The organism is Polycladidibacter stylochi (genome assembly GCF_001562055.1).
GTDB lineage: Bacteria > Pseudomonadota > Alphaproteobacteria > Rhizobiales > Stappiaceae > Pseudovibrio > Pseudovibrio stylochi.
On the sequence record NZ_LLWE01000042.1, the window covers coordinates 57,386 to 115,056 of the forward strand.

A 57,671-nucleotide genomic window follows, 5' to 3' on the forward strand; every position below is an offset into this window, starting at 1 on the left:
CTTTCCAGCCACTCTCTGCCAACCCTTGCTGTTATTGCTGCTTTGGTGGGCGGGCTTTATGTGGCATACGGGCTGCTTGAGGGCATACGCAGCCGAATGCTGACCCGTTTTGCTCAAGAAGTAGATTTGCGTTTAAGCGCCAAGGGATTTGGACTTAATCTGAAATTGCCGCTTGGTTTGGGCGCACGCGGACGAGGGCAAGAACCGCTTCGTGATTTGGAAAGTATTCGCCAGTTTTGTGCCGGTCCAGGCCCTGCGGCCATGTTCGATGTGCCATGGATGCCGATTTATCTGGGGCTGGTTTTTGCCCTGCATTTCTGGCTGGGGCTGATTGCGCTCGGTGGTGCGGTTCTTATCTTTTTGCTTGTGCTTGCAAACGAGTTTTTATCACGTGCGCCTGCCAAGCAAATGGGTGAAGCCAGCGCACAGCGCTCGCGCTTTGCCAGCGGTGCCCGCACCAACGCCGAAGTGGTGAAAGCCATGGGCATGGGGCCACGCTTTACCACTACGTGGCTGGGGATGAGCGACAAGCTCTACCAAACCCAGCAAAAGGCGGGGGACCGTGCGGCTTTCTTTACTGTCACGATCAAAACCCTGCGGTTTATCTTGCAATCGGGTATGCTGGCGGTGGCCGCATGGCTGACCCTGTTGCAAGAGGTTTCTCCCGGGGCGATGATCGCCTCTTCCATTATTACCTCGCGGGCCCTTGCTCCCATCGAGGCAGCCGTGGGGCAATGGCGGGCTTTTGTCGGGGCACGGCAAGCACGGACAAGGCTGGATAAACTGTTGGCGGCTATTGGCGATACGCAGCCGGAAACCGAATTGCCTTTACCAAAGCAAAAGCTTGAAATCCTACAACTTGCAACAGCACCTGTGGGTGAGCGTGTGCCAACCTTTCAAGGCGGGAATTTTGTTTTAAATGCCGGCGATGGTTTAGCAGTCATTGGACCTTCTGGCTCTGGTAAAACCTCGCTTATTCGCGCACTGGTTGGGGTATGGCCATTGCTGCGCGGAAAGCTGACGTTAGATGGCGCTGAACCGCAGCAATGGCAAGAGGAACGTTTGGGCGCAGCCATTGGCTATTTACCTCAGGACGTTGAATTATTTGATGGCACAATTGCCGAGAATATAGCCCGCTTTGCAGCACAGCGTAATAACGAAGCAATACTGGAGGCAGCGCGTCTGGCCCATGTCCATGAACTCATCACCAGTTTTAATGAGGGTTATGATACGCGTGTTGGCGTAGGGGGTGCGCGGCTTTCGGCCGGTCAGCGACAGCGCATAGGCCTTGCACGGGCGCTATATAATAAACCATTTTTAGTAGTGCTTGATGAGCCAAACTCCAACCTTGATAGTGAAGGTGAGGCGGCTTTGACCGCCGCTATTAAAACCATGCGGCAAGCAGGCTCGATTGTGGTGGTGGTGGCCCACCGTCCCAGTGCGCTGGCTGCGCTGGATTTGGTTGTTGTGGTGAAAGAGGGAACACAGCAAATGTTTGGCGCCAAAGATGAGGTTCTGCCTAAAGTGATGGCGGGTCCTGCACTTGGTGCTAGTAGCGGACAGCCATTGCAGGTGGTGCAAAAATGAATCGGGAACAAACGACTTTAAATGATGAAACGGTTCGTGCTCAAAGTCTGCAACGTATACAAAACTCGCAAAAAAAGCATATTATTCTTGGCTTTCTACTTGTAGCCATGCTTGTTCTTGGCCTTGGCGGATGGGCAACTTTTGCGCAGCTTAACGGTGCTGTTATTGCTGCGGGTAAATTTGTTGTGGAAGGGAATATTAAAAAAGTTCAGCATCAAGAAGGTGGTATTGTTGGACAAATACTGGTGCGAAATGGTGACCATGTGTTTGCAGGTGATTTACTTGTAAAACTGGATGACACTGTTGTTGCGGCTAATCTGGCTGTGATAGCCAAGCAGCTGGCACAAATGCGGGCGCAAAAAGCGCGGCTGGAAGCCGAGTGGCAAGGCAAGGACGCGCCGGAGTTTGACCAAGACTTACTGCAGATGGCGCAGGAAATGCGCGATGCCCGGCTGGCCTTGGAAGGACAAACGCACCTGATGCAGGCCCGTTTGAAAGCGCAGGCAGGGCGCAAGCAGCAATTGTCCGAACAGGCGGGGCAGCTGGAAGAGCAAATAAAGGGCTTGACCATCCAGCGCGATGCCAAAGCGCGTGGGTTATCTTTGGTACAAGAGCAGCTGGCCGATTATGCCGCCTTGTTTGACAAGCGCTTGATTAGCGAGTCGCAAGTGACCGGCTTGAAGCGACAAGAGGCCGAGCTTGCCGGTGAGCACGGCGCGACTATTTCGCGTATTGCACAAACACGGCAATCAATATCAGAAAAGAAACTGCAGATATTGCAGCTCGATCAGGATTTTCTAGAACAAGTGCTGGCGGAGTTGCAGCAGGTACAAGCCAAAATCGCCGAGCTTGAAGAGCAAATGATTGCCGGTGAAGACCGTATGCGGCGTATCGAGATCAGAGCGCCGCAAGATGGTATCATCCACCAGCTGAATGTGCATACGGTGGGCGGTGTGGTTTCTGCAGCCGAACCCTTGATGATGGTGGTGCCGGAAAATGCCCCGCTGATTATCGAGGCCCGATTGCAGCCATTGGATGTGGACCAGGTGCATCAGGGGCAGGAAGCCATTGTGCGTATTCCCGCATTTGACCAACGCAGCACGCCGGAACTGGCAGCTACGGTGAAAAGTGTTTCGGCTGATCTGGAACAGGACCCAATAACCGGGGAGCAGTATTACCGCGCCACCTTAAGTCTGAATGCCCATGAAGAGGAAAAACTGGGCAAGCAGGAGCTGGTTTCCGGTTTGCCGGTGGAGGCGTTTATTCAAACCGGCGGCCGCTCGGCGCTTTCCTACTTTATCAAACCGCTGCGCGACCAGATCGCCCATGCCTTGAAAGAGAGCTAAGCAGTGAGAACGTAACAGCACGGCTTTACTCAACGAGTATGCATCAGGCATTATGATATAATCATAAACAAATGTTCATTGTGGTGGTATTGGAATATGTATGCAAAAAATGAACGACAAAATTCGTAAAACTAAAGAATCGTAGGGGACAAAGCCGAGATTCAAGCGATTATAACGCTTGCAAGAAAATCGCATGAGGAAAGCCGGTTGGGCTACATTCCCTTTTCAGAGCAAAAAGTTCGCAAAATTGTCGAGCAAGCAGTAAAGCGGCCGGATCGTTTTGCTATCATGTTAGCCTATTTGGGCGAACGGCCTGTAGGTTTGTTATATTGCGGCGTGGGTGAATATCACATTGGCGAGAATGTTTTATTGGCCACAATCTACAATATCAATGTACTACGTGAAATAAGAGCTTCAATTGGTGGTGGACGGGCGGCATTAGGCCTATTACGCGGTGCAAGTATGTGGGCCAAAGCACGCGGCGCACAAGAGTTGCTTTTGCACGTAACATCGGATGTAGAACTTCCAAGACTTCACAAACTGAGCAAAAAAACAGGATTCAAATTTATCGGAGGAAGTTATGTTAAATCGATATAATCATAATTTATTTAGTCGAAAAATATTTAATGTATCTAATACTAGGTTTAATTTAATAGTATTAACTTTGGCTGCAATGTTATATCCCACAGCATCATATAGTTTAGGTAGTCGCATTGAAAATATTGATCTCTTTTTTGAGTTCGCAATACGTTTACAATACGAAAAGGAAAGTGATTTTAACAAGGTACAAGCATTTAGAAGGCCGCCGCCTATTGATAAGCTTCGAGATGACTATATTAATTTAAGACCTATTGCTGGGTTTCGATCAAAATGGCTACAAGGTGGTCTTAAGTGCAACGATCTAGAAATGATTACTTATAATCAATGGATTATAAAAAATAACCGAATAAATTCTATAATAAATAATAATTTAAATGCTGAAATACCCAGTGATCTGTGGGTTTCTGCAGATTGGAATAGTCCTTTTTTCATTCGATTAAATATCGGTACTGATCTTCTTGGAAGATCAGTAAGAAACGCTGACATTTATATAGCAGCGATGTACCATGTATTTGATATACAAAAACTAATTAATAATGGTTCATTAAATAAAGAAACAGCTGAAAAACTTGTTAAAGTTAAAGGCGTACAATTTGATAGTATTTACTATGATCAACTCAAAGATAAATATTTTAGAATTAAGAAAATAATTAAATGCCAAGGGTTTTCTATTTATCATTTGGAAATTAATTAAATGTCTGAATATAAAATACAGTTTAATGTACATGGAGCCGGTTCTAGTTCCTTTACTGGTCATACGAATGTAACTTTTATCGATAATTCTAACAGTTTGGCTGTTGAGGCGTTTATTCAAACCGGTGGCCGCTCGGCGCTTTCCTACTTTATCAAACCGCTGCGCGACCAGATCGCCCATGCCTTGAAAGAGAGTTAAGCTGTGGGGACGTGTCCTGTGATAACCCTGTTTAACTCATAAAACATGGGTGTTTCTACCTTTGGTAGAAATTATAGGTACAGGTAAAAATAAATGAATTACTCTAATATTTACAGCTCGTTAATAGGAAAACGACTACGGATTGTGATGATGCTGATGGCAGCATTTGTGTTTTTCGTCAATCACGCTTCAGCTGGCGTGAAAACCGAGGAAACAATCAAAACTAATGCTGCAGATAGAATTTATATCTGCTCGGAACTGGATAAGCTAACAGTCCGCTCACTATCACATTTTATAGAACGAAGATTCCCAAATAGAGCACGACCCCAAATATTGGACCTCGAAACAGCCCCAGTTATCAATGATGGATACAGTGTTTTTTACATTGTGGGACTAAAAGAACTAACCAATAAAATATCCCATTGCTTAAGCAAAATCCCTGCCGACCAGAAGGTTTTGGAGAAGTCAATATTAGAAGCAATACCAATCCTTGGAACAAAACCTGATTTAAAAGGTGTTCCATACTCTGAATACTACGGCCCTATAGCGAGCATTGACATCATAGAATACGGTGAGAACTGGTTAATGAGAGCTCGTTTTTTTAACACGCAAAGCAAGCATAAAGCGAAGATAGCAGTTCTAGATCTGCTGGGTATTAGCATTGATTATTGCGAAGAAAACAAATGCAAAGAATTTTATTAAATAGAAATAGAGTTTATTATATGTGAAAGAGAGTTAAAACATCGTGTGGCCAAGAATAAGGCAAGCATTAAGTGCTCATAATGCTTGCCTTGGGTAGTCTCATCTGAGTGTTCGGCTCATTTGTGTTAAAGTAAAATGGGAAAGCTAAGTTTTGTTAATCGAAACGCCCCCATCCACCAGCAACGCTATACCGGTTGTAAAGCTGGAGAGGTCAGAGGCCAAAAAGAGGGCGGCTTTTGCCTGTTCTTGCGGTGTTGCCAAGCGCTTAAGTGCATGCAGACCTTTTAGAAATGATTGAACGTCTTCACTGTCGCCAAATTCGGCCGCCATATCGGTGTCGGTTCCTCCTGGCAACAAAGCATTTATCCGGATATTTTGCGGACCATACTCGCCTGCCAATGCTTTGGTAAGACCGATTAAACCTGCTTTACTTGCAGAATATGCCGCTTGGCCTGGCATACCGATGGTATAGCCGAGGAACGAAGAGGTAAAGATGATTGAACCGCCGTTGGCTTGCATGGCAGGTATTTGATATTTTGCGGCCAGATAACCGCTGGTGAGGTTGGTTTGAATGGTGTGGTTCCACTCCTCCAAACTCGTTTCGGGTAGAGGCCCGGACTTACCCAAGATACCCGCATTATTAAAGGCAATGGAAAGCTTGCCGTATTTTTCTAGCGCGAGATCAACCAGCGCCTTGTTATAGTCTTCAGCTGTTACATCGCCAGCCAAAACCGCCACTTGGCTACCGCTTGCTTGTAGTTCACTTGCTAACTTGTTGAGACGCGCTTCGCGTCGTGAGCCAATAACCAAGGCTGCTCCTTCTTGGGCGAAAAGCTTGGCTGTTGCAAGGCCAATACCAGAGCTGGCACCCGTAATAATAGCAACTTTATTATCTAATAGCGACATTCCATATCCTTTCTTCGAAGTGTTTTCAAAAGTGAGAATAAAGATGTAAGGCGAGACTGAATGACCCGATTTCTGCGTGACTTCTTTTTATGTTCCCCTGATTTATCTAGGGCCTGACAATTGTTATGGTGATGGCAATTGTTATGGTGATGGCAACGCGTGCATTGCTAGTTTTTTCGCTTGTTTTGTATGAATCGCTCTAATGTTGATTGGGCATGTTGTTGCAACGCACTATTCGTAGGCAGTTGTGAAAAGCCGATAAGACATTCGACATGTTGTTGCCCTCTGAGCAGAGCGAGTAATTCTGCCGCTGTGCAGGTGGGATCATCGATATCTAATTGCCCGCTCTCGCTAGCACGTTGTAGCTCCTTGGCAAAAGCCTGCTGTGCACGTAACGGGCCATTTTGCATGAACTGGTTTATAGCGTCCGGTCCTTGGTCGGCATTTGCAATCATCATTCGCCAGAATGAAAGCGCTTTTTGTGAGAATATGATAGAGACGAAACTCTGTGAGAGTTTGCTAAGTGCTTGCAAAGGACATTCAACGCCCTTCTCATTAAGGGGAGGAAGTAATAGCTCCTCTGACAGTTTGGCAATAACTGCCCCAAGCAAACCTGCTTTGCCACCAAAATAATTATAGATATTACGTTTGGAACCACCCGATTTAGCAATGATTTCATCTAAGGATGAAGCTGCATAACCCTTTGCAAAGAAAACTTGCTCAGCGGCACAGACGAGCGCAGCTTTTCGGAGCTCTTCTTTTGTTTGCTTATTTTTGCTCGTGTTAGGTGTGGCCATTTGACTCTTTTCCTATATTTGGTACGGTACTGTACCGTACCAAAATGGAGTCGTCAATATTCCTTTACAACAAGGCAGGTTGGTCATGGCTAATAAATCGTTTGCTCAAAACATAACTTCTCGGCAAGAGAACCGAAAACGTTTCATGGGAGGGCATGACGTTGTTACGACGGCTATTGTACAACTCTCTCAACCATATCTTGATAGGGATGCAACTATTGAGCTGGCCTGCAATGCGATTGAAGAAGCTGGGCAAAATGGTGCGCAGCTCATTGTTTTTCCAGAAAATTATATTGCCGGCTATCCTTACTGGTCGCCGGGGTGGAATATGGATCTAGACCAGTTCAGACAAAGTGCCGTTGATTGGCATGACGCTGCTATTTTAGTGGGTTCACAAGATACCGAGCGATTGGGGAATGCTGCAAAAAAAGCTGATGCCTACGTTGCTATTGGTTGTAACGAGCATGACCCGAGGCCGGAATCGGATCAAATTTTCAGCTCGATTGTTTTTCTTGACCCTGATGGCAAAGTTCTTGGATGCCACCGAAAAACCATGCCGACTTTTCAGGAGAAAATGTTCTGGGGCATGGGAGATGCGCAAGATATCAAAGTTTTTGAAACCGATATTGGTTTTCTTGGCGGACTAATATGTGGTGAGCATACCATGACCCCGCTCAAAGCGGCAATGATTGCCCAGCGTGAAGACTTTCATGTTTCGCTCTGGCATGGTTCCTATCATTTGGCTAAAGGGCCTACGATGGTTGAAAATGATGCGCATCAGGATAATTTTATTGGCCTGCCGTTATCACGCTCTTATGCCATTGAGTCCGGTGCATTTGTCGCCATGGCCTGTAGTTGGCTTGATGAGCAAGACATCCCAGAGGATTTGGCCCACAAAAAGGGGGAGGAGAGTTTTCGTAATTATCGCCATTCCAATGGTGGTAGTGCAATGATTACCCCTATGGGTGTACCGATGCAAAAACCAAGAATTGGACAAGCTGCTATAATTTATTCGCAATGCCCGTCTTGGATGCGGAAAGCAAGAGCGGCCATATTAGATAGTTTTGGCCACTATGCACGCCCAGACTTGGTGCGCGTTATGGTTCGTGATGCCCAATCAGGCCACTGGAGAGTTGCGGGAAGCGCACCAACACGTGAACTTCAAGCAATGCAAGACGGTTTGGCCTTTTATGCTGATGCATATGATGTGGACCCAGAACAACTACAAAACGTTCTAGAGGTAACCGCAATTGAATAATTGCTAAAAATGATTGTGTTAAAGCGAGCGGCTTGAAGAAAAACCAAATGAAAACGGTGGAGGCGTTTATTCAAACGGGTGGCCGCTCGGCGCTTTCCTACTTTATCAAACCGCTGCGTGACCAGATCGCCCATGCCTTGAAAGAGAGTTAAGCTGTGGGAACGTAACAGCACGGCTTTACTCAACGAGTATGCATCAGGCATTATGATATAATCATAAACAAATGTTCATTGTGGTGGTATTGGAATATGTATGCAAAAAATGAACGACAAAATTCGTAAAACTAAAGAATCGTAGGGGACAAAGCCGAGATTCAAGCGATTATAACGCTTGCAAGAAAATCGCATGAGGAAAGCCGGTTGGGCTACATTCCCTTTTCAGAGCAAAAAGTTCGCAAAATTGTCGAGCAAGCAGTTAAGCGGCCGGATCGTTTTGCTATCATGTTAGCCTATTTGGGCGAACGGCCTGTAGGTTTGTTATATTGCGGCGTGGGTGAATATCACATTGGCGAGAATGTTTTATTGGCCACAATCTACAATATCAATGTACTACGTGAAATAAGAGCTTCAATTGGTGGCGGCCGAGCGGCATTAGGCCTATTACGCGGTGCAAGTATGTGGGCCAAAGCGCGCGGCGCGCAAGATTTGCTCTTACACGCAACATCGGATGTAGAACTTCCAAGACTTCACAAACTGAGCAAAAAAGCAGGATTCAAATTTATCGGAGGAAGCTATGTTAAAAAAATTTAAAGAGACATGCTTGCTTGCATTATTCGCAAGCCTAACAATTTTTGATAGCAATGCACATGCAAATAATATCAGGTCATATTCAGTAATAAAAGATGAAAATCTAAATCATTATTTTCAATCTATTGCGATAACCTATAATTATTTAAATACAAATAGAGGTGCTAACAACGATAATTTAAATTTCTTTTTCCTTTCAAGTGATGATTATTTATTAAATGGAAATATTAATATTAAATCACTAAAAAATATATTCCCAAATTTAAACGAGAACAATTTATTAGATGATACGAGTAATCTTGCCGATAATAATTGCATTATACTAAATCTTGATGGAAATGATGAAGATACATTTATAATTGCTTTAAATGAGCCTTCCGCACCTGCTGATCAAAATGATTATTCTTGTGCATTACTATCTTTGTTATCATTTGATGGTGTAGATATAAGCAATTACACCAATAAACCTTTAAGAGACGTGATGAAAAAATATTTTGAAGTTATGGGGAGGAAGTAGGTTGTTTGGCTGTGTTTTGCAAAAGGTTTGAGCAATTTTATCGTTGATTGTCTGTGAGTAAAAATTGAGAAAGCCCATCGGAAGCCGTAGGGGTGCTTTGAATGTATGGTTACACTTTAGGATTGGTTCGTATAATAAGCTACTAACGGATGAATTTATTCAGCTTATTGGGCATATATTAAAATTACAGGATGTAGTTATGCTAAAAAAAATAAAAGAAACATGCTTGATTGCTTTATTCGCCAGTCTAACAATTTTTGATAGTGCTGCACATGCTAATAAACTTATATCGTATTCCGTGATTGGTGATGAGGATTTAAATCACTTTTTTCAATCAATTGTGCTGATATACAATTTTTCGAATGAGAATAATAAAACTGAAAACGTCAAACCAGAGTTGTACTTTTTATCAAGTAAAAAATTCATTTTGAATGGAAAAATTGATACCGAACTACTGATAGAAGCATTTCCTAAATTAAATAATAATTTATTAGAAACTATACGAAATAATAATTATGAAAAATGTCTAGTGCTCGATTTTGATGTTCAGGACAATAAGAAATTTATTATTACACTAAACGAGCCCTCAGTGCCAGCAGATGAGAACGATTATACTTGCGCATTAGTGTCACTTTTAGCTTACGACAATATCGATATAAGCAATTACACAGATAAGTCGCTGAAAGATTTATTGAAAATATATTTTGAAGTTATGGGGAGGAAGTAGATTGTTTGGCTGTGTTTTGCAAAAGGTTTGAGCAGTTTTATCGTTAGTTGTTTGTGAGTAGCACTTGAGACCGATGGGGCGCATTGAACAGGTTGTTGCTCCAAGGGTCAACCTTAAAAAAATATCTGAATACTGACAAAATTTACAGGTCCTGCAGTTCATATATCTTACGGATATATAAAATTAAAATACAATTAAAAATTTATTATTCTGTCATCTCGATGTTTTATGAGTGCCTGTAAGTTTTATCTAGTCTATTTGCTGGCTATAATAAGAAACCATTAAAATACAACGGTGAGCAGCAGGTGGCGATTATTTGAGGTGAGCCATGTCCTACTGGAATCAACGGAATAAAAACATTCAACTCACATATATTTTTGGTGACCGTACTGCGGAAACACTTATAGGTTCGGCACTACATGAATATATTGCTGCCAATGATGGTGATGATTATGTCGACGCAGGAGCAGGACATGACACCGTTTATGGTGGCTTTGGTAATGACCAAGTTTATGGCGGTTTAGGGCACGATACCTTGTGGGGCGGCTTTGGACATGACCGGCTTTTCGGTGGTAAGGGACGCGACCATCTTTTTGGCGAGTTTGGTGATGATCATCTTGATGGCGGCGCGGGTAATGACTGGCTGAATGGCGGCTTCGGCAATGATACACTGCTTGGCGGGGCGGGCCGTGACAAGCTGATTGGCGAGTTTGGCGACGATGTGCTGGATGGCGGCGCTGGTAATGATGTGCTTGAGGGTGGTTATGGCGATGACACCTTAAAAGGCGGTGCTGGTAACGACCAGCTTGAAGGGGGCTTTGGCTTTGATACCGCTGTATTTAGTGGATCGGTTGAGAACTACGACATTCAAACGGGGGCAGGCACTTGGCGGCCAACCACCACCATTCGCCAGCTTGATGAAAACGGCAAGACGGTAAGCGTTGATCGTGCCCGAGCCGTGGAAGCCTTATATTTTGAAGCGGATGATTACACCTATTATCTGGATGGTCGCAATAATGCGGTTTTGGCGCGCGATGATGCTGCCAGCATGGATGAAAACGGCACACTGGTACTTTCAGCGGAATCATTGCTTGCAAATGATATTGATCCAGATGGTGACCCGTTAAGCCTGCATGATGTGGAAACGGTTTCTGCCAATGGTATTGCTGTTCAGATTATAGATGAACAAATTGTCTATGACCCCGGTACTGCCTATGATCATCTTGGGGCAGGCGAAAGTGCTCAAGACCAGATTAGCTATGAAGTCACAGATGGGCAGGGTAGTGTAAGCACTGCTGTTGTGACTATCGAGATTACCGGATCCAATGATTTACCTGTGTTGAGCGTTGCTAGCACGGGTGAAATTCTTGAAAACACCCAAGGGGTTGTAGCACAGTTAGAAGCAAGCGATGTTGATAGTGAGCATTTGAGCTTTTCGATTAGCGGCGGGGCGGATGCCGATAAGTTTACCATTGATAGTGAAAGCGGGGCGCTGTCGTTAAAAGCACCGCTTGACTATGAAGCCCCGAGTGATGCTGATTTAGATAATAGCTACGAAGTGGAAGTGAGTGTTGATGACGGTAATGGCGGTGTGCAATCGCAGCTGCTGAGTTTTGCCGTGCAAGACCAAGGGCCAACCGTGATTGCCTTTGATATGGTGGGATCGCAAAGCCAGAACCTAATTTCCTACGTGAACAACGCACCGACATTTAGCAGCCCGGCCGACGGCTTTGGCAAATACACGGTTGCAGATAATGTGCCTTATTCCATTGTCGATGATAGTGCTGTTGTTTATCCGCGTGACCGTCAAGGCATTATTGATAGTAATAGCAATAAGGATAGCTTCTTTGGCATTACCGATACGGTGAACGGCAATACCAGCTCAACGGGTGGTTTGGTAAGCGCAAGCTGGACGTTTGATGTGAGCGGCTATGGCGATCTCTCATTGCAACTGGATGCAGGGGCCATGGGTGATTTTGAAAGTAACGATTATTTCAAAATCAGCTACTCCATTGACGGGGGCGATAAAAAGACCGCGTTCTCGTTTGTTGCCAATGAAGCGGGCAAACACACATATACCCTTGCCGATGGTGACCAGTTTACTTTGAATGATCCGCTTACCGTAGCGGGCAGCGACATGACCTTGAGCAATGTTTTGCAAACTCTGAGCACCGAACTGGAGGGGCAAGGGCGCACACTGACGATTGAAGTGAGTGCCAAAACCGATGGTGGCAGCGAAGCTGTGGCCTTGCAAAATATGAAAATTCTTGGCGAGAAAACCGATGGTGGCAGTACGACGCAATTCGATGTGGTTGCAGATGCGGCGCAAGTGAATGAAGGTAATGACGGTGAAACCGTTGTTACCTTTAGTGTGAGCCGTAGCGGCGATATTAGCACTGCTGCGAGTGTTGAATTTGATGTTTCCGGTGATGTGGATGGTGCCGACTTTGTTGGCGGTTTGCCAAGTGGCACAGTTCAGTTTGCAGCTGGTGAAGATACTGCTGTAATCCGCATTGCTGTGCAAGGGGATACGCTGGTTGAAGCCGATGAGCAGCTGGTAGTGACGCTTTCCAACCCCTCGCAAGGGACAATTGGCGATGCTTCGGCGACAACAACACTGGTTAATGATGATGTGAGCACGACGTTGATCTCACAAATTCAAGGTACTGGCGCGCAAAGTACGATGGTTGGGGCGCGGGTGAGCGTTTCTGCCATTGTGACCAAAGTGGTGGCTGGTGGCTACTTCTTGCAGGAAGAAACCAAGGATAGTGATGGCAATGTGCTGACCTCGGAAGGTATTTTTGTTTATGACAAAAAGTCCAGCGTCGAGGTCGGCGATCTGGTTACTCTTTCTGGTAAGGTCAACGAGTTTAAAGGCGAAACCCAGCTGGGTTACGTGCAGGATTTGCAAGTTGTTTCATCGGGCAATGAACTTCCAGAGGCGGCGCAAATTCGTCTTGGTGAAACCGATATGTCGAACCTTGAAATGTATGAGGGCATGAAGGTGACAATTTCCTCAGCTGAGGGAATGGAGCCTTTGACCGTTATTGAAAACTATAATCTGGACCGCTATGGCCAGATTGAAATTAGTGCCGGCAATCAGGTTCAGGCCACGCAAATTTATGATGCGCAAACGCAAGGGGCAGAAATTGCGCAGCATACTGCGCAGAATTTGAATAACCGGATTTCCATTGATGATGGCAGCAATGCCCAGAACCCCGACCATTTTGATTACCTGCCAGCCAATCAGGGCGATAATGGCAACGGGCATCTGGATGCTGGCGATGACTTTAGTGCAGAAGGACCAACCTTGCGCCTTGGTGCTGAAATCGAAAAGCCGGTAGAAGGTGTACTGGACTTCAACTATGGTAAGTTTAACGTGCTGGTGGATGGGCAATTGGCCATTGACGAGACAACAAACGCAGGTGCCCGTACGGATGCCCCGACTGATGTGGGGGGTAATTTAAAAGTGGCGAGCTTTAATGTTTTAAATCTGTTTACGACACTTCGCGGTCAGGGAGGCTCGGGCCCTAATGGGCTCAACCCGCGCGGGGCTTCATCTGAGGCTGATTTGGAGCGGCAAACCGATAAAATCGTTGATGCCATCTTGAAAACCGGTGCTGATGCCTTGGGATTGCAAGAGCTGGAGAACAATGGTTTTGATGATGCCTCCGCGATCCAGCATCTTGTGAATGCATTAAATGAAGAAGCGGCAAAGCGCGGCGAAGATGCTTCGTTCACTTTTGTTGATCCAACCCAAGGCGAGGGCGATGGTTATTTAGGTACTGACGCCATAACGAACGGTATTATTTACCGCGCAAATGTGCTGGATGTGCAAGTAAGTGATTATATCGTCTTTGAAGAAAGGTCTGCTGACGAAACCTTTGCAATTGCGGATAAGTTGGCGGCATATTCGAATAACGATGTGTTGGATTTGCAGCGTAACCGACCTTCAATTGCGGCCACTTTTAAGCACAAGGAGACTGGCGAGAGCTTCACTTTGGCCGTCAGCCACTTTAAGTCCAAAGGGGATAGCAACCTGCAAGATCTGGCGGATGATGTACAAGAGGCGCTTGATAGCGGGTTGGTGCCTGCTGATAAAGTGGCGCAAGTACAGGCAGATTTGGCCGCATTGAAAGCAGACCGGAACTTCGATCATGGTAATGGTCAGGCTTTTTGGAATGATGTGAGGGATGATGCGGCTCACGAGCTGGTTTACTGGTTGAAAAACGGCTATGCCGGTGCAGCGCTAGATGGGGACCATTTGCTGATAGGCGACTTGAATGCCTATGCCATGGAAGATCCGCTACAGGTTATTCGAGATAATTATGGCTATACTGACCTGGTGAAGGAGGCTTTAGGTTCTGACGCCTACAGCTTTGTTTTTGATGGCCAGCGCGGAACACTCGATCATGGCTTGGCATCGCAATCGATGGCGGGCCAAGTGAGTGGTATCACCGAATGGCATATTAATGCCGATGAACCGGACCTATTGAACTACAATTCCAAGTACAATGATCCGGGCTTTTATAATGATGACCACTTCGCTTCTTCCGATCATGACCCGCTGATTATTGGCTTGAACCTTCACACACCGGTAGAAGGGTTGATTGCTTAATTATCCGGTTAGAATTGCTTGTTAAGGGTGCCTGCTTGCCAATATAGCAGGCACTTTTTTTATCTTTGTATGGAAATGGCCTATCCATGGGATACGCTTGATCGCTTGTGCAAGAAAACCACATAACTCAAGCTGTTTTATTTACCTTAAGTTTTTAGGAGTATTTGTTTTAAGTGTCGGCCGAATCGCCAACACTATGGGATTCGGAGGGTGCGGGCTTGCTCGGAAACTTTGGTTATGCGGTTAATGAGTTGTCCTGAATTGCAGTCAAAATGCCTTCGCTTTTAACGGGCACAATTGCCAGCGTAGCTGTGATAGTTTATACTTGACTAGCAAAATTGAGGCAATTTGGTTCAACTCTTATTTTCCAAAGTGCTGTTTGAGCCAAAATGATCTGCCCATCTTTGAGTATTGAGTAAAATGATAAATAGCTGCAAGCCTTTAGCGGGTAAAACGAGGTACAATACTGGTCAACTTCATGGGGTATCCCTTATTCATCGGGAGCCGACTAGATCATGGCGTATGCCTGATCATATGAAGGGCTTTGTGGCACTTACATTCGCTTCATTGCTCTTGGCTTCCTGCGGCGATTCGGGAAAAGTGAAGTTTTCCGAAGAAAAATACGGTGTTTCTGCTTCTCCGCGTATGGTGAAGGGGAGCAAAGTGCCCAAAGGTGGGGGGCGCTCGTTTGTGGGTAAACCCTATAAGGTTGCGGGCAAGTGGTATAAGCCCAAGTTGGACCCCAATTATAAAAAGGTTGGTTTGGCTTCTTGGTACGGGCCGACATTCCATGGTCGAATGACTGCCAATGGCGAGATTTTCGACAGGAATGCGATTACCGCAGCACATACCACTATGCCGTTGCCGAGTTATGCAAGAGTGACCAATACAAAAAATGGTAGGTCGATAATTGTACGCGTGAACGATCGCGGACCTTTCCATGGCAACCGGGTGATTGACCTTTCCGAGCGCGCTGCAACTATTCTTGGCACTAAGTCCGCAGGAATTGGTAGGGTAAAGGTCGAATATGTGGGCCGTGCGCCATTACATGGTAATGACGAAAAGTACCTTTTAGCCTCTTATCGTGGTCCGGGCGCGGTAACACCTGGTGCAAGTCGTCCGAATACGATGATTGCGTCGGCCCGTCCTTCAAGACCTCGAGTACAAGTAGCGCGAGCGAATATACCCGTTCCGGCAGCGCGGCCTTACAGCACACCCGCAAGCATTCAGGTTGCTTCTTTGGGAATGGCGTATGCGGCTCCACAATCAGACCCGGCCTATTATTATCAGCGCATGCAACCTGTACAGCGCGATCCGGTACAAGTGGCACAAATACAAGGCTTGAACGATCAGATCGGCCAGCTATTACAAGAGCAGGCAGTTGAGCGCGTATCCTATCAACCTCAAAGGGCTGATAGTCAAAGAGGGTATAACCCTTCGCCAAAACCTGTTTGGGTGCAACCAACATATGCGCCTATGGGGGCCGCACCCGCCTATAATTTATTGCCACCAGCCACACAGCAACAAGGCAAAGTGCTGCCGCAAGTGCGCCCTGTTTCTTCATATCGAGCCGAAAAGACTCAAAGAGCAAACCCTCTTATAAATATCGGTGGTGGCCGTTCTTTGCACTCACTTGTTGTACCACTGCCTAAATCTAAACCAGTTTGGTGAGAATTCACTGTAACTTATAGCGTTTTTTGCATTGGGTCGGTGGGTAAAGCGGTCTTTAGTCATTCTAATGCAAGCTTGTTTTGTTAAGGCTGAGCCGAAAGCGTGCTTGCGCTATTGTTGGCTTATGGGCTTCAGACCTGAGCATTACAGGTTTGCTAGCTATCATAAAACAAGCGCAAGACGGCTTACTCAAAATATATCTTACACTTGAAGAATAAGGGGTTGGCAGTGATAATGAAAAAAAGGCTGACATGCTGCAAATACTGGTATTTACAGCTCCTGTGTATTTTCATGTGTTTTGCTAGCCAAACAGCATACGCTGTTGATTTACAGTCAAAAGCTGCCGTTCTCTACGATTTATCCTCAGACAATTATATTTTTACCAGGCAAGCAAAAATGCCTGTTGAACCGGGTAACCTGACAAAAGTAATGGTCGCAGCTACGGTCATGGATGCTGTACGCAAGGGAGATGTTGCCCTTGAAACGCAGTTTCAGGTGAGTGAGGACGCGTGGCGACGAGGCGGTGCGCCTGCTCGGGTGACCACAATGTTTGCGCGGGTTGATTCTTTAATATCTGTCGAAAATTTGCTGCGCGGCCTGACCATTCAAAGTGCCAATGATGCAGCTTTGGTGTTGGCCCAAGGTATTTCGGGAGATGAGAAGACCTTTGTAAAAAGGATGAATGCATTTGCTGAATCAATCGGTATGAAGGACACGCGCTTTGTCAACGCAACCGGATATGCAAATGATAAACAGGTGACGACCCTGCAGGACCTGACCACATTAGGGCGCTATATTGTGAATAAAGACAGCGGCTTAATGCGGCTGTTTTCTGCCGATGAATTTATTTGGAATAAAATTAGACAGCGCAATAAAAACCCCTTGCTGCGTGAGATCAAAGGTATGGCTGGCTTTGGTGTCGCTTACACTGAAAGGCAGGGCTTTTTAGCGCTAGGGGTGCTGAAAACAGGAGGCCGCAAAGTGCTGGCTGCGGTTGCCGGGGCAACTTCCGTAGAAGATCGCCTGTCAGACATGGAGTTGTTGCTAACTCCGGAAGAAAAGGGATGGAAAATACGCCCGATTTATGCGCAGGGACAAGCAGTGGGAAAAGCCAAGGTCTTTGGCGGCGCTCAAGACTATGTGGAGTTGGTAACACCTGAAGCCGTGGCAACGCTCGTGAACCCGCACTCGAAGGATCGTTACACACTGGAATATACCTACCTTGGGCCTATCAAAGCACCAGTAAAAAAAGGTGTTATGGTGGGCGAGGTGCGTGTAAAACAAAAAAAAGATATTATTTACACGGCACCTTTAGTAACTGGGGGGACAGTTAAAAAAGGTAGCTTGCAACAGCGCGCAGAAGACTCCGTTCGCGAGTTGGTTTATAAGCTCGTTGGATTTTAGCGAGAAGCTTTCGAGGAATATGGTGCTGTTTTACAAAAAACAGGATGCGGCCCAGCGCGGTAAGTTTATTACGTTTGAAGGCGGCGAAGGTGCCGGCAAATCAACGCAAATAAAGCTGCTGATGGCGCGGTTACAAGCGGCAGGGCTTGAATGTATTTGTACGCGTGAGCCTGGCGGTTCGCCAGGTGCGGAAGTAATACGCGAAGTTCTTTTATCTGGTGCGGTACATGCCCATGGGCCAGAGGTGGAGGCGATGTTGTTTGCGGCAGCACGCGCAGATCATATTGACAGCGTTATTCGTCCCGCGCTTGCTGCTGGAACTTGGGTGCTGTGTGACCGTTTCGCCGATTCTTCCCGGGTTTATCAGGGCGAGGCGGGAGTTGATAAGCAAACTATTGAAAACTTGCAGCGTATCGCTGTTGATGGTGTGGAACCGGACCTGACGCTTTTAATAGATGTGCCCGCAGAGCTGGGATTAAAACGGGTCAACAAACGCAGTCAAGACGGGCCGGACAATGCGCCGGACCGCTTTGAAAAAGACTCGTTAGAAACCCACCAGAGGCGGCGGCAGTTGTTTTTGCAAATAGCGCGGGAAAACCGTGAACGCTTTGCAGTGATTGATGGCTCTCGTCATGCCAACGAGGTGGAAGAGCAAATTAAAAAAGTGGTTTCTATGCGCTTTGAGGCTGAGCTACCATCTTCACTAGAATATGAGCGGGCGAGCCTACCCAATGCAGCCGCCAAGCGTGGTGGGAACACTCCAAAGAATAACAACCGGGGTAAACGTCGGCGGGGGCGTAAGAGATAATCGGCCCCTAGTGGTTTTCCTGCAAAAACTCACTTTGTAGCTTTGTACTTTACGTTAGTATACAGCAAAACGTGATCACGATAGATAATCAGGTGTTGGGATAATGGCGAAAGCCGCAATAATTGAGGCAGCTCCCGAAGTTGACCAGATTGAGGGTGTGGCATTACCGCGAGCCCAAAGCTATTATATCGGCCATGAGCAAGCGCAGCAAAGCCTGCTGAGCGCCTATAAATCGTCGCGGATGCACCATGCATGGATATTGGGGGGCGAGAAAGGTATTGGGAAAGCCACATTGGCGTTTCGCTTTGCCCGTTTTTTGCTCGAAAATCCACAGGCGCAAGATGAATCTGTACAAATGGCGCAAAGCCTTGATGTGGCTGTAAATGCAGCACATGCCAAAATGGTGAGCGCTGGCTCTCACGCTGATATTTTGCACTTAAGGCGTCCCTATGATGAGAAATCTAAGCGTTTTAAGCGTGACTTGACCGTTGACGAAGTGCGCAAGACGCAAAGCTTTTTCGGCTCGACCGCAGCCGGTGGGGCATGGCGGATTTGTATTGTCGATGCGGCGGACGAGATGAATACCAACGCAGCCAACGCGCTGCTCAAGGTGCTCGAAGAGCCGCCACAACAGACCCTGTTTTTGTTGGTTTCGCATAATCCGGGGCGGCTACTGCCCACTATACGCTCGCGTTGTCGTATGCTTTCTATGCATAAGCTGAAAGATGATGAGATTTTAACGGCGCTGGTACAATTGGGCGTGCGTATACCGCAAGACCCCACTGCTCGAGCTCATCTTTTAATGCTGGCTGATGGCAGCTTGCGCCAAGCGGTTATGGTTAGTCAGGGCACCGCGCTGGACATTGCCAGCCGCTTTGAGGAGCTGTGTTCGAACATGTTGCGGTTGGATATGGCGCAGGTGCACGGGTTTGCCGATTTGGTTAGCGGGCGCGGGGCAGAGGATGCATGGCAGACATTTTTGGACCTCGTGCGTAGTTTCTTGCATCAACAAGTCCATAAACATGCGCTTGAAGCGCCATCGGCACTTGTCAGGTGGAGCGAGCTATGGGAAAAGGTTTCCCGTGCTGCGGCTGATGCCGAAGCGTTGAATCTGGACCGCAAGCAGGTTGTTTTAAATTTCTTTATGGATTTGAAGAAACTGTGATGCTTAAATTAACCGGATATTGAAACCACTTGCCGCCCATAAACTATGGGCGGAACAATAGCGAAGATCAAACGCGAATATGACCACAAAATCGCCTTTCTTTATTACAACTGCGATTTCCTACCCCAATGGCGTGCCGCATATCGGCCATGCTTATGAGGCAATTGCAACTGACGTGCTGGCCCGCTTCCAACGACTGGATGGCCGTGAAGTTCATTTTTTAACCGGAACCGATGTTCATGGTCAAAAGATGCTTCAGACCGCCGTCAAGGAAGGCATGTCACCGAACGATCTGGCCAATAAGAATTCTGCGGCTTTCCGTGAAATGGTTGAAATGCTTGGATGTTCCAATGATGATTTCATCCAGACCAATGAAGAACGCCATTACGAGTCATCCAAAGCCATTTGGCTGAAAATGCAGGAAAACGGCGATATCTATAAGGATAGTTATGCCGGTTGGTATTCTGTGCGCGATGAAGCCTATTACCAAGAGGGTGAGACCGAGCTGCGTGACGATGGCGTGCGCTATGGCCCGCAAGGCACCGCTGTTGAGTGGGTAGAAGAAGAAAGCTATTTCTTCAAGCTATCGGCCTACCAAGACAAACTCGTGGAATTGTACGAGAGCCAGCCGGACTTTATTGGTCCGGCAACACGGCGTAACGAGATCCTGTCGTTTGTAAAAAGCGGTTTGCGTGATCTTTCAATTTCACGCACCACGTTTGACTGGGGCATACCGGTGCCAGGCGATGAAAAGCACGTGATGTATGTGTGGGTTGATGCGCTGACCAACTACATTACCGCGCTTGGCTATCCGGATATGGAAGGCAAAATGGCCAAGTTCTGGCCTGCAAACCTGCACGTTATCGGTAAGGATATTATCCGTTTCCACGCAGTGTACTGGCCGGCATTTTTGATGTCTGCCGGTTTGCCGGTGCCAAATCGAGTATATGCCCACGGCTTCTTGTTTAACAGCGGCGAGAAAATGTCCAAGTCTTTGGGCAATGTGATTGCACCCAAAGACCTTGTGGAACAGTACGGACTGGACCAGATTCGCTACTTCTTCTTACGTGAAGTGCCATTTGGCCAAGATGGCAACTATAGCCATGAGCAGATGGTCAACCGCATTAATGCCGATTTGGCTAATGATATTGGCAACTTGGCGCAGCGCTCGCTTTCGATGATTTTCAAAAACTGCGAAGGACAAATTCCGCAGCCGGGCACCTTTAGCGATGCTGATCGCACCATGCTGGATATGGCCGATGCTATGCTTGAAAAGTGCCGCGTGCACATGGATAAGCAGGAGATTCACAAGGCGCTGGATGTGATCTGGAGCGTTGTAGGCAAAACAAACCAGTACTTTGCTGGGGAAGAGCCTTGGGCGTTGAAAAAGACCGATCCTCAGCGCATGGGCACGGTACTTTACACCACAGCCGAGATTATTCGTCAGGTAGCGATTTTGGCGCAGCCGGTCATGCCGACTTCTGCTGCAAAACTGCTTGATTTGCTGGAAGTGGCGCAAGGCAAGCGCAGCTTTGCCGAGCTGGGCGCGGAAAGCCGTCTGCCTGCTGGTGTGGCTATTTCCAAGCCGAGCGGTGTTTTCCCACGCTATGTGGAAGAAGAGCAGGCTTAAGTCCTTTGGCTGTTAGCTAATTAAAGAACTATGGGAGCGGGCAGGGTAACTTGCCCGTTTCTTGATGTTGAGTTGAATGTAACAGGTTTGAAACCACTTGTTTCAAACCGAAAAAGCTGGATAGATTGATGCTTGTTGATAGCCATTGCCACCTTGATTTTCCGCAGTTTGAAGCCGAGCGTGATTTGATTGTCAAGCGTGCCAATGATGCGGGCGTGGGGCGCATGGTAACCATTTGTACACGTGTCAAAAAGTTTGACGAGATTCACGCCATTGCCCAAAATTACGAGTGTGTTTACTGCTCGGTTGGCACGCACCCGCATAATGCTTTGGAAGAAGAGGATGTCAGCCTTGAACAGCTGCTAGAGCTGGCAGAGCGCGATAAAGTTGTGGCGATTGGCGAAGCCGGACTAGACTATTTTTACGATAACGCACCGCGCGATGTGCAAGAAAAGGTGCTGCGCACGCATATTGCTGCCGCCCGGCAAACCCAGCTTCCCTTGGTCATTCATAGCCGCGATGCGGATGCGGATATGGCGCGGATTTTGCGCGAGGAAATGGCAATCGGGGCATTTCCGGCCTTATTGCACTGTTTTTCCTCATCACTTGAGTTGGCCCGCGAGGCCTTGGAACTTGGGCTTTATGTTTCGTTCTCCGGTATTTTGACTTTCAAGCGCTCAACCGAGTTGCGCGAGATTGCGACGCAAATTCCCTTGGATCGGTTGCTGGTGGAAACAGATGCGCCTTATTTGGCACCGCAACCATGGCGCGGCAAAACCAACGAACCCGCCTATGTGACCCATACCAACAAGGTTTTGGCGGAAGTACACGGGATAAGCGAAGCTGAAATGGCACGAACCACCACAGAGAACTTTTTGCGGTTGTTTACCCGTGTCGGCACTTATGAGCAGGCCAAGGGGTGAGGCAATGAGTGCAGGCGGGCAACTGAAAATAACCGTACTTGGTTGTGGTTCTTCTACCGGCGTGCCACGGGTGGGCAATGATTGGGGTAAATGTAACCCGGAGAACCCCAGGAACCGACGGCGGCGCTGCGCCTTGCTCGTTGAGCGGTTTTCTGATGAAGGTTCGACCGTGGTGCTGGTGGATACAGGGCCGGATATGCGCGAGCAGGTCCTGAGCGCGGGCATTAGTCATGTGGACGCTGTGGTATATACCCACCCGCATGCAGACCATATTCACGGTATTGATGATATACGTTTCTTTGTCATGAAGCACAAACGGGTGATGCCGGTTTATATGGATGAAGCAACCGCTGATCGGGTTTTAGATGCATTTGGCTATTGTTTTCATACACCGCCCGGTTCCAGCTATCCGCCAATACTTGCCGATAACCGGCTTGTGGCAGGGAAAAGCGTGACAATTAGTGGTAAGGGCGGCGATATACCGGTACTACCGTTCTTGGTGCATCATGGCGATATTGATGCACTGGGGTTTCGTTTTGGCCCGCTGGCCTACACACCAGATGTGCATGATATTCCCGTAGCCTCACTTGAGCATTTGCAGGGTTTGGACACATGGGTGATTGATGCACTGCGCCACACACCGCACCGCAGCCATTTTTGTCTGGATGATGCGCTGGCGTGGCTAGAGAAAATTGCCCCCAAGCAAGGCATATTGACCAATATGCATAGCGAAATAGATTATGACGCTGTGCAGAGTTTATTGCCCGAACATGTCAAGCCCGCCTTTGACGGCTTGAGTTTTTGGGTTGATTTGTAAGCCTTAATCGAATGTGTTGCGTGCTTTTTGCTTGGAGTGCGTAGTCAACGCCGCTAATTTTTGCTAAATCGCAGTAAAACAATTGAATGTGAAAGTGGTTACGTGGTTCGCTATGCACTTTTGGCTCATCCGGGCCATAACCGGATTTATTTCGAGGCATCTTTACAATTTGCCCAGCAAGAACTTCTCGCGCTTCTGGAAGGCTGCGGAGCGCGCGCGCCTCGTTTTATAGAAAGCCCTGCCGGTTTGCCTGAGGCCGTGTGTTTTGAGTGCGAAGTTGCGCTTGATCAAGCAGCGAAAGCGGCTGTGGCTTCCTCTTCCATTGCCTATGCCTTGTTCGAGATTACAGCGGACGATTTGTTAAAGCCTGTTGTACTACCGGGCTTTGCGGGCTTGCCAGAGAGTTTGGGGCAAATTCTCAAATATTCTGGTAAAACCAACGAACAGTTTACGCGGCTGTTGGTCAACTTGGCTTTGAGTGCCTGTCAAACGCCGGAAATTAAAAAGACACTGCTGGACCCCATGTGCGGCAAAGGCACCAGCTTGTTTGAAGGGCTTATTCGCGGCTTTGATGTGGTGGGCTGCGAGATTAACGGCAAGTGGCTGCAGGAGCTGCAGGTTTACATGATCCGTTATCTTAAAACCGGCCGGTTTAAACATCGGGTACGCAAAGAAAAACGTAGTCGTCCTGATGGACGTAAAATTGCCGACGGGTTTTTAATTGAAACCGCTGTTGACCGCGATGATTTTGCCAATAACGAGCGCCAGTCTATAAAAGCTTTTGCCGCTGATACGCGTGACCTTGGCGTCTTGGTGAAAAAGGAAAGCTGCGATATCTTGGTGAGTGATTTACCCTATGGGGTACAACACGGCAGTAAAACTGTGGGGCAGGGTAAAATGGACCGTCGCCCCGACCAATTGCTGGATGAAGCGTTGCCGGGTTGGCAGCGAGCGCTCAAGGTTGGCGGCGCATTGGCGATTTCATTCAATAGCCACAGCTTGCCTGTGGCAACAGCACAGGAAATTCTTGCACGCCACGGCTTTGAGGTGTTGCGAGAGCCGCCCTTTAGCGGTTTTGCGCATAAGGTGGACCAAGCGATCCTGCGTGATTTAGTGGTCGCGCGGCGAGTATAACCTGCAACCGTGCTTTATTGGGCCGCTTGGGGGAAACTCTGGGCGGCTTTTTAGTTTGTGGGGTTTTATCGTTCCCAACAGCGAATGTAATCGACCTCTAAGCAGGATGGTTGCTGGGCTTTTGAGGTTGTTAAGGGCGTTGAAAGCTCGTAGAAATTCAACATTAACTGCATGGGGTAATGGGGCGATTGTGTTGATGAGGCAGTGAGTTGACCGTCAATATAAAAACGGATCCCATCCGCTCGCCAGTCGATGGCATAGATATGCCATTTGCCATCATCTGTAAAAATGGTGGTGCGGTTAAACTCATCCTGCAGATTTGGATCGTGTATTTTCTTGATGCCTTGGCCGATGGTCGCCATGTTTATGCCATCTGCATTTAGCTGCAAATCATTACCGAAGATCTCGAAAACGGTGATCTCGCCGCTATTTTCTGGTTTTTCTTCATAACCGATAAGCCAAAGGGCCGCTAGATTATGCGGTCCCAGAAAACTGCGGGCCTTAACCTCTAGAAAGCCGTAGTGCATAAGAAACAGTGCTTGATTGGCTGGTTGTGAGCGCACTATTAGGTTTTCAGCAAAACGGTGTTGGCCGATTTTACTGCCAAGTGGCCCGGCATATTGGCCGGTTTGAATGCCTGAAACTTTAATGTTGCCGTCAAATTCCGGGCACCAAGGCTGCTGGTCTTCGGCGAAAAAAAGCGCAGTTTTTCGTTCTTAATTGAATAGCTTGCTTTGGAAGCGGCCTGTGTTGACCAGTGGGGTAGGTAATGCGGCAACCAGTTGGAGTGGTTTAATTGCTGCCCTTGAAAGTTATCTTGGAATATTAATCGTAGTTTTTGAATGTTGGTCATGTTAATCCGGTTTCCAAGTTAGTGTATAAAATTAAAGTTAATTAATAATGGAGTTGTCAATAATTATATTGTGACTTTTTATTAATAGGTCTTGGAATATTCACACTAATAGATATGAGTAAATATCATTATTTATTGAGTGGATGTTGGAATGGCTAATAATTTCCTTACACCTAGTTATCAGTTGTTACGTGGACGTAGTTTAATAGCTTGGGTGCTTGTGGCGTTATTACCAATATATAGCACAGCACAAATACAGATTAAAACCGAAGAGGGCTTTCTAAGTTTCGTACCTTATATTATTTCAATTGCGCTGCACATTTTTATTGCGGGGTACTGGTTTGAGGAAATGAACGGTCAGGCAAAGCCCGGGCGTAAGGTGTTAGCCAAATCTATTGATTATATTGGGTTGTCTTTTTTAATCGGTTTGTGCTTCTTTTCGCTTATGCCGAGTCTTTTGCTTTTTATTATTGCGACTTCGTCAGTTAACATGATGGGTATGATTGCTCTGTTGGCACTTTCATTCATAACTTTGGTTGCTGCACTGTGGTTTTTTGCGCGAGTGCTGCCTGCATTCGTAATATTGGCCAGAACGGGGCGAGGTTCTATTCCCGAGGCTTGGGTTCTGACAAAAGCGGTCAACAAGCAGATGTGGCTTCCTGTAATCTCTATTTTAGCTTTTTATTGTATTGTATCTTTTTTGGGAATCTTACTTCAAACATTAAGTTCGCTTAGTTTAGCTTTGTATTATGCGATTTACTTTGTTGTTGGCGTGATTAGCACACCAGTCGTATATGTATTTATACAAGCGACTTGGCAATTAGCTAACAACAAACAAATCAAATGAGGTTAATGCCAAGATGCATATATTTTGAGAGTGATAATAGTATGTGTATCTCCATACTCTCCAAGAGCGAGCAGAGATACACTCTTCTTGGGTGTTGGTGCATTCAAAAAGCGAGAGCTGCACCTCTACAGCTCTCAACAGTTGTTTATTACTCGCAACAAGCACGCGCAGTTTTCGTTCTTAATTGAATAGCTTGTGTTGGAAGCGGTCTGTGTTGGTCGGTGTGGCAGATAATGCGACGACAGCTTGGTATTTAAGTTGAAACTTGGCCGGTTTATTCGAAAAGTACGGGCATATTAGTTCTTTAAAGTAATGCAGGGATAACTACTGTAATAAGTCTGCCCCTAATTCAACGGCAATTTTTATTGATTAATTTATTTAAGTAGAAATTATTATTTATTCGTTGCAACTTATAAAGTTGTTTAAAACATGAAATTTCCTAAAAATGAATTAACCAATGACTTGATAGCTAAATCGATTTCACTTAATAGCTTAATGGTTAAAATCACCAAGTATTATTTGTGTAATTTAGGGGCTTGTGTGTTTTGCTTCCATTTCTCAGATAATAGATGCTCTTGTGAGAAAGTCGTTGTGTGCAAAATATCATTAAATTTTAATATGTTAAGATATTTGGTGTGCTATGATGGGTAAAGAAAACAAATTACCCGAAGGCGCTACAGGGTATGATGTGTTGCTGTTGCAAGGTCCTGTGGGGCCTTTTTTTAAGAGCCTGCATAAGCAACTGAATGCTAATGGCTTTTCTGTTAAACGTATCTGTTTTCATGATGCAGACCGCTTGTTTGCCCGTAAAGAAGATACGTATAACTTTTCCGGGACTGAAGACGATTGGAGTGTTTGGCTTCGTGAAGAGTTTGTAAAAAATAGCCCTTCTGTCATAGTTATGTTTGGCTCAAGTCGTCCGGCGCATGCGGTAGCTCGAATGCTTGCTGAAGAATATGGTGTGCCTGTTGTTTCGCTTGAAGAAGGTTACCTGCGAACTGGGTACATTACCTGTGAAGTAGGTGGTAATAACCAATTCTCCCCCTTAAAGAAATGGCGTTCAGTAAGTCGAAGAGTTAAATCCAGAAAACCTGTTGATGCTAAATGGGCGTATTCTGCTATGTGTTTGTTTGGTATGATATATTATCTTTATAGGGATTTTACTAAAAAGAGTATTGAGGTAGAATTGTACCACAGAGTAACGTATGGAGTTGTTGCTGAGAGTATAGCTTGGCCTGCGGTTTTTATCAGAAAGTTTAGAGGTAAGATAAGAGATAAAAGTACGATTGTTAAAATCCTTAATGGCGATATTGGTGAATATCTATTGATTCCAATGCAAACGCCAACTGATTCGCAGTTAGTGAAAGCTTCGAGAGGGTGGTCGAATGAAATGCTGGTCGAAGAAGCTATTCGAGCACTCTCTAGTGATTTAACTGATTTGAAGCTGGTTTTTAAAACACACCCACTTGATCGAGACGCCTGTAAGCTTGCTGAATTTATTCGACAGGTCTCTTTGAGGCAAGGTGTAGCAGAGAGAGTAATCGTTATCGAATCTGGGAAGATTGGTGAGCTTACCTCTAAATCGTCAGGGATGATTGTTATTAATTCGACATCTGCTTTTTCAGCGCTTCATCATCGTGTTCCAGTTTTAGTTTTTGGGGATGCTATATATCGGCACGATGCTGTGGTCACGTTAGGTGGAGATGGTGAGGATATAGATACTTTTATGAAGGGAAGAGCTAGTCGAAGTGCTAGGGATATTGATACATTCATATCAACAGTTAAAAGTTTTTCATTGCTACCTGGTGACTTCTATTCGCCAATGGTTATGAGGTGTACTGCTGAGAATGTAGTTAAAAGAATTTCTAGTGTTATAAAAACTTATCCATACTACACTAAAGAATGTGGTGATAGAATTGATGTCTAGGGTTCGCTTTAGTTTTGTTTTGTGTACTTTGTTGCTAGCCAGTTGCTCAAGTTTGCCAGCCTTTGGACCTTCTGCTGACGATATACAAGCATCTTCCATGCCAACTTTTGTAGTTTCTGACAGTTTATTGCCATATCAGCTAATAGATGTAAGTGGTAATATTATGCCTGTGCTGAAACAAGAGTCTCGGCAATTTCCCAATAATTTTATCAAGCAGCAGTTTTTAACTTCAGATGAAGTTATAGGGCCTAGTGATGAGTTGATTATTAAATTTTGGGAGATGTCGCGGGAGGGCTTGTTTTCGTATAACGATAATGATGATTCTGCATTTACACTAACTGTTTCAAATTCTGGTGATATAAACCCGCCTTATGTCGGAAATATTCATGTAAGTGGTTTAACAAAGAAACAAATAAGAAAAAAATTACTTGCCATGTATCGAGGCAAAGCCATTGATCCAGAGGTGAATATTCACGTAAAAAAGGTGGTTGGTCGAGGCGTTTCTGTTCTTGGAGATGTTAAACGTCCTGGAAGGGTTGATATTCCAGCGAATGGGTTGAGGCTATTGGATGTTATGGCCATGACGGGGGGCGTGATCGGGCCTACATGGGAGAACGTACTCACCATAAAACGTAAAAATATATCTTTTCCAATACGTTATGACTATGTTCTGGATAGAGACATAAATAATGTTGTTTTGCTGCCTGGGGATGTTGTTCAGGTTGAACGTACTCCTAGAAAATTTTCAGTTTATGGAGCTGTTAGCAAGACGGGTAACTTTGCTGTAAATAAGCCTGTTGTTAAACTATCTGATTTGCTAGCTACCTCAGGTGGACTGAATGACAACCTGGCTGAAGCAAGGTCAGTTTTCATTTTTCGAGAAAATAAATACACGAAGGAGAATTCCCCTACGAAGGTTTATCGCTTAAATTTTGAAAGGCCAGATGCTTTTATTCTTGCTAGTAAATTTATGCTGTCTGAAGGGGATATTGTTTTTGTTGCCACAGCTGATGCAAGCGAATTCAATAAGTTCATTCGAACGTTTATCTCTCCAAGTCTAAGCTTATCGTCACAGGTTAAGAAACTTGGGGCTTGGTGAGGGGTAAGTGCTACACTGCGCTTGAATTGCTCCTTTGAAATGAATTGTTTTGGAAGGTGCAACAATTATCTTCTTGTGAAGAGAAAGTACCAACATAACAATAATTAATGAAGGTATGGGCTTGGTTTTGCTGCAGAACTCACTGAAATATTTATGTTTTTTAACTCATTACCTCATTGTAGTGGTTGAGGGGGTTTGGTCAAATTTTCGATATTTAGGGAATAGTAGAAACTTTACGTTTTCAATTCGCTTACCTGAGAGAAACTATCTAATTGGCAGCCTATGGGAGCAAGAGGTGCAATTTATAATACCTCTTTTTGTGCTTAAGCGAGCTTGCTTTTTCGGTTGGGGGCGGAAGAAGTCTGGTCAGCGAGCAATTCGTTTTGCTCGTATGATGGGGGGGCGTTTTGTACTACTCGAAGATAGTTTTTTGTCTTCGGTAGATCGTAACGGAAAAAAAATATCTGTGGTTGTTGATCATGAAGGAATTTATTATGATTCTAGCCAGACCTGTACACTTGATAAACTGCTTGAAAAAAAACTTACAAAGAATGAAGTGTCCTGTGCTCAGGAAATCATCACCACTTGGAGGTATTTGAATTTATCTAAATATAATAGTTTAGAAGAATACAAGGGGCCATTACCAGAAAGGTACGTACTAGTCATTGACCAAGTTCGTGGTGATTTGTCCATTAAATATGGGGATGCTGACGTAAGCAGCTTTCATCGTATGCTGGATAAGGCACTTTGGGAGAATCCAGATTGCCAGGTAGTTTTGAAAGTTCATCCAGATATCTTTAGTAACTCAGCTAAGGGGCATTTCAATCTTGAGAAGCTAAGTCTTAATCCACGTATTACTATTATTGCAGATAGTTGTCATGTTGTAAGGCTTATAAAAGAATGTGAGAAAGTCTATACAGTTACTTCTCAAGTTGGATTTGAGGCTCTTATTTGGGGTAAACCTGTTCGTTGTTTTGGTATGCCATTTTATGCCGGACGCGGCTTAAGTGAAGATCAGTTAAAGGCACCATCCGGACGCGATAAATGCACACTTGAGGAGTTGGTTTTCAGGGCGTTTGTTAGTTATACCCGCTATGTGAGTCCAATAACGAATAAAGAGTGTGATTTTTTTGAAGCAGCTAATTTTATTGCTTTACAACGACGAAACAGGCTGATGATTGCCGGTGACGTTGTGGCAATAGGTTTTTCAAAATGGAAAAAGCGATTTATTTCAGATTATTTAGCTGGAAGTCCTGTGAAGTACATCAACAATAATGAAAACTTGGATCAACAAAAAAATAATATTGCTGTTTGGGGCAGCAAATATCAAGAACTAAATGAATCTGGTAGTAAACTATTAAGAATTGAAGATGGTTTTTTACGATCATCGGGTTTGGGGGCGGATTTAATTCGACCATTTTCACTAGTAATAGATGATATGGGTATTTACTATGACGCAACTAGACCTTCAAGATTAGAAAAAATACTAAATGAATCTCAGTATAAAACAGAGCAACTAGATAGAGCGCACCACCTTAGAAATAAAATTATTCAGATGGGGCTTACTAAATATAATGTTGGAGCTGGTAGCTGGCAAAGACCAGATGGAAGTAAAAAGGTTCTTTTAGTTGTTGGTCAGGTTGAGAGTGACGCCTCATTAAAATATGGCTCCCCAGAAATAAAAAATAATTTAATATTTCTAAAAACTGTTAGAGAACAGAACCCAGATGCCTATGTGCTTTATAAGCCGCACCCGGACGTGGTGGCTGGATTGCGAGACGAGGGAAAGGGGGAAGTTGAGGCTAAAAATTTCTGTGATGAAATAATACTTGAAACATCATCGCATGAATTATTAAATGTAATTGATGAACTGCATACGATGACGTCTCTAATGGGTTTTGAGGCGCTCATGCGAGGGGTCAAAGTTGTGTGCTACGGGTTACCTTTTTACTCAGGTTGGGGAATAACGGAAGATAAAGTGAAGAATGAACGTCGAAGCAGGACTTTGACAGTTGACGACTTAGTCTATGGCAGCTTGATTGATTACCCTAGGTATGTTGGTAACAGTAAGTACTTTCTTAGCCCTGAGGAGGCAATTGAGGAGCTGTACCAACAAATAAAAGCAAACAAGAGAAATCCTAATGGCGTTCGTTTTATCAAAAGAAAAATAATTCAATCTTGGAAGAGGTGGCATTAGTGTGTGGTGTCTTTGCATTGATGTTAATAGTTTAGAGTGCATAAAATGATGTTATTTAAAAATAAAAGCAAGCAAGAGATAAGAAGAAGTGGGCTTTTCATTAGCTTTATTGTTGTTTTTGTTATTCCGACGTTATTATCTATTACTTATTACAGTTTTATTGCTTCGGAGCGTTACGCAACAACAATTGGGTTCTCAATACGTGGTATTAAAACTAGCATGGGATTGGATGGCTTAGGTGCCATTACAGGATTAGCAAGCAGTGGTTCGACTAGATCTGATTCATACATAGTTCTTGAGTACTTAAAAAGTCGCGAGTTGGTTGAAAAGCTAGATCAACAGCTTGATCTGCGATCAGCTTACAGCCAGCAAGATATCGACTCCCTATCGCGTATGGACCCTGATGCCACAATTGAAGAGTTTGCGGACTATTGGCAATCACGAATAGACATTAATTACGATCCAACCTCCGGAATAATTGACATTACAGTTCAAGCATTTTCAGCACCAATGGCTAAGAAAATTGCCGAGGGTATTGTTGTAGCCTCTCAGAATTTAATTAATGATTTGTCAGCTAGTGCAAGGGAAGACTCGTTAAAATTTGCTTTAAAAGAAGTTACCTTACAAGAGCAGAGACTTAAAAAAATACATGAAACAATTCGTAGGTTTCGTGAGAAAATGCAAACCGTTGATTTGTCGGCAACAGCTGCATTGGATATGGAGCTTATTGCTAAGCTCGAAGCAAAGATGATTGGTTTAAACACGAAGATATCTTTGCAAGAGAAAGCGCTTGATAAAAATGCGCCATCCTTAGTGGCTTTGAAAAGAGAAGCAAACGCATTAGCTAACGAAATTGAAGTTCGGAAAAGCGACATAAGTGGCAAACGGCATACTGCTCAAGCAAATGGATCCTTAACCTCTAATCTTGTGCAATTTGAAAACTATGAGGTGGAAAAAAAGCTTGTTCAACGTGCATATGCATCTGCTCTAAATTCACTAGAACAGGCACGTCGTGATGCTGATCGCGAGCAACGGTATCTAGCTGTCCATCTTAGTCCTCGAGAACCTGAACTCGCCGAGTACCCCAAACGCTTTCGCAATTCACTTATTGCCGCATTTATATTCTTTTCTGTTTGGGGAATTGGTAGTTTGCTTGTGTACTCCGTAAGGGACCATTTGACGTGAAATTATCGACCAATGAATTGCTCAAACTCCAGGTACGCGTCATCTTAAGTCTCGTTCTTAGGGAAACTCGCGCTACTTTTGGTGGCTCTAGTATCGGATATTTATGGGCAATTATTACGCCCACAGCCGGCGTGGCACTTCTTGTATTTATATTTTCACTTGCCGGACGTCATGCTCCTTATGGTGCTAGCTTAACGCTGTTCTTTGGAACAGGAATGTTCACACTACAGCTGTATAATGAGCTGTCTGGCAAGTTAATGAATGTTTTGAATGCAAATAAAGCTTTGCTCACATATCCGCTTATTAAAGATTTAGATACTATTATAGCGAGGGCCTTGCTCATAATTATAACGTATATTTTAATAGTTTTCATTTTTTACTACTCGCTTTACTTGGTGGGGCTGGCCGATGCCCCCGCACATCCTGAGCACGTAATTCTTGCTTTTTTTGCAACTGCTTTTTTTGGAACGAGTGTTGGGATTGTAAATGCTGTAATTCTGTCTGTGTGGGAAACTTGGTCGCAAATAGAAAAAGTTATAACTAAGCCATTAATGTTTGTTTCTGGTGTATTTTACGTTCCAAGCCACCTGCCACCTCAAGCTGTTAATATTTTAAAATGGAATCCAATCTTGCAGTTAGTTGAATGGACAAGAACGGGTTTTTACGACAACTATAATTCGTTGATCATGAATATATATTACCCCATTTTTGTAAGTATGTTGCTGATGTTGTTAGGATTAGCTGGCGAACGTTTTCTTCGAAAGAAGAGAGTTTAATATGTTGTCTTTGAAAAATGTCTCCAAATCCTACAAGGCTAAGGGTATCGTTAAAGTTATCCTTAAGGATGTAACGATAACTCTTCCTGAAGAAAAAAATATTGCCATAATGGGAAAGAATGGGGCGGGTAAATCTACATTAATGCGGTTACTTGCAGGCACTGAGCCTCCAGATTCTGGGTTTATATACCGAGATCAAAATGTATCTTGGCCACTAGGATTTTCAGGTGGCTTTAATGGTAGTATGACAGGCATAGAGAATATTCGGTTTGTTTCCCGAATTTATGGTCAAGACACAGAGCAAGTTACTAAATATGTTGAAGAGTTTTCTGAGTTGGGTCAATCATTGCGATTACCTATTAAAACTTATTCCAGTGGTATGAAGGCAAGGTTGGCTTTCGGTCTTAGTATGGCAATTGACTTTAAGACCTATCTGATTGATGAAATAACCGCCGTTGGTGATAATAAATTTAAAAAAAAGAGCCAATCAGTTTTCAATGAAAAACTAGCCACAAGCCAAATCATCATGATTTCTCACTCTGAAGGTACAATTAAACAGTATTGCAAGTGTGGTATGCTTCTTAATGATGGTCATTTAGAGTTTTTTGAAGATATTGAGGAATTATTAAAAGCGTATAAAGCTTGTGCTTAAGGGCATTAATAGCTTAGTTAAACATACTATGAAATTGTAGGTTATTGCGAAAATTCCAATTTATTTTTCAATGTTGATAATTGCTATTGCATGAAAATTATTGAAAAACAGTAATTATTGATCGAAAAGTGAAATTTTTGTGTTATGGTTCGCGCATGACGCGAGTCTTCTGCACGTCATGGCTGTGGTTATTTATGGCTCGTCTCCCCCACATTTAATGCCTAGGAAATTTCGATGAAAAAATGGAAGCAGCTTCTTGGCGCTATAATCCTCTTTATTCTTTGCATTGTTGTTGTTCTGGTTTGGCAGCCTGAAGAAAAAGTCGTTGAGGAAAAAGAAGCCGTTATTCACCCGGTGGTAAGTGTATTTCAAGCACCGATTTCTAAACACAAGGGGCAGCTTAATGTGTTTACGCAGGTGCAACCCCGCTGGTCCATCAGCGTAAAGGCCGAGGTTGGCGCTAAGGTCGTTGCCATTTCTCCAAGTGCTCTGGAAGGGGAGCGGGTTCAAAAAGGTCAAAACCTGCTGACTTTGGCAAACGAAGCATATTCAGCGCGGTTGTCAGAGGCCAAATCGGCCCTTGCTGCAGCACAGTTTCGCTTGAAGAAGAAAGAAAACAAAAACTCTTTGGCCGTTAAAAACTGGCGTGCGGTTCACCCGAAAGAAAAAGCGCCGGAAATGGCAGTGCACTTGCCCGAATTACAAATGGGGCGTGAAGAAGTGATCGCCGCTAAGGCAAAAGTTAAAGAAGCGCAATACAATTTCGATGCAACCACAATAACAGCGCCATTTACCGGTTTTATCACCAGCCGAAATGTGGGTTTAGGGCAAAACGTAACGACAGGTGATACGCTCTTCACCCTCGTTGGCAACGAAGTTTTGGATTTACGCGCTTCTTTAGATGCGACCCAATGGCGATTACTCGAAAAAAACTGGGGAACGTCGCGTGCAACGATTATTGATGAATTTGGCCACAAGGCAGGCACTGCATTGTTAAAACGGGGTGGTGGCTATGTTGAAAAAGAAACGCAAAGCTATCGTATTTTCCTCGAAGTAGCTAGCGATGAATCTCGTGGGGTCTTGCCTGGGCAGTTCGTCAAACTTGTTTTACCAACTGCACCGGTTGAAAACAGTATTCGTGTCCCTGAAACCGCGCTGACACAAGATGGCAATATCTGGATACTCGATCAGGAAAACAAATTGCGCCGCCGCAAAGCGCAAATCCTGATACGCGAAGATGGCTATATAATGCTGGATGCACCAGTGAATAATAACCAGCAAAAGAGTGCGCGGGTATTGCTACACCCCTTATCGACATTCATATCCGGTCAAGTGGTTGAACCTAAATACGTGAATGAACAGGAAGCCTCAAAATGAAAGCTCTTGTACATTGGTTCTTAAAAAACCCGGTTGCGGCCAACCTGTTAATGGCACTTATCATCTTCTTGGGGGTAAGTTCGGTTCTTTCAATTCGCATCGAAGGTTTTCCGAAAATACCTGCGGATACGGTGACAATTATAACCAGCTATCCCAGTGCTCATCTTGAGCAGGTTGATGAACAAATAACGCAAAAAATTCTTTTGGCTGTTGAAAGCTTGAATGGTGTCAAGCAGGTTACTGCCAACAGTTCAGCAGGTGTCTCAAGTGTTTCCATACAAAAAAATCCGGGTTACTCCCTGCAAAAGCTATTGGACCGCGTGCGCCTGAAAGTAGATGGTATTGGCGATTTGCCATCTGCAGCGCTGAAACCGGTTATCGAAACTTCCGACTTTAATATGCCGGCACTTTATATTCAGGTGTTTGGTGATACCGATTTACAATCCCTACAGCGCATATCGAAAGAGCTGAGACAGCGTCTTTTGGATTCTCCCTATATCTCTAAAGTCAATAAGTGGGGTATTCAAACAGTTGAAATAGCAATTGAAATCAAACCGGAAGTGCTCAAGCGCTACAATTTGACAATTGCAGAAGTTGTTTCACGTATTTCGCAACAATCCCTGTACTTTCAAGGGGGGAGTATCCGCAGGAATGGTGAAACAATTAGCTTGTTGGCCGACCAGCGGGCCAATAGTGTTGAAGAATTCAGAGCCCTGCCGATAATAACTTATGCCGATGGGCGCACTCTAAGGCTTGGCGATCTTGCCAATATCCAAGAGGGTTATGAGGAAAAAGAAATAGAAACCCATTTTAACAGCGAACCCTCCGTGGGGATGGATGTTAAAATTGGCCAAAAGGACAATTTGCTGCGGGTTTCGGAAGCGGCTGAAGAAATCATCGAGCAATATCAAGCGCAACTACCAGAGGGCGTAACCATAAAAATATGGGGCAACTCAGCTGAGTATATTGCTGATCGTTTGAAGATGCTCAGCACCAGTGCGCTTTTGGGCTTATCGCTGGTGGTAATCATACTGGCGCTTTTCTTGGATATAAAACTGGCTTTTTGGGTTGCTATGGGCATTCCGGTTGCAACGGCAGGTGCACTGGCCGCAGCAACCACCAGTTATCTTGATTACTCACTCAATGACATCACAACCTTTGGCTTTATAATCGTGCTGGGAATATTGGTCGATGATGCGGTCGTAGTGGGGGAAAGCGTTTACGAGCAGCGTAAGAAAATAAAAAATCCGCTTCTGGCAACCGAAGCCGGTGTGCATAGAGTAGCTCTTGCCACTGTGTTTGGCGTATTAACAACAGTTGCAGCCTTTTTCCCGATGTTGCTTATCGATAGCCCCATGGGCAAAATACTGGCCAGCTTTAGCAGTGTGGTGATTTTGGCATTGTTGTTCTCGCTCGTTGAGAGCAAGTTGATATTACCTGCACACTTGGCGCACGTTTCCATGGAGAAAAAGCCCACACGCAACCCGCTGGTTCTTGGCTTTCGGGCAACGCAGGCGTTCTTTCAAAATGGCCTCAAGCGGTTTCGCCGAAAAATCTACGAAAAGGCACTCAAAAGTGCACTCAAGCACCGCTATGCTGTTTTGCTTGGTTTTATATCCATCGCAGTTCTGGTCATTGGCTTAATGGTCCGCGGCGCAATTAGAGTGGAGTTCTTCCCGGATATTCCAAGCCAGGTTCTGCAGGTCAGTTTAACTATGGACCCGCGTGCCCCGCTTGATTTAACCCGCGAGAATATTCGTAGGATTGAAGATGCAGCGCAAAAAACCAACCACCACTTTGCCGCACAAAGCGATACAAGCGAAGGACCGATAGACCACTACTTCACGATAATTGAAGGCGCGGGCTCTGCTGGGGTTTATATGGAACTTGTGCCCCTTGCAAAGAGGAAAAACATAAAAACAAAAGAGCTTATGAAGCTCTGGCAAGCCAATATTGGCCGCTTGGAAGGTGTTGAGAAAATCAACTTTACCGAAGCCCAGCAAACCGGCGGCGGCTTAAGCGTTCAGTTATTGTCAAATAACTATGCCGATCTAAAAAAGGCGAGCGTGGCTCTGGTGCAAAAGCTGACTTCTATTAAAGGCGTTTCGAATGTTCGCAATAGTTTAAAGAGCGGGAACCCCGAGTTGCGGCTTCGTTTAAAACCACTCGCGCAACATTTGGGCTTCACCCCAACAACGCTGGCAATGCAAATTGGTTATTCATTTGGCGGCAGTGAAGCACAAAAAGTAATGCGTGAAGGTAATGAGGTGCGTGTTGTGGTGCGTACCGCACGTGAAGCGCGGAACTCTTTGCAAGACCTCATGGCGTCGCAATTAAAAAGCGCGAGCGGGCAGTGGGTCTCGCTTGATCAGGTCGCCACGGTAAAAGCCAGCTATGGGCAAGGTAGCATTTCACGGCGCAACGGAAAAATAAATGTGCGTGTTTGGGCAGATATCGATCGTGACATTGTTGGTATCGAGGACGTTCATCAGCTGCTTTTTGCGGGCTATCAAGCCGGTTTTGAAAAGCAGTTTCCAGGTGTTGAAATGAAACCGTCAGGGGAAATGGAAGAGGGTATAACAGTGAAGCGCTCGTTAATTCGCGCTTTCCTCATTGTCGCATTCCTTATTTATGCCCTGTTGGCCATACCGCTTCGCTCCTACTTTAAACCCCTCATTATTATGTCAGTGGTGCCTTTTGGCTTTGTTGGTGCGGCATTGGGGCATTGGTATATGGGACTACCGTTTTCACTGCTTTCGTTTTTTGGCCTGCTGGCACTTATCGGAGTTGTGGTCAACGATTCCCTTGTCATGATGAGCCATTATGTTCAGCGCCGCGAAGACGGGATATCAGTAAAGCTGGCAGCGTTCGCTTGTGGGCGTGACCGCTTCCAAGCCATATTCCTAACCACGGCAACCACGGTAATAGGTTTGCTGCCTCTTATTAGTGCGAAGTCTGAGCAAGCAGCCTATTTGGTACCTGCAGCCGTTTCTTTGGCATTCGGGGAACTATTCGCAACCACAATTACGCTTATCTTGATACCGGTTTTGCTGCTCATATGGGCAGACTTTACCCAGTTACTGCACAAATTCAAAAGCGTATTTGTGTCTCAAAATATGCAAGAGGAAGCTACCGAAACGGGACAAGTGGTATCCAATAGAAAACAGGAGTTGGCGTAACTTGCAAATGTTTCCTGCGTGCAAGTATCCCATCCTAGATGTAGGCATCTATCCAGTTGCCTATAGCTTTTAACTTGGAAAATTTCTTAGGTGGAGGTGTAGTCAATAGTGACTATTCCTCCTTCAGAATTGGCCTAAGAAGACACTAGGATAATGGTTTTCCCCATTTTGTGTTCTATTGCCCTAGAGTATGTCGCATTATCGCAACAATGTGTGTTACTAATGCCACTTTAAAGTTTGCTTGTCTAAGCGTTGGCAGTTGGTGTGCTCTTGCTCTCATGCAAGCAGAATGTGGGTTGTAATGATATTTCAAAATAAAGCACAGTCTGAGGGGACCGAGGATAAAAAAAAGCGCCGTGGTTCGCGCGTTCTCGGGCTTGTAATTGTTCTTTTGGCGTTAGGCTCAATTGCAATTTCCTTTTTCGTGCTCATGGGTTTTTCACCGATTAAGCCAACTGAAAGCGTTATCTACACGGCACTTATTGTTAATGGCGCATTTGTTGCGATTCTCCTCCTGCTAATTCTTTGGGAGTTTTCTAAACTCCTAATGGCGCGTCGGCGCGGTAAGGCAGCTGCTCGGCTGCATGTGCAAATCGTCACCATGTTTTCGCTAGTCGCCGCTATTCCCGCCTTCGTGGTTGCGATTGCGGCAACGATTACCTTGGATCAGGGGCTGGACCGCTGGTTTGAAAAGCGCACCCGCCAGATTATCAGTAATGCCCAGTCTGTGGCTGCAGCCTATGTGCAAGAGCATGGTAATGTTCTGCGCAGTTCACTCATTGCCATGGCGCGGGATGTAAACAGCAACCGCAGTGCGTACTATTATGATCCCACACGTTTTGACCGTTTTTTTAGAACCCAGATTTTGGTTCGTGGCCTATTAGGCGCGTATATTTTGAAAAGCGACGGTTCAGTCGTCACACATGTACTGCGTAATCCGGAGGTAGAGCCGCTGCTGCCACCGGAAGTGGCAATGCGTCAGGCACAAGACGGTGCGCCTGTACTCATTGCCCCGGGGGTGTCGAACCTTGTGGGTGGGGTGATGAAGCTGACCGACTACGACAATTTGTATCTTTATGTCACCCGTTCGCTCGATGCACGTGTGGTTGAATACCAGCGCTTGGCCGAGGCGGGGGTCAGCGAATATGCGGAGCTGGAAAAGCGTCGCTTTGGTGTGCAGCTGGCATTTGCTATGGTGTATGTGGGGGTGGCCTTGGTGCTTTTGCTTTCGGCCATGTGGAGCGGTTTTGGTTTTGCCAACCAGCTGGTCAAGCCCATTCGAAACCTCATTGGAGCGGCCGATCAGGTTTCCAAAGGCAACTATTATGTAGAGGTACAGGCACGTAAATCGAGTGGTGATTTAGGGAATTTGGCACGAACTTTTAACAATATGACTGCCGAATTACGTGGCCAGCGCGATGCGTTGCTTGCAGCAAACGATCAAATCGACCGCCGTCGTCGCTTCACAGAAGCGGTCTTGGCCGGTGTATCGGCCGGTGTGATTGGCCTTGATGACGATGGCAATGTGACCTTGATCAACCGCTCCGCAAGCCATCTATTGTCCATGGCAGACGAGCAGATTTTAGATCAGAAGATTCAAGAGAGCGTGCCGCAATTGGCCGTGGCTGTCAACGAGGCTCTGGAAGGCAAGCGCGAGGCCCGCGACAAACAGGTGGCGCTTATTTCACGCGGTCGCGAACGTATTGTAAATGTTCGGGTTACCAATGAAGAGGCGGCCCGCTCCGAACACGGTTTTGTGGTGACGCTTGACGATATTACCGATCTCGTCGCAGCGCAGCGCAATACCGCATGGGCCGATGTTGCAAGACGCATTGCCCACGAAATCAAAAATCCGTTAACACCAATCCAGCTTTCAGCCGAGCGTATTCGCCGCCGTTATGGCAAACAAGTGCGTGATGACGACAGAGAGGTTTTTGACCGCTGTGTGGATACAATTATCAGGCAGGTCGGTGATATTGGTTGTATGGTCGACGAATTTTCCTCATTCGCTCGTATGCCCAAGCCCAAAATGTCCATGGGTAATTTAGTCGAAACGGTACGCGAAGCAGCCTTTTTGCGCTCAGTAACCAGCGACCATATTCGCATTAGAACGCACATGCCGCCCGAGCCTTTACAAATGCGCTTTGATGAAAGGCTGCTTGGCCAAGCCGTTGGCAATGTGATTAAAAACGCCGGCGAGGCTGTAGAGGCATATCTTGCAAAACAGCAAGGCGAGGAACAAGGCAGCATTGATGTCAAAGTTTATTGTGAACGTGCTATGGTCTTTATTGATGTGATCGATACAGGCATTGGCTTGCCAGAAGCCAACAGGCAGCGCCTTTTAGAGCCGTACATGACAACACGTGAAAAGGGCACCGGGCTTGGTTTGGCCATTGTGCGCAAAATCATGGAGGATCACGGCGGAACCATCGAGCTGATGGATGCACCGGATGTGGCGCAAGGGGGACACGGTGCCATGGTACGCTTAACACTGCTGGATACGAGGGATGGCACAACTGAAAAGCAAAACCCACAGGATTTGCCAGTTGAAGCCGGTGCCAAAACAAGAGAAGCAGAAGGCAAGAGTAAAGAACAAATGACGGGTGAAGACACATTTGATGGTGGACAGGGTACAGATCAAGAAGGCTCTTCACCTGCGTGAGCGCTATTTGCAAGCGGCATGGAAATAACAAGATTTAAACAAACAGGTTTGGTGGGATTTAACTGTGGCAAGCGATATTCTTATTGTTGATGACGAAGCCGATATTCGTGAACTAATCGCCGGTATTCTTGAAGACGAAGGCTACACAACACGCACAGCAGCCGATAGCGATAGTGCCTTGGCAGCCGTAACCGCGCGTCGACCCTCGCTTATTGTACTGGATATTTGGCTTCAGGGTAGTCGGCTGGATGGACTTGAGCTATTGGAGGTTTTGCGAGAGCAAAATCCGGATGTACCAGTGGTGATTATTTCTGGACATGGCAATATCGAAACAGCGGTGGCTGCCATAAAAAAGGGTGCCTATGAATATATCGAAAAGCCCTTTAAATCCGATAAGTTAATACTGGTTGTTGAGAGGGCACTTGAATCATCTTCTCTAAAAAGAGAGCTTAAAGATTTAAAGCAGCGTGCTGGCGATACGGCCAAGCTTATCGGCAGTTCCAGTGCGATGAATCATTTGCGTCAAGCCTTAGAGCGTATATCGCTAACCAATAGCCGGGTGATGATAACCGGACCGTCGGGTTCTGGTAAGGAGTTGGTGGCGCGTACCATCCACGAGGCATCTTCAAGGGCAAAAGCCCCCTTTATTGTGCTTAGCGCGGCCACAATAACACCAGAGCGCATGGAAGAGGCTTTGTTCGGTGTTGAGGAAACCCCGCAAAGTGCGCGCAAAATAGGCGCACTGGAAGAAGCGCATAGCGGCACGCTTTATTTGGATGAAATTGCCGATATGCCAATGGAAACACAAAACAAAATCCTGCGGGTTTTGGTGGACCAGACTTTCTCGCGTGTTGGTGGCGGCACAAAAGTATCTGTGGATGTGCGTATTCTATCTTCAAGTTCACGCAATTTGGAGCTTGAGGTTATGGATGGCCGACTGCGCGAGGATTTATATCACCGCTTGAGTGTGGTTCCCATTCGTGTCCCAGCGCTTGAGGAGCGGCGCGAAGATATCCCCCAGCTTATTCACTTCTTTATGCAGCAAATTTCCCATGCCACAGGCCTGCCCATGCGCCGCATTGGCGAAGATGCGATGGCGGTTTTACAAACACATGATTGGCCGGGCAATATTCGCCAGTTGCGCAACAACGTGGAACGCCTGATGATCTTGACCAGGGCAGACACGCAGGCTGTCATCACTGCAGATCTACTCCCCAACGAAGTGGCGTCTGTTGTGCCAAATATGCCGGGAAACCACGGTGGAGAAGAGTTGATGTCGCTGCCGTTGCGTGATGCGCGCGAGCAATTCGAACGCGAATACTTACAAGCGCAGGTGAAGCGTTTCGGGGGTAACATATCGCGAACAGCCGAATTTGTCGGTATGGAACGCTCAGCGCTACACCGCAAACTTAAAACCCTTGGTTTAAGCTAGTGCCAAAATCGGGCTATAAAAGCTGCCAGGTAATCAGCGGGTAACTAAGTATTTGCGCTGAGACTAAGTACTTTTGCAAGGATTGCACCATAACTTGAACATTGCCAGAGTTTGCAGTGTAACTTTTGAAAAGTGGGTACTGGCTTTAGGTGAAACCACGTAAAATGATGAAACAGTTTGATTGCTTCAACCGAATATCAAACTGTTTGCATATCATGCGTCACTATCAAAAGCCTTGTTTTCTTACGGTGCTTTTTCTTATAAGCAAAAGCGCATACGCTCTAGTGCTGGCTACATACTGTCATCATTGGGAACAATAAAGGAATTTGCCTATGAAGGTCGTTATTTGTGGTGCAGGTCAGGTTGGTTATGGCATTGCCGAAAAGCTGGCTGCAGAACAAAACGATGTTTCTGTGATTGATACATCTCCACAATTAATCAATGCAATTCGAGATACCTTGGATGTACGTGGTTTTGTGGGGCATGGCGCACACCCCAATATGCTGGAACAAGCTGGTGCCGATCAGGCCGATATGATTATTGCCGTTACCTTGTACGACGAAGTCAATATGGTCGCCTGTCAGGTCGCGCATTCCATGTTTAATGTGCCTACCAAAGTTGCGCGGGTCAGGGCGCAAAGTTATCTGTCCTCGAAAACGCAAAACCTGTTTACCCGCGAGCACTTGCCCATTGATGTTATTATTTCGCCGGAATTGGAAGTTGGCGAAATGATCCTGCGCCGCCTTGCACTGCCTGGGGCAATGGAAACAGTGCGTTTTGCCGACGATGAAGTTGTTGTTGTCGGGATTGATTGTAATGCAGACTGCCCAGTGCTTGAAACACCTTTACGCCAATTGACAGAGCTGTTTCCCGATCTTTCGGCTATAGTGGTCGGCATTCAGCGCAATGGTGAGATATTCGTACCGCGCTCAAACGATGAAATGCATGAAGGTGATTTGGTTTACGTTTGTGCCAAGCGCGGGCAAGTAAAACGAACGCTCGGTATTTTTGGGCACGAAGAACCCGAAGCCAAACGTGTGATTATTGCAGGTGGCGGCAATATCGGCTCCTATGTGGCGCGCCAGCTTGAAGAGCGCCACAGCAAAAGCAAAGTAAAGATTATCGAACTATCCAGGGATCGTGCGGTTAAAATTGCCGATGATCTCAAGCGAACGGTCGTGTTACATGGTAGTGCGCTCGATCAGGTTATGTTGCAAGAAGCCGATGTCCAAGATGCCGATACAATCGTTGCCTTAACCAATGAGGATGAGGTCAATATTCTTTCTTGTGTCATGGCCAAGAAGCTGGGGTGCGAGCGGAATCTAACGTTGCTCAACAACTCAAGTTATCCGGCATTTGCAAGGGCTTTGGGTATTGATACCTTTGTTAACCCGCGTCAGGTGACGGTTTCAAAAATACTGCAACATGTCAGACGCGGCCGTATTCGTCAGGTTCATGCACTCCAAAATGGTGCGGCGGAAATTATCGAGGCCGAAGCTCTGGAAACATCTCCCTTGGTGGGTAAGCCGTTAAAAGAGGTAGAACTGTCTGGCGGTATTCGTATCGGGGCTATTTACCGACGCGGCGAAGTCATAAAACCGACAGGTGAAGACAGTATCCAGGCAAATGACCGAGTGGTCATCTTTGCAACAGCGGAAAATGTGCGTTTGGTGGAACAAATGTTCCGGGTGTCATTGGAGTTCTTCTAAAAGGGTGCTGCAAAGCACTCTTTTACCGTAAACAAGTAGCTACACGATTACGCAGTCTACTCAGCTCGTGTTGCAAAGGGTAATCCTCTATAACCGACCATATGATTGGCGTAGCTTATACTGTCAAAACTATAGGAAATAGGTCATGAGCCGAATTGCTTATGTAAACGGGCGCTACTTGCCCCATAAAAATGCAAGTGTTCATATTGAAGATCGTGGCTACCAGTTTGCCGATGGCATCTACGAAGTTTGTGAAATCCACAACAGTCAGATCATCGATATGGGGCCGCACTTGGACCGGTTGGACCGCTCTTTGCGTGAGCTGCGCATCAACGCACCAATGCAGCGTGCGGCGCTAATACGTATTCTTAAAGAGGTGATAACACTCAACAGGGTCACCAATGGGCTGGTTTATATCCAAATAACACGCGGCGTTGCCCCACGTGATCATTACTTCCCGAAATCGACAACTCCAAGCAGTTTGGTGGTGACAGCAAAACATGTGAACCGCAAGAAATGGCTTGAAAAAGGTGAGCAGGGCATAAAGGTCATCACAACCCCTGAGAATCGGTGGGAGCGGGTCGATATCAAGAGTGTTAGCCTTCTGCCTAATGTGCTTGCAAAGCAAAAGGCTAAGGAAGCAGGGGCGAATGAGGCCTGGTTTGTGGATAAAGACGGCTTTGTAACTGAAGGTGGCTCAACGAATGCGTGGATCGTTCTTAACGATGGTAGGTTGGTAACACGGCCAGCGGAAGCAGGGATTTTACGCGGCATTACACGTGCAGGTGTCATGAAGCTGGCTGCGAAAAAGGCGATTACCGTTGAAGAACGGCCATTTACAGTGGATGAGGCGAAACATGCAAGAGAAGCATTTTGCAGCTCTGCCAGTGGCTTGGTTATGCCCGTAACACATATTGACGACACAATAATTGGAGCCGGAGCTCCAGGAGAACTGACACAGGAGTTGAGAAAAACGTTTCATGAAGCTTCAGAACTGACTAAACTATAGGTTGCCTGCTTGATATTGAAGACAGGCGCATATTAATTGGATACATTGTGGTGCTAAAACGTGCATCATGCCTTTGCAGCAACTTGTGTTTGTGTTTGTAAGGGATGTTTTGGTAACAACAAGGAAACCGGCGGATGCCGCGGCCGCGTCCGCTAAAATAGGAAAAAAAGAGATATGGCTGACCGCGCTCAGAATCTTCAAGATACATTTTTAAATCACCTTCGTAAAAACAAAAGCCCTTTAACTATTTTTCTCATTAATGGCGTTAAGTTGCAGGGAGTGGTAACTTGGTTTGATAATTTTTGTGTATTGCTACGGCGTGACGGGCACTCACAACTGGTGTATAAGCACGCAATATCAACAATAATGCCAAGCAGCCCTGTTCAGCTGTTTGAGCCACAAGAGCAAGAAACAGAAAAAGCAGGAGGCTGATGAAGCCCCACGATAAGCATGAGACCGGCCTGAAGCAGGATGCATTGGATGCAAACCTTGAGGCCGGTGAAATTGAAGTGACCCGGGGAACCAGGTCACTCGTTATTGTCCCAGTTCTTTCAGCAGGTGCCGTCGCGCGCTTTAATGGTGGAGAGCGTGCGTTCGCTGCACAGCGATCAGATGCCGCTCGATTAGACGAGGCCGTCGGCCTTGCCGCAGCAATTGAGCTGGATATTATATCCTCCAGTCTAGTCAAAGTCAGCAACGTTAAACCCGGAACTCTGTTCGGCTCGGGTAAGGTTGAGGAAATCGCACAACGCGTTACACGCGAAGAAATCGAGTTGGTTGTTGTTGATCACGCATTAACACCGATCCAGCAGCGTAATCTGGAGCGGGACTGGAAAGCAAAAGTCATTGACCGAACAGGCCTTATTCTCGAAATTTTCGGTGAACGTGCCCATACCCGCGAAGGCCGCCTGCAAGTGGAACTGGCGCACCTGACGTGGCAAAAAAGCCGCTTGGTGCGCTCATGGACACACTTGGAGCGCCAAAGGGGCGGGCTCGGGTTCGTTGGTGGACCGGGTGAAACCCAAATCGAGGCTGACCGCCGGATCATTCAAGACCGTATCAGCCGCGTAAAAGGCATGCTCTCCCAAGTTCAGCGTACGCGCGAGCTCCATCGTAAACAGCGGCGCAAAGTGCCTCATCCGGTTATTGCCTTTGTCGGTTATACCAATGCGGGTAAATCCAGCTTATTTAACAAGCTCACCAACTCGGAAGTTTTTGCCAAGGACTTGCTGTTTGCGACGCTAGACCCGACATTGCGCCGGCTAAAACTCCCGCATGGCCGTGAGGTCATTCTCTCCGATACCGTTGGCTTTGTTTCGGATTTGCCGCACAATCTTGTTGCTGCCTTTAGGGCGACACTAGAAGAAGTCGTCAACGCGGACATTATTTTCCACGTTCGCGATATTTCTCACGAGGATACCAAAGCCCAAGCGGCAGATGTGGACGAGACACTCGCTTTACTTGGTCTCAAAGTATCGGAGACTGACCGGGTTATCGAAGTTTGGAATAAAATTGACAAGCTAGACGATGATTACCGGCTGCAGTTACTGGCACAAAATCAAGATCAGGAAGGGCCTATTTCTCTCTCGGCCATAAGCGGTGAGGGGGTCGATAGGCTACTTAACCGTCTTGAGGGGCGGCTTGCAGAAAAGCTCGATCAAGTGGTAATTAATCTGCCGCTAAGTGCGGGAGCCGATTTGGCTTGGCTCTATCAGCATTGCGAGATTTTATCGCGCAGCGATAAAGAGGATTGCATCCAACTTGAAGTGCGCGTGCCAGATAATCAGCGAGAGCCGGTTCGACGCCGGTTTAGCAAGTTCTTTGAGCAAGGTACAAACCTCAGTGCTCCGGTGAAGCACCCCAAGGATGAAGAAAACTCTACAATTGGTGGTTACACGCCAATTTAAAGGCGAGCATTTCAGAGCGTTGCCCTGTTTTACTTGAAGCAGGGCAACTCAAATTGGCACTGTCGCATAAAATCGCTATGAGCGTGTATGCGTCGAATTATTTTCAGCAAAAAAACTTCTTTTGTAAACTCTTTCAACAAAATTCCCGATCGCTTATAGCGATTAAGTCATAAATATATCACAGGCGCAATATAAACACGTTTGACAGATCATGACAGTGTTCGTGCAAGTGTGGTGCGTCGATTTTGCAACAAAATACATAGCGTCAAGAGTGTATCCGCTGTTTAAATGTTGTTTCAGCAGGTTTTACAGTACTACCAATTATTGGGAGACATGCATGTTTAATCCAAATAGTGTTATTTTATATGTTTCTAATGTCAAAGACAGCACTGATTTCTATAAAAAAATACTGGGTAAGGCACCTGTTCAAAGCTTTGAAGAGTTTTCGCTGTTTCTTCTTGAAAGAGACTTTATGTTAGGTCTTCAGGCAAAAGAAGGCATCGACCCTAAAGCGCAGGAACACTTTGGTGGCGTAGAGCTTTCATTGAGCGATGTGGACAGAAAGACCGTTGATTTACTTCATAGCCAATGGAGTGATATGGGGGTGAATATTGAGCTGCCGCCGCAAGACCTTGCGTTTGGCTATACTTTCGTTGCGAACGATCCTGACGGGCATCGTCTGCGTGTTTGCGCCACGGATACCTCTAATATTAGTTAGAGCGCATTCCCAAAAAGTGGATGCTGGTTTTCGGGTAAGAATAAGCGTCAAAAATAATAGGTTTAAGCAAACTGCTTTAATGTTGTTTTCCGCTTGCAATTCCTAAAGCGATTTCTGTGAAATTGCTCGCACGTTAAGTCGTTTCAACAAAACACAGGCTCTTAGGCATGCACTGAGCAAAGAATAATAGTTATTGCGAGTTTGCTTTTATCATATGATTTCGTTATGTCAGCAATGGTAAATTAATGCGCATATTTTCCGTTCACAAAGGCTGGCATATTGAAACGAGAACATTTGTTCGTTTACGGTTCCCTCGCACCCGATGCTTCTATGGGTAAGTTACTGGCAAGGGCAGGGGGGACTTGGCACGACGCAAAAGTCAAAGCCCGCTATCTGGACCGCGGCTGGTCAACCGGTCAGGGTTACCCGGCCATAGTTCTCGATGAAAACGCGGCCTATGTACACGGTAAGGTACTAAGTTCACACGATTTGCACCAGTTTTGGACCGAAATTGATACTTATGAGGGCGTAGAGTACCAACGGGTGCAAACACCGGTCGAGCTTGCCGATGGTCGCCAGATTATGGCTCATGTTTACGTGCTGCACCCAGATTTAGTAATATAAATATTGTTATTAATCAGGCACGTAGCCGGGTTTACTAATAATATACAAGCCAATGGCAACAAACGTGAGTGCAACGATTACCTTAACCAATAGCTGGCTATCTACACTTAATAAAAAGAATAGATAACCTACGCTCATGCCAATTATTGCTGCAATTTTTCCGTTTCGCGGTATCGCACGGTTGTTTCGCCAGGCAATGACATAGTGCCCAATGTGCGGCCGCTCCAAAATCCAGGCCTCTAGCCGTGGATTACTCTTTGCAAAACAAGCAGCAGCAATAATATAAAAGATGACAGTTGGCAAAAGGGGGAGGATAATGCCTAGTGTTCCGATACCTAAAAAAACGAGCCCTAGGAAGTTGTAGAAATGCCTTTGCAATGTTACCTCCAAGCTATGGTTACCTGCAAAAAAGCCTTGCAAAATCATATATAAACACCAATTACTATAGGAACTTGGTGATTTAATGTTCAACGGCATTATATGCAATTAATTATGAGTTTTAAACTCATAAACTATTATCAAGCTTAATACAACGCAGAGTTTAAAGCCCATGGCGGGATCTATGAATAATAAACCGGAAAATGATTTAAAGGGCACTACTCAGCTCAATGTCAAACCACAAAAACAAGGGGTTATGACAAAATTACGCAATTATTTCTTTACGGGTTTGGTCATCACAGGACCCATCGGAATTACACTTTATCTCAGTTGGTCGCTGATCCAGTTAATTGATGGCTGGATACTACCTTGGATTCCAGAAAAATATAACCCAGACACATACTTAACAGTTGAGGTTCCGGGTGTAGGACTTATCGTTGTTTTAATTGCGCTCACCCTTTTAGGTTTTTTAACCGCCAATATTGCGGGGCGTACGCTCTTAAGTATTGGTGAGTCAATCGTTGGCCGCATGCCGCTAGTGCGCAATATCTATTCAGCTTTGAAGCAGATTTTTGAAACAGTGCTACAAGAAAAAGGGCAAACCTTCACCAAGGCTGGTTTGGTCGAATATCCCCGCAAAGGTCTATGGGCTATTGTATTTCTAGCCACAAACACCAAAGGAGAAGTGGCAGCGAAACTCGAACAAGACGATGAAATGGTTTCGGTGTTTTTGCCAACCACCCCAAATCCCACCTCCGGTTTTCTGCTATTTGTACCTAAAAAAGATATTATGGAGCTGGAAATGTCCGTTGAAGATGCCGCTAAACTGGTGATTTCAGCAGGCCTCGTCAGCCCCGAATACCCGAAAAAACTGGCGGGCATAAAAGAGCTGGAAGGGGAGAAAGGCCCCACGCATAAAGCGGATAGTAAAACCTCTTCATAAAGGGTAGGGCGATTTATTGGTTAAATTTGCGGCGCAGCTAAGCTACGCTGCGCCAATCGCTGCTTCTCCAAGACTGGATCAGGGATAGGAATAGCCGCAATCAACTCGCGCGTATACTTTTCTCGCGGCTCGTCAATTATTTGGCTACTCGGCCCACACTCAACCATTCTGCCATGATGCATCACCATGATGCGGTCACTCACTTGCCGCACAACGCTAATGTCATGCGCAATAAACAGCATGGATAAGCTTAGTTCTCTTTGCAGTTCCTGTAGTAAATCAAGAACTTGAGCTTGAACGGAAACATCCAGAGCAGAAACCGGCTCATCGCAAACCAAAAGCCTGGGATTGGTTATCAGAGCGCGCGCTATTCCAATTCGTTGGCATTGTCCTCCAGAAAACTCGTGGGGGTAGCGGTTGCACATATTGGCCTGTAGCCCCACACGCTCCATCAGTTTATGCACGCTCCCCTTGACCTCCTGTCGAGATAGTTTGGGAAAATGCGTCCTTAATGGCTCGCTAATGATCTGCTCTGCAGTCAAACGCGGATTAAGAGAGGCAAGCGGGTCTTGAAACACCATTTGTATGTCACGCCGCACGCGGCGCATTTGCTTAGAACTTGCCCCGACAAGGTCTTGCCCTGAAAAACAAATAGCGCCGGAATAAACGGGGACCAGCTGTAATAGGGTTCGGGCTAATGTAGACTTTCCAGAACCGGATTCTCCAACAATGCCAAGCGTTTCGCCCTCATCAAGTTCAAAAGAAATACCATCGACGGCTTTAATAACCAGCGGCCTTTGCCAGGGCAGGGTTTTAGGGCTGTGGTTCTCATAGTAAACCCGCACATCATCAAGTTTTAAAAAGGGTATTGTCATCGAGATGCCTCGCCTAATGGTGTGGGAGCCGCATCATCACGAATGGAACTCATTGTAGGAGCTGACTTTTTCGGATGCAATCGTGGCATGCTATCAAGTAAATGCTGCGTATAGGCATGTTGCGGATTGGAAAAAATCGCGGTTGTTTCACCGGCTTCCAGTATTTTACCGTGGTTCATAACCAAAGTACGCGCACAACTCCCTGCCACAAGGCCAAGGTTATGGGTAATAAGAATAATCGCCATTTTCAAATCCCGTTGCAGCTCCATCAACAGGTCCATAATGCGCGCTTGTACCGTCACATCCAGCGCCGTTGTGGGCTCGTCCGCAATCAAAAGTTGTGGCTTGCAAAGTAATGCCATGGCAATCATCACCCGCTGTCGCATACCGCCACTAAATTCGTGCGGAAAACTTTTAATGCGGTTTTTGGCATCGGGTATTTTCACGGCATCCAGCATGTCGATACAGGCTTGATGTGCCTCGCGTCCGCTGAGCTTTTTGCCCATAACAGGATGAAAACGCAGCACTTCACTCATTTGCGTACTAATACGCATATAGGGGTTGAGTGAGGTCATTGGATCTTGAAAAATCATCGCCATTTCATTAGCGCGCAGCTTGTTTAATAGTGCTTCAGAAGCACCAATAATTTCTTCACCTTGATATTTTATAGAGCCGCTAACCTCAGCATTCTTGGGCAGTAAGCCCATGGCCGCAAAACAACTTTGGCTTTTGCCAGAGCCACTTTCCCCAACAATGGCTAGGGTTTCACTCCGATCAATTGCAAAGCTCACACCATCAACAGCCCGCACAACACCCTCGGGTGTGTTATAGCGGACCTTTAAATCTTTCAGTTCAAGTAGGCTCATGGGTGCTCCTAGCGGTCTTTGGGGTCCAACGCATCGCGCAGGCCATCGCCCACAAAAAAGAAGCTGAACAGTGAAATTACGAAGAAAAACAATGGGAAGAACAATTGCCACAAGGTGCCATATTGCATGCTTGATGCTCCCTCGCTTATTAAAGCGCCCCAGCTGGTATTCGGCTCTTGCACGCCAAGCCCGAGAAACGAAATAAAGCTCTCGGTCAAAATCATATTGGGTACCAAAAGCGTGGCATAAACCACCACAATACCAAGTAAATTGGGAATGATATGGCGTAGGATAATTACAGCACTTGGCACACCGCTAGCACGTGCCGCTTCTACAAACTCCTTGTTTTTGAGTGAAAGCGTTTGCCCGCGCACAATCCGCGACATATCCAGCCAAGAAAGCAGGCCAATCCCCACAAACAGCATAATCACCGAGCGACCAAACACCACGAGAAGCAGAATGATAACAAACATGTAGGGCACAGATTGCAATATATCGACAATCCGCATCATAATGTTATCGGTGCGCCCGCCCACATAACCAGAAATTGCGCCATAAAGCGTGCCAACCACCACCGCAATTAAGGTACCCACCAATCCCACCATGAGTGAAATGCGGGTCCCTTGAACCACACGGGCATATAAATCACGGCCCAGATCATCAGTACCAAAATAGTGTCCGTTGGTCAGGGAGGGCTTGCCCAAATCGCTGACCGAGCCCATGATTTCCCAATCAATTTCCTCGTTAGACCAAGGTGTTATCATCTGGCCAACTAGCGAGAATATAAAGACCAGCAGTATCACTGCCAAACTGCAAACAGCAGCTTTATTACGCAAAAACCGCCTTCTTGCATCTGCATATAACGAGCGCCCCGCAGGCAGCTCTTGCGGTGTCCACGCGTCCTTTTCAGTGCGACGCCACCCGTTAAAAATAGAGAAGCGCTCTGCCAACGAAAATCGCATAATCGCCTCCTAATAACGAATTTTCGGGTCGATCCATGCATAGAGCAAATCGACGATGAGGTTGAAAGTAATGGTTAAACTGCCAAAGAGTATGGTAATGCCCATCATCACGGCATAATCGCGGTTAAAGGCCGAGTTCACAAAGAAATAACCAATGCCACCCGTGGCAAAATAAAAATCAATCACCACCGAGCCGGTAACCATGGCGACAAATGTAGGCCCAAGGTAAGAGAATAAAGGCATTAACGTGGGCTTTAACGCATGGCGCCAGATAATGTAGTGCGATGGTAAGCCCTTGGCTCTTGCGGTGCGGATAAAATCCATATGTAAGACTTCCAGCATGGAAGAGCGGGTGAGCCGCGCGATAGAGGCCATGTAACTGGTAGATAAGGCAATAACTGGCAGGACAATATGTTGCCACTTACCGCCATTCCAACCACCGCCGGGCAGCCATTCCAGCGCCAGTACAAACACCAGCACCAATAAAGGCCCCATTACAAAATTGGGCAGCACCTGCGCACCAATCGAAATACCAACGGCAAAATAATCCAGCCAGCTGTTATGGTTGAGCGCAGCAGCAATACCCAAGGAAACACCAATAACGACCGCCAGCACAAAAGCGATGGAACCATAGGTGAGCGTAACAGGAAATCCGGCGGCTATAATATCGTTCACACTGCGGTCCTTGTAGCGATATGAGGGACCGAAATCGAAATCAACGAGAATACCGCCAATATAGCGCAGCATTTGCTCAAACAATGGTTTATCAAGCCCATATTGAGCCTCGATATTGGCCAGAACTTCGGGCGGTAAGGGACGCTCTGAGGTAAACGGCCCACCGGGTGCCAACTGCATCATCAGGAACGAGACCACCACCAGCAAAAGCAGCGTGGGCAGCGCCACCGCCAAGCGGCGCAAAATGTAACTGAGCATGTGTTTTTCCAATTATTGAATGGTAAAAGTGGAAGGCGGGCAGCGGGTTACGCCACCCGCAAACACCGCTATTCAGCTACTTTATAAAGGTCTTTCGAGTACCAGTTTTGCTCCGCATTCTTTGTGGGCCAGTTTTTCAAGGTTGCCCGCATCATGTAATCTTCAGTGTAATGATAAATCGGGATAATCGGCATATCCTCGGCAATAATCTGCTCAATCCTTGTGTAATTTTCCTGCGGGTTATCAGCGGTTTTCGCCTCTTTAAGTAGCCTGTCAACATCGGGATTGTTGTATTTGGAATCGTTATATCCCGATTGGCTATGCATCAAATCAAGGAAGGTCGAAGCTTCGTTGTAATCACCGCACCAGCCAGCCCGGGCAATCTCGTAGTCTTGCTTGCCGCGCCGCTCAAGAAACGTTTTCCATTCCATATTGGCAAGTGTGGTTTGAACGCCAAGCTTTTGCTTCCACATCTGTGAAATAGCAATGGCAATTTTCTTATGTGATTCAGAACTATTGTAGAGCAATGACAGATTGAGGGGATTATCTTTGCCATATCCCGCTGCTACGAGTAACTCGCGTGCTTTTTCATCGCGCTCTTGCTGGCTCATTTTGCCAAAGGGAACTTCAGGTGCACTAAATCCGGCGGTAACTTCCGGTGTAAATGTAAATGCCGGGAATTGGCCAGCCTTGGTTACATTCTGGGTTATGATTTTACGATCAACAGCATACGCCAAGGCTTGCCGAACCCGCTTGTCGCGCAAGCTCTCAGGGGCGCTATCACTCAGGTTGATATTGTAATAATATGAGCAAAGCCTTGGAAACACGACGGTTTCTTCCGGATACTTTTCTTTCAATTCTGGGAACTTACCAGTCGGTACTTTAGTACGATCCAACTCGCCCGCTAAAAAACGCGTAAAAGCAGCGTTTTCATCGTTAATGACCAGAGTCACTACTTTTTCAATAAAAGTCGCGTCATTATTCCAGTATTTCTCATTCCGCACCCGCACTGAACGCTCTTGCGGGACATGTTCTGCCAGTACATAGGCACCATTGGAAACCATATTGCCCGGTTTCGTCCACTCTTTACCATGTGCTTCAATAGCCCATTGCGGGCTTGGGAATGTCGAGGCATGGATGGTCATGAGTGGGAAATAGGGCAGGGCAGTTTGCAATTTAACTTGCAGAGTATGGTCATCGATGGCCTTAACCCCAAGCTCTTTAGGGTCTTTCTCGCCCTTAACAATAGCGCCGGCATTCTCGATATTCATCAGTTCGATAAACCAGGCATAGGGGGAGGCCAGCTCTTTACTAGCCAAGCGACGCCAAGCAAATACAAAATCGTGGGCTGTGACCGGCTTACCATCAGACCAGACAGCGTCTTTTCTCAAATAAAACGTATAAGTGGTCTTGTCTGCGCTTACATCATGGGAAAGCGCCACGCCGGGAACCAGATTGCCCATCTTGTCTTGGTTGTAAAGCCCTTCAAACAAATCCCGCAAAACTTCAGCGCCGGTCACATCCTCGGCAAGTTGCGGGTCAAGCGAGGCATGTTCATCAAGAATTCTATAGGTAAAAGTTTGATCTTCAGCAAGTTTTTCGCCCGTTTCTGGGTGCGTTCCAGCTGCAAAACTCAAGGAGCAGCTTAATGAAAAAGTACAGACACTTACAAGAATTGACCTTTTTAAATAACCCATGATTTTCCCCTCAGTAACTTACATGGATACACTGCGGATAATGCCGTAAGGCATAAAAATAATTCATTTTTTTTCTTATTGATCTAAGAATACTATTTGTCTCATACAGGAACATCAATAGGAAAATTTTTCTCAAATTTTAACTGAAATAGGTAGGTAAGTCCCAGTTGCCAGGATAAATACAACAATTACAAATAGTGATGATATTGTAAGGGATTATACGACTGCACTATTGGGAAAACGAAGATTGTATATACTCTTCGTTGATATTTGAAAAAAATCAAAAAGTAATTTTAAGGCCAAGAAGCAGGCTGCTCAACAATTTATTATGATTCTAGTGGTCGTTGTTCGACAGCATATTGGGGGGAGGGGGAAAACTAAAAAAGCGGACCTCAAGGCCCGCTTCTTAACTAAGCAACAGATGAGCGAATTAAGCTTCGGATTCTTCTTCTGCTTCAACTTCTTCATCACCTTCAACAGCTTCTTCGCCGTCTTCCAGCTCTTCTTCGTCTTCTTCAAATTCGAAGGCATCGGTTTCACGAGTGGTGAGGTCTTCACCTGCTTCCTGACGTGCAGCTTCGTCTTCAGAACGCGCAACATTGATGGAAACAGTAACTTCCACTTCTGGGTGAAGGGAAATAATCACTTCGTGAATGCCAATTGTTTTGATTGGCTGACGCAGTGTCACCTGACCGCGAACGATGGAGAAGCCACCGTCGTTAACCAGCTGGGCAATGTCGCGTGAAGCAACAGAACCGTAGAGCTGGCCGGTTTCACCAGCAGCGCGAATAGCAATAAAGCTCTTGCCAGCCAGCTTTTCAGCAACGGCTTCAGCTTCTTGCTTGCGCTCAAGGTTACGAGCTTCAAGCTGAACACGTTCAGTTTCAAAGCGCTCGAGGTTTGCTTTGTTTGCGCGCAGGGCTTTGCCTTGTGGCAACAGGAAGTTACGGGCATAGCCGTCACGTACTGTTACAGTGTCACCCATTTGGCCAAGCTTGGCCACGCGCTCAAGAAGAATAACTTTCATTTTTCTCTCCAAGGAGTTGCTGTCCTGCCCTCGTGGGCAGTTAGAAGCCGCAAACGGAACTCCCGAGGGCTTCAACCGGGCTTCTCTTAACAGGGTAAGAGAAGAAAAAGGCCAGCAAGGCCGGCCTTTATAAGCTTAAATCGTGCTTACTTGATCACGAATGGCAGCAAGCCGAGGAAGCGCGCGCGCTTGATAGCTTTTGCCAGTTCACGCTGTTTCTTTGCAGAAACGGCGGTGATACGGGAAGGAACGATTTTACCGCGTTCGGAAATATAACGCTGCAAAAGACGGATGTCTTTGTAATCGATCTTTGGGGCGTTAGCACCAGAGAACGGGCAGGTTTTGCGACGACGGAAGAAAGGGCGACGTGCTGGAGAAGATTCAGCCATTTTCGATTACTCCGCTGCAGCTTCGTTACGACGAGGACCACGCTCGCGACCACCTTGCGGGCGGTCACTGCGACGGCGATCGTCACGGTCTTTTTTCTGCATCATAGCAGATGGATTTTCGTCCAGTTCGTCAACGCGAACTGTCATGAAGCGCAGAATGTCTTCATTCAGGCCCATCTGACGTTCCATTTCAGCAACAGCTGCATGCGGTGCATCAACGTTCATAAGCACATAGTGTGCCTTACGGTTTTTGTTGATGCGGTAAGTAAGGGTACGAAGACCCCATGGCTCAATCTTGGAGATTTTGCCACCATTTTCTTCAAGAACAGTTTTAAACTGTTCAATCAGCGCTTCCACCTGTTGGGTAGAAATGTCCTGGCGAGCCAGAACCACGTGCTCGTAGAGCGCCATGTGATATGCCTTTCTGGTTATGTATTATTCGTATCTGGCGCAAAGCCTCTTCGTGCACTAGAGCTTCTAGGCGAGAAGTGTCTTTAACAAGAGCGGGAACACGGATAGACGCAATCACTTTGATTCCTATGGCAAAAGCCACCTATCTTTCAGCTCCCGGCCGAAATACGAAAAATGCGAGGCTGCTTATAGCTGATATCCGCCAAAACACAAGAGGTTCTGTTCAAAAAAGCTGGTTTTTGCAATTGGGCACTTGACTTTTGTGTGTTTAAACGGCTCATGTCCGCGCAGCTGAACCCACGATCATATGGCAAAAACCTAGGGTTACGTTGGGTTATAGGTGCTGTTTTGGGATACTTGAGGCTTGTTTCTGGAGTGTGATGCTTTAGAGGGCGAAAAGATCGCAGAATAATTGTACCACCTTTGCTAAGGTGCCTTAAATGAATCACTTGGCAAAAGGTCACGAATTAAGAGTTGGAGCACGCAGAAAATGACATTTGCATTCACTTTTCCAGGACAGGGCAGTCAGGCCATTGGAATGGGGCAAAACCTCGCCCAAGACTATCCAGAGGCCCGCGCTGTATTTGAAGAAGTTGACGCTGCTCTCAATCAGTCCCTTTCAAAAATTATGTGGGAAGGGACACAAGAAGAACTTACACTCACGGCAAATGCCCAGCCTGCATTGATGGCTGTCTCTCTGGCTACCATTCGCGTTCTGGAAGCCAAAGGATTAGACCTAGCAAAAACCGCTAAGTATGTGGCAGGCCATTCATTGGGCGAATACTCAGC

At 46.1% G+C, this 57,671-nt stretch carries 51 protein-coding genes (2 of these 51 running past the window's edge); 38 read left to right on the plus strand and 13 right to left on the minus strand.

Features of this window, described 5'->3' with window-relative positions:
* The 6 genes from AYK67_RS16095 to AYK67_RS16120 form a co-directional block, all read left to right on the plus strand.
* Positions 1–1,587 carry the 3' portion of a type I secretion system permease/ATPase gene (locus AYK67_RS16095; protein ID WP_068089265.1) on the plus strand. Its footprint begins 159 nt before the window's first position, so 1,587 of the gene's 1,746 nt are visible here — the last part of the coding sequence; its start codon lies beyond the left edge, outside the window; it ends in the stop codon at positions 1,585–1,587.
* Positions 1,584–2,933 (plus strand): HlyD family type I secretion periplasmic adaptor subunit, encoded by a 1,350-nt coding sequence (locus AYK67_RS16100; protein WP_068089268.1) that lies wholly within the window; start codon positions 1,584–1,586, stop codon positions 2,931–2,933. The genes AYK67_RS16095 and AYK67_RS16100 overlap by 4 nt, the downstream gene beginning before the upstream one ends.
* Before the next feature lie 207 nt (positions 2,934–3,140).
* A complete protein-coding gene (locus tag AYK67_RS16105) occupies positions 3,141–3,530 on the plus strand; it encodes a hypothetical protein (RefSeq protein WP_068089272.1) in 390 nt (129 codons plus the stop codon).
* On the plus strand, positions 3,514–4,227 hold the full coding sequence (locus AYK67_RS16110; RefSeq protein ID WP_156453197.1) for a hypothetical protein: 714 nt from the start codon (positions 3,514–3,516) through the stop codon (positions 4,225–4,227). Before AYK67_RS16105 ends, AYK67_RS16110 begins: the two co-directional genes overlap by 17 nt.
* Positions 4,228–4,425 carry a hypothetical protein gene (locus AYK67_RS17645; RefSeq protein ID WP_068089278.1) on the plus strand — a complete coding sequence of 66 codons (198 nt, stop codon included), beginning with the start codon at positions 4,228–4,230 and terminating at the stop codon, positions 4,423–4,425. It abuts the gene before it with no gap.
* Between the two features lie 93 nt (positions 4,426–4,518).
* Positions 4,519–5,127, plus strand: a complete 609-nt coding sequence (locus tag AYK67_RS16120) for a hypothetical protein (protein WP_156453198.1) — start codon at positions 4,519–4,521, stop codon at positions 5,125–5,127.
* Between the two features lie 144 nt (positions 5,128–5,271).
* Here AYK67_RS16120 and AYK67_RS16125 read toward each other — a convergent pair whose 3' ends face one another.
* Together AYK67_RS16125 and AYK67_RS16130 are read right to left on the minus strand one after the other, a co-directional pair.
* Positions 5,272–6,033: an SDR family oxidoreductase gene (locus AYK67_RS16125; RefSeq protein WP_068089285.1), complete on the minus strand. Its 762-nt coding sequence runs from the start codon at positions 6,031–6,033 to the stop codon at positions 5,272–5,274.
* A 167-nt stretch (positions 6,034–6,200) separates the two neighbouring features.
* Positions 6,201–6,830, minus strand: coding sequence for a TetR/AcrR family transcriptional regulator (locus AYK67_RS16130; RefSeq protein ID WP_068089287.1), 630 nt, complete (start codon positions 6,828–6,830; stop codon positions 6,201–6,203).
* Between the two features lie 85 nt (positions 6,831–6,915).
* Here AYK67_RS16130 and AYK67_RS16135 point away from each other — a divergent pair, with 85 nt between their 5' ends.
* From AYK67_RS16135 to AYK67_RS16195, 13 genes are all read left to right on the plus strand, one after another.
* The gene (locus AYK67_RS16135; RefSeq protein WP_068089289.1) at positions 6,916–8,088 is read left to right on the plus strand and encodes a nitrilase-related carbon-nitrogen hydrolase; all 1,173 of its coding nucleotides are present in this window, start codon (positions 6,916–6,918) and stop codon (positions 8,086–8,088) included.
* 359 nt (positions 8,089–8,447) lie between these two features.
* The gene (locus tag AYK67_RS16140; protein ID WP_068089291.1) at positions 8,448–8,837 is read left to right on the plus strand and encodes a hypothetical protein; all 390 of its coding nucleotides are present in this window, start codon (positions 8,448–8,450) and stop codon (positions 8,835–8,837) included.
* Positions 8,821–9,351, plus strand: a complete 531-nt coding sequence (locus AYK67_RS16145) for a hypothetical protein (protein ID WP_156453199.1) — start codon at positions 8,821–8,823, stop codon at positions 9,349–9,351. Before AYK67_RS16140 ends, AYK67_RS16145 begins: the two co-directional genes overlap by 17 nt.
* Before the next feature lie 64 nt (positions 9,352–9,415).
* Entirely contained in the window at positions 9,416–10,078 is a 663-nt protein-coding gene (locus tag AYK67_RS16150; RefSeq protein WP_156453200.1) for a hypothetical protein, read from the plus strand.
* 328 nt (positions 10,079–10,406) lie between these two features.
* Positions 10,407–14,696 carry an ExeM/NucH family extracellular endonuclease gene (locus tag AYK67_RS16155; RefSeq protein WP_068089300.1) on the plus strand — a complete coding sequence of 1,430 codons (4,290 nt, stop codon included), beginning with the start codon at positions 10,407–10,409 and terminating at the stop codon, positions 14,694–14,696.
* A 522-nt stretch (positions 14,697–15,218) separates the two neighbouring features.
* Positions 15,219–16,367, plus strand: coding sequence for a septal ring lytic transglycosylase RlpA family protein (locus AYK67_RS17710; protein WP_082735884.1), 1,149 nt, complete (start codon positions 15,219–15,221; stop codon positions 16,365–16,367).
* 291 nt (positions 16,368–16,658) lie between these two features.
* Positions 16,659–17,771, plus strand: coding sequence for a D-alanyl-D-alanine carboxypeptidase family protein (locus AYK67_RS16165; protein ID WP_162265134.1), 1,113 nt, complete (start codon positions 16,659–16,661; stop codon positions 17,769–17,771).
* 19 nt (positions 17,772–17,790) lie between these two features.
* On the plus strand, positions 17,791–18,579 hold the full coding sequence (gene tmk / locus AYK67_RS16170) for a dTMP kinase (protein WP_082735885.1): 789 nt from the start codon (positions 17,791–17,793) through the stop codon (positions 18,577–18,579).
* Positions 18,580–18,682: 103 nt separating this feature from the next.
* The gene (locus tag AYK67_RS16175) at positions 18,683–19,744 is read left to right on the plus strand and encodes a DNA polymerase III subunit delta' (protein WP_068089305.1); all 1,062 of its coding nucleotides are present in this window, start codon (positions 18,683–18,685) and stop codon (positions 19,742–19,744) included.
* A 79-nt stretch (positions 19,745–19,823) separates the two neighbouring features.
* Entirely contained in the window at positions 19,824–21,374 is a 1,551-nt protein-coding gene (gene metG, locus AYK67_RS16180; RefSeq protein WP_068089308.1) for a methionine--tRNA ligase, read from the plus strand.
* Positions 21,375–21,502: 128 nt separating this feature from the next.
* On the plus strand, positions 21,503–22,297 hold the full coding sequence (locus tag AYK67_RS16185; protein ID WP_068089311.1) for a TatD family hydrolase: 795 nt from the start codon (positions 21,503–21,505) through the stop codon (positions 22,295–22,297).
* A gap of 4 nt (positions 22,298–22,301) precedes the next feature.
* On the plus strand, positions 22,302–23,114 hold the full coding sequence (locus tag AYK67_RS16190) for an MBL fold metallo-hydrolase (protein WP_068089314.1): 813 nt from the start codon (positions 22,302–22,304) through the stop codon (positions 23,112–23,114).
* A gap of 102 nt (positions 23,115–23,216) precedes the next feature.
* Positions 23,217–24,248: a TRM11 family SAM-dependent methyltransferase gene (locus AYK67_RS16195; protein ID WP_068089628.1), complete on the plus strand. Its 1,032-nt coding sequence runs from the start codon at positions 23,217–23,219 to the stop codon at positions 24,246–24,248.
* A 65-nt stretch (positions 24,249–24,313) separates the two neighbouring features.
* Here the strand turns inward: AYK67_RS16195 and AYK67_RS16200 are convergent, their stop codons facing one another.
* Positions 24,314–24,811 (minus strand): glycoside hydrolase family 16 protein, encoded by a 498-nt coding sequence (locus AYK67_RS16200; protein WP_068089317.1) that lies wholly within the window; start codon positions 24,809–24,811, stop codon positions 24,314–24,316.
* Between the two features lie 2 nt (positions 24,812–24,813).
* On the minus strand, positions 24,814–25,101 hold the full coding sequence (locus tag AYK67_RS16205; protein ID WP_068089320.1) for a hypothetical protein: 288 nt from the start codon (positions 25,099–25,101) through the stop codon (positions 24,814–24,816).
* 151 nt (positions 25,102–25,252) lie between these two features.
* Here AYK67_RS16205 and AYK67_RS16210 point away from each other — a divergent pair, with 151 nt between their 5' ends.
* From AYK67_RS16210 to AYK67_RS16290, 17 genes are all read left to right on the plus strand, one after another.
* Positions 25,253–25,948 carry a hypothetical protein gene (locus AYK67_RS16210; RefSeq protein WP_068089322.1) on the plus strand — a complete coding sequence of 232 codons (696 nt, stop codon included), beginning with the start codon at positions 25,253–25,255 and terminating at the stop codon, positions 25,946–25,948.
* 643 nt (positions 25,949–26,591) lie between these two features.
* Complete coding sequence (locus AYK67_RS16215; protein WP_068089325.1) at positions 26,592–27,875, plus strand: capsular polysaccharide export protein, LipB/KpsS family; 1,284 nt, start codon at positions 26,592–26,594, stop codon at positions 27,873–27,875.
* Complete coding sequence (locus AYK67_RS16220) at positions 27,868–28,974, plus strand: polysaccharide biosynthesis/export family protein (RefSeq protein WP_068089328.1); 1,107 nt, start codon at positions 27,868–27,870, stop codon at positions 28,972–28,974. The genes AYK67_RS16215 and AYK67_RS16220 overlap by 8 nt, the downstream gene beginning before the upstream one ends.
* Positions 28,975–29,095: 121 nt before the next feature.
* Entirely contained in the window at positions 29,096–31,171 is a 2,076-nt protein-coding gene (locus AYK67_RS16225; protein ID WP_162265135.1) for a capsular polysaccharide biosynthesis protein, read from the plus strand.
* A gap of 45 nt (positions 31,172–31,216) precedes the next feature.
* Positions 31,217–32,356, plus strand: coding sequence for a KpsE/RkpR family capsule polysaccharide export protein (locus tag AYK67_RS16230; RefSeq protein ID WP_068089333.1), 1,140 nt, complete (start codon positions 31,217–31,219; stop codon positions 32,354–32,356).
* Positions 32,353–33,132: an ABC transporter permease gene (locus AYK67_RS16235; RefSeq protein ID WP_068089336.1), complete on the plus strand. Its 780-nt coding sequence runs from the start codon at positions 32,353–32,355 to the stop codon at positions 33,130–33,132. Before AYK67_RS16230 ends, AYK67_RS16235 begins: the two co-directional genes overlap by 4 nt.
* A gap of 1 nt (position 33,133) precedes the next feature.
* A complete protein-coding gene (locus tag AYK67_RS16240) occupies positions 33,134–33,784 on the plus strand; it encodes an ABC transporter ATP-binding protein (protein WP_068089340.1) in 651 nt (216 codons plus the stop codon).
* A gap of 234 nt (positions 33,785–34,018) precedes the next feature.
* Positions 34,019–35,161 carry an efflux RND transporter periplasmic adaptor subunit gene (locus tag AYK67_RS16245; RefSeq protein ID WP_068089343.1) on the plus strand — a complete coding sequence of 381 codons (1,143 nt, stop codon included), beginning with the start codon at positions 34,019–34,021 and terminating at the stop codon, positions 35,159–35,161.
* Positions 35,158–38,340 carry an efflux RND transporter permease subunit gene (locus tag AYK67_RS16250; RefSeq protein ID WP_068089346.1) on the plus strand — a complete coding sequence of 1,061 codons (3,183 nt, stop codon included), beginning with the start codon at positions 35,158–35,160 and terminating at the stop codon, positions 38,338–38,340. The genes AYK67_RS16245 and AYK67_RS16250 overlap by 4 nt, the downstream gene beginning before the upstream one ends.
* 301 nt (positions 38,341–38,641) lie before the next feature.
* Positions 38,642–41,002 carry a sensor histidine kinase NtrY-like gene (locus AYK67_RS16255; protein WP_082735899.1) on the plus strand — a complete coding sequence of 787 codons (2,361 nt, stop codon included), beginning with the start codon at positions 38,642–38,644 and terminating at the stop codon, positions 41,000–41,002.
* A 64-nt stretch (positions 41,003–41,066) separates the two neighbouring features.
* Positions 41,067–42,434 carry a nitrogen assimilation response regulator NtrX gene (ntrX, locus tag AYK67_RS16260; RefSeq protein WP_068089349.1) on the plus strand — a complete coding sequence of 456 codons (1,368 nt, stop codon included), beginning with the start codon at positions 41,067–41,069 and terminating at the stop codon, positions 42,432–42,434.
* A gap of 332 nt (positions 42,435–42,766) precedes the next feature.
* Positions 42,767–44,143, plus strand: a complete 1,377-nt coding sequence (gene trkA, locus AYK67_RS16265) for a Trk system potassium transporter TrkA (protein ID WP_068089354.1) — start codon at positions 42,767–42,769, stop codon at positions 44,141–44,143.
* A gap of 145 nt (positions 44,144–44,288) precedes the next feature.
* On the plus strand, positions 44,289–45,152 hold the full coding sequence (locus AYK67_RS16270) for a D-amino-acid transaminase (protein WP_068089357.1): 864 nt from the start codon (positions 44,289–44,291) through the stop codon (positions 45,150–45,152).
* A gap of 174 nt (positions 45,153–45,326) precedes the next feature.
* Positions 45,327–45,584, plus strand: a complete 258-nt coding sequence (hfq, locus tag AYK67_RS16275) for an RNA chaperone Hfq (RefSeq protein WP_068089360.1) — start codon at positions 45,327–45,329, stop codon at positions 45,582–45,584.
* The gene (gene hflX, locus AYK67_RS16280; protein WP_068089363.1) at positions 45,584–47,059 is read left to right on the plus strand and encodes a GTPase HflX; all 1,476 of its coding nucleotides are present in this window, start codon (positions 45,584–45,586) and stop codon (positions 47,057–47,059) included. The genes hfq and hflX overlap by 1 nt, the downstream gene beginning before the upstream one ends.
* Positions 47,060–47,396: 337 nt before the next feature.
* On the plus strand, positions 47,397–47,777 hold the full coding sequence (locus AYK67_RS16285) for a VOC family protein (protein WP_068089366.1): 381 nt from the start codon (positions 47,397–47,399) through the stop codon (positions 47,775–47,777).
* 279 nt (positions 47,778–48,056) lie between these two features.
* Positions 48,057–48,401, plus strand: a complete 345-nt coding sequence (locus AYK67_RS16290) for a gamma-glutamylcyclotransferase family protein (RefSeq protein ID WP_156453202.1) — start codon at positions 48,057–48,059, stop codon at positions 48,399–48,401.
* A 9-nt stretch (positions 48,402–48,410) separates the two neighbouring features.
* Here AYK67_RS16290 and AYK67_RS16295 read toward each other — a convergent pair whose 3' ends face one another.
* A complete protein-coding gene (locus AYK67_RS16295) occupies positions 48,411–48,779 on the minus strand; it encodes a YbaN family protein (RefSeq protein WP_068089631.1) in 369 nt (122 codons plus the stop codon).
* 256 nt (positions 48,780–49,035) lie between these two features.
* Between AYK67_RS16295 and AYK67_RS16300 the strand changes: the two genes are divergently transcribed.
* The gene (locus tag AYK67_RS16300; protein WP_156453206.1) at positions 49,036–49,722 is read left to right on the plus strand and encodes a DUF502 domain-containing protein; all 687 of its coding nucleotides are present in this window, start codon (positions 49,036–49,038) and stop codon (positions 49,720–49,722) included.
* Between the two features lie 20 nt (positions 49,723–49,742).
* Here AYK67_RS16300 and AYK67_RS16305 read toward each other — a convergent pair whose 3' ends face one another.
* From AYK67_RS16305 to rpsF, 8 genes are all read right to left on the minus strand, one after another.
* Entirely contained in the window at positions 49,743–50,597 is an 855-nt protein-coding gene (locus tag AYK67_RS16305) for an ATP-binding cassette domain-containing protein (RefSeq protein WP_068089374.1), read from the minus strand.
* Complete coding sequence (locus tag AYK67_RS16310; RefSeq protein WP_068089377.1) at positions 50,594–51,463, minus strand: ABC transporter ATP-binding protein; 870 nt, start codon at positions 51,461–51,463, stop codon at positions 50,594–50,596. The genes AYK67_RS16305 and AYK67_RS16310 overlap by 4 nt, the downstream gene beginning before the upstream one ends.
* A gap of 8 nt (positions 51,464–51,471) precedes the next feature.
* Positions 51,472–52,425, minus strand: coding sequence for an ABC transporter permease subunit (locus AYK67_RS16315; protein WP_082735889.1), 954 nt, complete (start codon positions 52,423–52,425; stop codon positions 51,472–51,474).
* Positions 52,426–52,434: 9 nt separating this feature from the next.
* Positions 52,435–53,358, minus strand: a complete 924-nt coding sequence (oppB, locus tag AYK67_RS16320) for an oligopeptide ABC transporter permease OppB (RefSeq protein ID WP_068089380.1) — start codon at positions 53,356–53,358, stop codon at positions 52,435–52,437.
* Positions 53,359–53,426: 68 nt separating this feature from the next.
* A complete protein-coding gene (locus AYK67_RS16325; RefSeq protein WP_068089383.1) occupies positions 53,427–55,055 on the minus strand; it encodes a peptide ABC transporter substrate-binding protein in 1,629 nt (542 codons plus the stop codon).
* A 430-nt stretch (positions 55,056–55,485) separates the two neighbouring features.
* The gene (gene rplI, locus AYK67_RS16330) at positions 55,486–56,082 is read right to left on the minus strand and encodes a 50S ribosomal protein L9 (RefSeq protein WP_068089385.1); all 597 of its coding nucleotides are present in this window, start codon (positions 56,080–56,082) and stop codon (positions 55,486–55,488) included.
* A gap of 146 nt (positions 56,083–56,228) precedes the next feature.
* Positions 56,229–56,471, minus strand: a complete 243-nt coding sequence (gene rpsR / locus AYK67_RS16335) for a 30S ribosomal protein S18 (RefSeq protein WP_068089389.1) — start codon at positions 56,469–56,471, stop codon at positions 56,229–56,231.
* A 6-nt stretch (positions 56,472–56,477) separates the two neighbouring features.
* Positions 56,478–56,882, minus strand: coding sequence for a 30S ribosomal protein S6 (gene rpsF / locus AYK67_RS16340; protein ID WP_068089393.1), 405 nt, complete (start codon positions 56,880–56,882; stop codon positions 56,478–56,480).
* A gap of 490 nt (positions 56,883–57,372) precedes the next feature.
* Between rpsF and fabD the strand changes: the two genes are divergently transcribed.
* A protein-coding gene (gene fabD / locus AYK67_RS16345) for an ACP S-malonyltransferase (RefSeq protein WP_068089396.1) crosses the window boundary here: on the plus strand, positions 57,373–57,671 show its beginning. The gene runs 649 nt beyond the window's last position; the window shows 299 of its 948 coding nt (coding positions 1–299); the start codon lies at positions 57,373–57,375; its stop codon lies beyond the right edge, outside the window.

Coding starts and splice junctions, on each gene's coding strand:
- AYK67_RS16100 (WP_068089268.1), top strand. CDS start 1,584: ATGAATCGGGAACAAACGACTTTAAATGATGAAACGGTTCGTGCTCAA.
- AYK67_RS16110 (WP_156453197.1), top strand. CDS start 3,514: ATGTTAAATCGATATAATCATAATTTATTTAGTCGAAAAATATTTAAT.
- AYK67_RS17645 (WP_068089278.1), top strand. CDS start 4,228: ATGTCTGAATATAAAATACAGTTTAATGTACATGGAGCCGGTTCTAGT.
- AYK67_RS16120 (WP_156453198.1), top strand. CDS start 4,519: ATGAATTACTCTAATATTTACAGCTCGTTAATAGGAAAACGACTACGG.
- AYK67_RS16125 (WP_068089285.1), bottom strand. CDS start 6,033: ATGTCGCTATTAGATAATAAAGTTGCTATTATTACGGGTGCCAGCTCT.
- AYK67_RS16130 (WP_068089287.1), bottom strand. CDS start 6,830: ATGGCCACACCTAACACGAGCAAAAATAAGCAAACAAAAGAAGAGCTC.
- AYK67_RS16135 (WP_068089289.1), top strand. CDS start 6,916: ATGGCTAATAAATCGTTTGCTCAAAACATAACTTCTCGGCAAGAGAAC.
- AYK67_RS16145 (WP_156453199.1), top strand. CDS start 8,821: ATGTTAAAAAAATTTAAAGAGACATGCTTGCTTGCATTATTCGCAAGC.
- AYK67_RS16155 (WP_068089300.1), top strand. CDS start 10,407: ATGTCCTACTGGAATCAACGGAATAAAAACATTCAACTCACATATATT.
- AYK67_RS17710 (WP_082735884.1), top strand. CDS start 15,219: ATGCCTGATCATATGAAGGGCTTTGTGGCACTTACATTCGCTTCATTG.
- AYK67_RS16165 (WP_162265134.1), top strand. CDS start 16,659: ATGTGTTTTGCTAGCCAAACAGCATACGCTGTTGATTTACAGTCAAAA.
- tmk (WP_082735885.1), top strand. CDS start 17,791: ATGGTGCTGTTTTACAAAAAACAGGATGCGGCCCAGCGCGGTAAGTTT.
- AYK67_RS16175 (WP_068089305.1), top strand. CDS start 18,683: ATGGCGAAAGCCGCAATAATTGAGGCAGCTCCCGAAGTTGACCAGATT.
- metG (WP_068089308.1), top strand. CDS start 19,824: ATGACCACAAAATCGCCTTTCTTTATTACAACTGCGATTTCCTACCCC.
- AYK67_RS16185 (WP_068089311.1), top strand. CDS start 21,503: ATGCTTGTTGATAGCCATTGCCACCTTGATTTTCCGCAGTTTGAAGCC.
- AYK67_RS16190 (WP_068089314.1), top strand. CDS start 22,302: ATGAGTGCAGGCGGGCAACTGAAAATAACCGTACTTGGTTGTGGTTCT.
- AYK67_RS16205 (WP_068089320.1), bottom strand. CDS start 25,101: ATGACCAACATTCAAAAACTACGATTAATATTCCAAGATAACTTTCAA.
- AYK67_RS16210 (WP_068089322.1), top strand. CDS start 25,253: ATGGCTAATAATTTCCTTACACCTAGTTATCAGTTGTTACGTGGACGT.
- AYK67_RS16215 (WP_068089325.1), top strand. CDS start 26,592: ATGGGTAAAGAAAACAAATTACCCGAAGGCGCTACAGGGTATGATGTG.
- AYK67_RS16220 (WP_068089328.1), top strand. CDS start 27,868: ATGTCTAGGGTTCGCTTTAGTTTTGTTTTGTGTACTTTGTTGCTAGCC.
- AYK67_RS16230 (WP_068089333.1), top strand. CDS start 31,217: ATGATGTTATTTAAAAATAAAAGCAAGCAAGAGATAAGAAGAAGTGGG.
- AYK67_RS16240 (WP_068089340.1), top strand. CDS start 33,134: ATGTTGTCTTTGAAAAATGTCTCCAAATCCTACAAGGCTAAGGGTATC.
- AYK67_RS16245 (WP_068089343.1), top strand. CDS start 34,019: ATGAAAAAATGGAAGCAGCTTCTTGGCGCTATAATCCTCTTTATTCTT.
- AYK67_RS16250 (WP_068089346.1), top strand. CDS start 35,158: ATGAAAGCTCTTGTACATTGGTTCTTAAAAAACCCGGTTGCGGCCAAC.
- AYK67_RS16255 (WP_082735899.1), top strand. CDS start 38,642: ATGATATTTCAAAATAAAGCACAGTCTGAGGGGACCGAGGATAAAAAA.
- trkA (WP_068089354.1), top strand. CDS start 42,767: ATGAAGGTCGTTATTTGTGGTGCAGGTCAGGTTGGTTATGGCATTGCC.
- AYK67_RS16270 (WP_068089357.1), top strand. CDS start 44,289: ATGAGCCGAATTGCTTATGTAAACGGGCGCTACTTGCCCCATAAAAAT.
- hfq (WP_068089360.1), top strand. CDS start 45,327: ATGGCTGACCGCGCTCAGAATCTTCAAGATACATTTTTAAATCACCTT.
- hflX (WP_068089363.1), top strand. CDS start 45,584: ATGAAGCCCCACGATAAGCATGAGACCGGCCTGAAGCAGGATGCATTG.
- AYK67_RS16285 (WP_068089366.1), top strand. CDS start 47,397: ATGTTTAATCCAAATAGTGTTATTTTATATGTTTCTAATGTCAAAGAC.
- AYK67_RS16300 (WP_156453206.1), top strand. CDS start 49,036: ATGACAAAATTACGCAATTATTTCTTTACGGGTTTGGTCATCACAGGA.
- AYK67_RS16305 (WP_068089374.1), bottom strand. CDS start 50,597: ATGACAATACCCTTTTTAAAACTTGATGATGTGCGGGTTTACTATGAG.
- AYK67_RS16310 (WP_068089377.1), bottom strand. CDS start 51,463: ATGAGCCTACTTGAACTGAAAGATTTAAAGGTCCGCTATAACACACCC.
- AYK67_RS16315 (WP_082735889.1), bottom strand. CDS start 52,425: ATGCGATTTTCGTTGGCAGAGCGCTTCTCTATTTTTAACGGGTGGCGT.
- oppB (WP_068089380.1), bottom strand. CDS start 53,358: ATGCTCAGTTACATTTTGCGCCGCTTGGCGGTGGCGCTGCCCACGCTG.
- AYK67_RS16325 (WP_068089383.1), bottom strand. CDS start 55,055: ATGGGTTATTTAAAAAGGTCAATTCTTGTAAGTGTCTGTACTTTTTCA.
- rplI (WP_068089385.1), bottom strand. CDS start 56,082: ATGAAAGTTATTCTTCTTGAGCGCGTGGCCAAGCTTGGCCAAATGGGT.
- rpsR (WP_068089389.1), bottom strand. CDS start 56,471: ATGGCTGAATCTTCTCCAGCACGTCGCCCTTTCTTCCGTCGTCGCAAA.
- rpsF (WP_068089393.1), bottom strand. CDS start 56,882: ATGGCGCTCTACGAGCACGTGGTTCTGGCTCGCCAGGACATTTCTACC.